Consider the following 54,688-nt stretch of genomic DNA (forward strand, 5'->3'; position numbering starts at 1 on the left):
GGCGGCGCCCGCCCGCAGATGGCGGCGCCCGCGCCGGATCCGCAGGCTGCGGCCCCACAATTGCGCGTCACCAGCTTCAGCCAGCTCGTCGCACTCGCCGGGCAGAAGCGCGACCTCATGACCAAGGCCGCGCTCGAAGCGGACATGCGCCTCGTTCGTTTCGAGGAGGGCCGGCTCGAGGTGGCGCTCGAGCCGAACGCCTCCAAGACCATGATCACCGAGCTCGCGCGAAAATTCGAGCAGTGGACCGGCCGGCGCTGGACCGTGATCGTCTCCAACGAGCAGGGCCAGCCGACGCTGCGTTCGGTGAACCAGGCGGCGAAGCAGGAACATGCGCGCTCCGCTGAGGCCGATGCACGCGTGCAGGAGGTGCTGTCGCGGTTTCCGGGTGCGAAGGTCGTCGAGGTCCGCAGGCTTGCGCCCGAGACGCCGGAATCCAATATGAATGCCGACTATGGCAGTGACGATCCGCCCGACGGTTCCGAAGCCGACGACGATCTCTGAGCCGATCTTTTCAAGGACACGCGAGCTATGGCTGATTTTCTCGGCATGATGAAGCAGGCGGCGCAGCTGCAAACCAAGATGCAGGAGATGCAGGACGCGCTCGCCAATGTTGAGGTCGAAGGCATCTCCGGCGGCGGTCTCGTCGCCGTGCGCATGACCGCCAAGATGGACGTCAAGGGCATCAAGATCGATCCATCGCTGATGAAGCCGGAAGAGCGCGAGGTGCTGGAAGACCTGCTCGTCACCGCGCTCGGCGATGCCCGCCGCAAGGCGGAAACGGCGGTGCAGGAAAAGATGCAGTCGCTCACCGGCGGGCTCGGCCTGCCGCCGGGGCTGTTCGGCCAATAAGATGGGCGCGGTTGCAGGTCCCGAAATCGAGCGGCTGGTCCAGCTTCTCGCGCGGCTGCCGGGCCTCGGTCCGCGCTCGGCGCGGCGCGCCGCGCTGCACCTGATCAAGAAGCGCGAGGCGCTGATGATGCCGCTGTCATCGGCGATGCAGGTCGCGCTGGACAAGGTTCAGGTCTGCAAGACCTGCGGCAACATCGACACGCAAAATCCCTGCACGGTCTGCACCGATCCCAAGCGCGATGGCGCCATCATCGTCGTGGTTGCCGACGTTGCCGATCTGTGGGCGCTGGAACGCGCCAATGCGACCCAGGGGCGCTATCACGTGCTGGGCGCGACCTTGTCGCCGCTCGACGGCGTCGGCCCTCAGGACCTCACCATCGACGCGCTGGTCGCGCGCGCGCATGCGGCCGAGGTGCACGAAATCATCCTGGCGCTGAATGCGACGGTGGACGGCCAGACCACGGCGCATTACATCACCGACCTGCTTCAGGACGCCAACGTCAAAGTAACCCGGCTCGCCCATGGTGTGCCCGTCGGTGGCGAGCTTGATTATCTCGACGAAGGGACGCTATCGGCCGCGATGCGGCAGCGGACCCTGTTCTAGTTTTCCTACAGACCTGACGGAACGGACGACATGACGAAACGATTCGCCACTCGATTGGCTTTGGTCGCGACGATGCTGCTGGTGGCGACGCCGGCCATCTCGGCGCAGCAGGACGACGCGGCGCTGCCGGCGCCCAAGCCCGGCAAGCCGATCAACACCGGCGAGGTGCTGTCGGGCGAACTGACGGCATTGAAGGTGCGCGACGTCAAGAATGCCGGCAAGAGGATCGCGACCTACCAGATCACCTCCGAGCCGCGCCGCCTGCCGGCGCCGAACGGGCTGTGCAATCTCGAGACCGGGCCCGAGACGTTCCAGCTCGTCACCTCCAGCGACGCGCAGGCCACGCAGCTGAAATCGTTCGTCGGCAAGGAAATCTCGGTCAAGGTCGACGAAGTCGCCTGCGCCAGCGATCCCGGCCAGATGAGCGAAGCCGTGGTGACGAAGTGGAGCATCATCAAGAAGCAGTAGGGCGACGACGACGCCCCACGACAAGCTGCCGTAGGGTGGGCAAAGGCGCACCGCGCCGTGCCCACGACCTGTTTCCAATTCATGGCGTGATGGTGGCACGCTTCGCTTTGCCCACCCTATGGCACCGAGGATGTGGCGCGTGTTGTCCTACACCCTGACCGGCCCCAGCGTCTCGAAATGCCCGCGCTTCTGCAGCCAGGCCAGCAGCACCAGGCTCGGGATCGCCACCAGCACGCAGATCACGAAGAACAGCGCCCAGCCGGTGCTATCGGCCACGAAGCCGGCTCCCGATGACAGGTACGTCCGTCCCACCGCGGCGAGCGCGGTGAGCAGCGCATATTGCGTCGCGGTGTGCAGCGGGTTCTGGCACAGCGCGGAGAGATAGGCGACGAAGATCACGGTGCCGATGGCGCTGGTGAAGTTCTCGGCGCAGATGGCGAGCGCCAGCGCCCATTGATTGGTGCCGACCACCGCGAGCCAGGAGAAGGTGAGGTTGGCGAGCGCCTGCACCACGCCGCCGATCCAGAGCGAGGTCGCCAGCGGGTAACGCCGTGCGACAAAGCCGCCGGCGAAGCCGCCGATCAGCGTCGCGGCGAGGCCAACGCCCTTCACGATCGCCGCATAATCGTTTCGGGTAAAGCCGAGGTCGATCACGAACGGCGCGGTCATCGTGCCCGAGAAGGCGTCGGTGAACTTGAACAGCACGACGAAGGCGAGCGCGGCGAGCGCGTCCTTGCGCGACAGGAATTCCGAGAAGGCGCCGATCGCCGCGTGCAGCACGCGTGTGAACGCGCTCTCTTCCTGCGTCGCCGCCTCGGCTCGCACCGATTGCTCGGGTTCGGTCGCGGCCAGCGCCGTGATGGTTCCGATCAGCACCATCGCCGCCATCACCACATAGCCCCACATCCAGGCTGATTGGCGCGGGATGCCGGTGTCCTCGAAGCCCGAGACGATGAACAGCGCGCCCGCGGTCGAGACCAGCATGCCGATGCGATAGGCCGCGACATAAGCGGCCATGCCGGCTGCCTGCTCGCTCTCGGGCAGGCTCTCGACGCGGAAGGCATCGACCACGATGTCCTGCGTCGAGGACATCGTCGCCACCAGCAGCGCGCCCAGCGCGACATAGAACGGCGAGCGCGCGGGGTCGGTGAGCGCGAGCAGCAGGATCGCGACGATCAGCAGCAATTGCGAGAACAGCAGCCAGCCGCGCCGCCGTCCGAACGCGCGCGTGAACAGCGGCACATGCAGCGCATCCACCAGCGGCGCCCACAGAAATTTCAGCGTGTAGGGCGTGCCGACCAGCGCAAACAGCCCGATGGTCTTGAGATCGACACCCGCCTCGCGCATCCACACCAGCAGCGTCGAGCCCGACAGCGCGAGCGGCAGCCCGGAGGAGAAGCCGAGGAACAGCACCATCAGCACCCGCGGTTGCAGGTACACGGCAAGACTGTCGCGCCAGGAGGTGGCAGGGGCGGGAGTAGCGGCGGGGGACGTCGCGTCGGGTGCGGTCATGGGGCGGTGTTAGCAGATTCTGGGGGTGGCTAGGGAGGTGTCGTCGCCTTCTCGGTGTCATCGTCCGCGAAGGCGGACGATCCAGTACCCGCCGGCGTCTCGATTCAACCACAACCGCCGCGGCGTACTGGATACCCCGCCTTCTCGGGGTATGACACCATCATGGTGGCCCGGCTATCCCTGAATAAAGATCATCCCAATTCGGGTTGTTCTTCTCGATCAATCGGACCTTCCAGGCCCTATTCCACTTTTTAAGACGCTTCTCCCGCTTGATCGCGTTCTCTGGATCGTCGAACTGTTCAAAATAGACGAGCCTTGCCACGTCGTACTTTTCCGTGAAGCTCTCGATGAGTTTTGACTTGTGCTCCGCCACTCGGCGAATGAGGTCATTGGTCACGCCAATGTAAAGCGTGCCGCCAATTTTGCTGGCTAGGATGTAGACGTAGTAGCACCGCGTGCCCATCCGCCGCCTCTCCCTCCGCTGTCATCGTCCGCGAAGGCGGACGATCCAGTACTCACCAGCGTTTCGGTTTGAACCACTACCGCTGCGGCATACTGGATGCCCCGCCTTCGCGGGGCATGACGGTGTGCCCTAAATTCTACTCCCCCGCCTGAAGCTTCCTTGGAAACAGCTCTGCCGCACCCGTCGTCACCAGGTGCGGGGCTTCCGGCGCATCGGTCTTGCTGAAGTCCAGCTCCTCGATCCGTCCGGCGCGCTTCTCGATCTTGTCGGCGGAGATTAGGATCTGGCGAACGTCCTCGTTGGCGTCGGCAAAGTGCTTCTGCAATTTCAGCACGCGGTCGCGCAGGCGGCCGAGATCGTCGCCGAGCTTGATCACTTCGGTCTGGATCTGGTCGGCGGCATCGCGCATGCGCGCGTCCTTCATGATCTGCTGCATCACCTGGATCGCGAGCATCAGCAGCGAGGGCGATACCAGCACCACGCGGGAGCGATAGGCCTTCTGGATCACGTCGTCGAAGCCGTCATGGATCTCGGCGTAGACCGATTCCGACGGCACGAACATCAGCGCCATCTCCTGGGTCTCGCCGGTGACGAGATATTTTTCCGCGATGTCGCTGACATGTTTCATCACGTCGCCGCGCAGCCGCTGCGTGGCGACGCGCTTCTCCTCGTCGGTGCGGGCGTCGTGCAGCGCGGTCATCGCCTCCAACGGAAATTTCGCGTCGATGCAGAGCGGGCGCTGGTCGGGCAGGAACACGACGCAGTCCGGGCGTTTTCCCGTCGAGAGCGTGAACTGGAATTCGTAGGCGCCCTTCGGCAGTCCGTCCTGGACGATCGCCTCCATCCGCGCCTGGCCGAAGGCGCCGCGCGACTGCTTGTTGGCGAGCACATCGCGCAAGGTGGTGACCTGCGTGGTGAGGTCGGTGAGGTTCTTGTGCGCGTTGTCGATGATGCCGAGCCGCTCGTGCAGCGCGTGCAGGCTCTCCATGGTGTTGCGGGTCGAGTGCTCCATGGACTGGCCGACCCGATGAGTGACCGAATCCAGCCGCTCGTTGACCGCGCGGGCCATCTCGGCCTGGCGGCCGGCCAGCGCCTGGGTCATGGCGTCGGCGCGGCCGGCGGCCTCGCTCTGGGCGTGGAGGACCTGGCTGAGGCGTTCCTCGAGCTCGTCGGCGCGGATGGCATTCGCCATCGCGAGTTCCGCGCCGCGCCGGCCCGAGCGTGCGATCACCACGGCGATGACCAGCAACAGGATGAGGACCAGGGCGCCGAAGCCGACCAGCGCATCGACGATGCGCACCGGCCAGTCGCCAGCCATGAAAATGATCTCGTTCATGCCTGCCCTTCTAGCCGATTCGGCCGTCGACACGAACGAATAGCGAACATTTCCGGTAAATGCCCCGTTAATTTTTATGGTTAACGAAACCTGAAGTTTTATGGTTAGCGGAGGGTTAACGGGGTTCCGCAGCCGCATTGACCGCATCCGGCATGCGGCTTAAATCGCGGCCATGGCCCTCAGAGAAATCATCATCCTCCCCGACAGGCAGCTGCGTCTGGTCTCCAAGCCGATCGAGAAGGTCACGTCGGAGATCCGCAAGCTTGCCGACGACATGCTAGAGACCATGTACGATGCGCCCGGCATTGGCCTGGCCGCGATCCAGATCGCGCAGCCGTTGCGGCTGATCACCATGGACCTCGCCAAGCCCGACGAGAGCGGCGAGACCACGCCGCTTCCACGCGTCTTCATCAACCCCGAGATCATCGCCTCGTCGGAGGAGTTGTCGGTCTACGAGGAGGGTTGCCTGTCGATCCCCGAATATTACGAGGAGGTCGAGCGGCCCGCCAAGGTGCGCGTGCGCTTCACGGATCTCGACGGCAAGGTGCACGAGGAGGATGCCGAAGGCCTCTACGCTACCTGCATCCAGCACGAGATCGACCATCTCAACGGCGTGCTGTTCGTCGACTATCTGTCGAAGCTGAAGCGTGACCGCGTCATCAAGAAGTTCGAGAAAGCCGCCAAGCGCGCGGAGTAAGGTTCTCCGTCGATGCCTCTCCGCCTGATCTTCATGGGCACGCCCGATTTCTCCGTGCCGACGCTGCTCGAGCTGGTCTCGCACGGCCACGAGATCGTGGCCGTCTACACCCGTGCGCCGAAGCCGGGGGGGCGGCGCGGCCTGCAATTGCAGCCGACCCCGGTCGAGGAAGCCGCGCGAAGACTTGGCATTCCCGTGCTGACGCCGAAGACGTTGAAGACGCCGGAGGCGCAGGACGAGTTTCGCGCCTTTGACGCGGATGCCGCCGTCGTCGTCGCCTATGGCATGATCCTGCCGCAGGCGATCCTCGATGCGCCAAAGCTTGGCTGCTACAATCTGCACGCCTCGCTCCTACCGCGCTGGCGCGGTGCCGCCCCCATCAACCGCGCGATCATGGCCGGCGATGCCGAGAGCGGCGTGATGGTGATGAAGATGGATGTCGGCCTCGACACCGGCGACGTCGCCATGGCCGAGCGCCTCGCCATTACCGACACCATGACCGCGCTCGACCTGCACGATCGCCTCTCGCGCCTGGGTGCCGATCTGATGGTGCGCGCGATGGCTGCGCTCGACCGCGGCGGGCTTCAGCTCAAGAAGCAGAGCGAGGATGGCGTCACTTATGCCGCCAAGATCGACAAGGCCGAGGCGCGCATCCACTGGACCAAGCCCGCGCGCGATGTGCTGCGCCACATCCACGGCCTGTCGCCGTTTCCCGGTGCCTGGGCCGAGCTTGAGAATGCGCGCGTGAAAATCCTGCGCTGCGAGCTGGCGAAAGGCTCGGGCACCCCGGGCGAGGTGCTCGATGACCAGCTCACCATCGCCTGCGGCGACGGCGCGATCCGCATCCTCGAGCTCCAGCGCGAGGGCAAGGCGCGGATGCAGGCCGTGGACTTCCTGCGGGGCGTGCCGTTGAAAGCGGGCGCCAAATTCACCTGACACTGTCATACCCCGCGAAGGCGGGGTATCCAGTACGCCGAGGCCTCTCGGCTGAATAGAGATGTCTCGGAGTACTGGATCATCCGCCTTCGCGGATGATGACACCACCCGGATTGAGATGCCCCGCTACAAGCTCACCATCGAATATGACGGCGCACCGTTCTTCGGCTGGCAGGTGCAGGACACGCTGCCCTCCGTGCAGGGCGCGCTGGAGGCGGCGGTGAAGGCGATGACCGGCGCGAATCTGCGCGTGCATGGCGCCGGCCGCACCGATGCCGGCGTGCATGCGCGCGGCCAGGTCGCGCATGTCGACATCGAGAAACAGTTTCCGCCGGGCCGTTTTCGCGACGGGCTCAACGCGCATCTGCGCCCGCATCCGATCGCGGTGCTCGAGGCCGAGATCGTGGCTGATAGTTTTGAAGCGCGCTTCTCGGCGGTCAAGCGTCACTACCGCTACCGTGTGGTCAACACCCGCGCCAATCTCGCGCTCGACATCGGCCACGCCTGGCGCGTGCCGCGCCGTCTCGACAGCGACGCGATGCATGCGGCCGCACAGCGCCTGCTCGGCAAGCACGATTTTACGACGTTTCGCGACGCCGAGTGCCAAGCCAAGTCGCCGGAGAAGACGCTCGACCAGCTCGACGTGCTGCGCGATGGCCGCGAGATCACGATCATCACCTCGGCGCGCTCGTTCCTGCACAGCCAGGTGCGCTCGATGGTGGGATCGCTGGTCTGGGTCGGCGAAGGCCGCTGGACCGCCGACGATCTCTCCGCGGCGCTGGAAGCCCGCAACCGCGCCGCCTGCGGCATCGTCGCGCCGCCGGACGGGCTGTATCTCATGCAGGTGGATTATTAGAGAGGCCGTGCGGGTCGGAGCTCTCGCTCCGCCCACCACTGTCATTCCCCGCGAAGGCGGGGAATCCAGTACGCCGCGGCGCCTCGGTTCAATCAGTGCTGTCTCGGATTACTGGATTGCCCGCCTTCGCGGGCAATGACAGCGGAGGACGAGGCGGCGGCATTAGCGCCCTACCCAAAATACCGCGTCAGTATCCCGCGATACACCTGCGTCAGCTTCTCCAGATCCACCACCGGCACGCGCTCGTTGACCTGGTGCATGGTCTGTCCCACCAGCCCGAACTCGATCACCGGGCAATAGCTCGAGATGAAGCGTGCATCCGACGTGCCGCCTGATGTCGACAGCTCCGGCTTCCGCCCCGTCACTTCCTCGATCGCGGAGACCGCAAGGTCGGTGAACGGGCCCGGCTTGGTTACGAACACGTTCGAGTTCGAGGGCTCCCAGACGATGCGGGCCTTGATGCGGTTGCCGCAGGCTTTTGCCAGCCGCGTCTCGACCAGCTCACGCAGGCTCGCCTGGGTGTGGTTGTCGTTGTAGCGGATGTTGAATTTTGCGCGGGCCTCGCCGGGGATGACGTTGCTCGCCTTGTTACCGACGTCGACCGAGGTGAATTCGAGATTGGAGGCCTGGAACTGCGCGCTGCCATGGTCGAGCGGCTCGTCGCTGATCGCCACGATCAGCCGCGAGATATCAGGCACCGGATTGGAGGCGCGGTGGGGATAGGCGACATGGCCCTGCACGCCGTCGACGTAAAGCGTGCCGGACTGCGAGCCGCGGCGGCCGACCTTGATGGTGTCGCCGAGCGTCTCGACATTGGACGGCTCGCCCAGCACGCAATGATCGAATGTCTCGCCGCGCTCGGCGGCCCATTTCAACAGCTTGATGGTGCCGTTGATGGAGACGTCTTCCTCGTCGCCGGTGATCAGGAACGAGATCGAGCCGTTTCCGTCTGCACGCGGCTTGCCGCCATTGACGGCGAGATGCTCCAGCACGGCGGCGACCGAGCAGGCGATGCCGCCCTTCATGTCGACCGCGCCGCGGCCGTGCAGAAAGCCGTCCTTTACCTCGCCGGAGAACGCGCCGACGCTCCAGGCACTCTCGTCGCCGGGCGGCACCACGTCGGTGTGGCCGGCAAAGGTGATGTGCGGGCCTTCGGTGCCGATCCGCGCGTAGAGATTGTCGACGTCGGCGGTGCCGGGCTCGCTGAACGTCACGCGGTGGCAGGTGAAGCCCGCGGCGCTGAGGGCTGTTTCAAGCACCCCGAGCGCACCGGCGTCGGCCGGGGTTACCGAGGGGCAGCGGATGAGATCGCGGGCAATGGAAAGAGCATCGGTCATGCGCCCCGCTTAACATGCATGCCGCCGGGTGGGCTAGCGCTGGGCGGCACCAATTCGAGCTCGCTCTGCTGCTCCCAGCTTTTTGCAGGGGACGGGCCGTCCTCCGTCCCGGCCAGTGGATCGGGACCAAACCGGTTATCGCCCGCGCTGCCGGCTACGCAGAACATCTCGACAAACCCCCACAGCCACAGGATCGTCGCGACCAGCCAGAATGCAAGCATCCATGTGGAGTCGGGCAGCAGGTCCGAGAACTGGTTGTAGAGGCCGGGAAGGAAGAAGAACGGAACGATCCACCAGCCGCGCTTGTCGCGATCATGCAGCCGCTTGATCGCGGTCGCGAGGTAGATCCAGAGGAACAGTGACAAGCCGAACGCCTTGAGGATCAGGTTGGTGCGGTCAAGAGACGTCAGCGAGGGAAACGCCCGCGGGTCGGCCAGCTTGAACAGGTCGTCGAGGCCGAAGTCGAAATCGAGCTTCAGGGACAGCTTCAACGCCCCCTCGGCGTCGATGAGGCGGATGACCTGACCGATCACGCCGAGCAGGGCCGCCAGCACCGCGACGATCAGCAGCGCCTGCCACAGCAGGGCGCGGTTGATGCGGCCGTCGAAGCGGAAGAGGTACCAGGTCCAGTCCATGCGAAAGGCTCCAGACGGGGGCAGCCGCCCGGAAATTGGTCGCGATGGGGGGAGGGTGGGTTCGATGCAGTCCTAAACCCGTCATCCTGGTGCGAGCCGCGCGGCGCAGCGCGCCGTGCGGGGGGCCTCGAAGGATGGACGGCCGAGATGCCGCCGGGCCGTCGCCCTTCGAGGGCCGCCGAAGAGGCGGCCACCTCAGGGTGACGGTTAGGGCATGTCGTTCGCGGCTCAGATCAGTCCCGCAGCAGCTCGTTGATGCTGGTCTTGGAGCGCGTGCGCTCGTCGACGCGCTTGACGATCACGGCGCAGGCGGTGCTCGGGCCGATCTGGCCGTTCTTCATGGGCTTGCCGGGCAGGGCGCCGGGCACCACTACCGAATACTCCGGCACCTCGCCGATGAAGATCTCGCCGGTGTCGCGGTCGACGATCTTGGTCGAGGCGCCCAGGAACACGCCCATCGCCAGCACCGCGCCCTTGCGCACGATCACGCCTTCGGCGACCTCCGAGCGCGCGCCGATGAAGCAGTCGTCCTCGATGATCACGGGCTCGGCCTGCAGCGGCTCGAGCACGCCGCCGATGCCGGCGCCGCCGGAGATGTGCACGCGCTTGCCGATCTGCGCGCAGGAGCCGACGGTGGCCCAGGTGTCGACCATGGTGCTCTCATCGACATAGGCGCCGAGATTGACGAAGGACGGCATCAGCACGACGTTCTTGGCGATGAAGGCCGAGCGGCGGACGACCGCGCCCGGCACGGCGCGGAAACCGGCATCGCGAAAGCGGTTCGGGCCCCAGCCCTCGAACTTCGAGGGCACCTTGTCCCACCAGCTCGCCTTGCCGGGACCGCCGCCAATGACATCCATGTCGTTGAGGCGGAACGACAGCAGCACCGCCTTCTTCAGCCACTGATTGACCTTCCACTTGCCGTCGGCGCCGCGCTCGGCGACGCGGGCCTCGCCCTTGTCCAGGGTCTCCAGCGCCTGCTCCACGGCCTCGCGCACCTCGCCCTTGGTCGAGGTCGAGATGCCGTCACGCGCGTCGAAGGCGCTGTTGATGGTGGATTCGAGGGCTTGGAGGGACATCGGGATTTCCTCTCGGGAAGGCGTGGTTTCGTGTGAATTGGAGCGCTTTTTCGGGATTTGGAGGGACGGAGTCAAGGCATACTCCGCCGTCGTCCCGGACAAGCGCGGCCCTGTAGCCCGGATGGAGCGCAGCGCATCCGGGAAAGTCTCTCCGCGGCGAGGGGCCCCGGATTACGCTGCGCTCCATCCGGGCTACGGGCCTACCGAAATAGCTCGCCCAAAAATCCCGCCAGATCGTCCGTGACGTGGTCGACATAGGCCGCATCCCGGCCCGCCAGTTCCCAATCCTCGCGCACCACTTCCTTGGTGCCGTCTGGCACCACCAGCACCGTGGTCATGCCGAGCTCGTGCGGGACGGTGAGGTTGCGGGCGAGGTCTTCGAACATTGCCGCCTGGGTCGGATCGACCGAATGGTCCGAGAGAAATTTCCGATAGGTCTGCGGCGCCGGCTTCGGCTCGAACCCGGCCGCGATGATGTCGAACACGCCGTCGAAATGCGCTCCCAGACCGAGCCGCGCCAGCACCGCATCGACATGATCGACCGAGCCGTTGGTCAGGATCAGTTTTCGTCCCGGCAGCTTTGCGATGGCCGCGCCGAGCGCCGGGTTCGGCTCCAGCGGCGAATGGTCGATCTTGTGGACGTAGGCGAGGTAGTCGTCGGCGCGCACGTCGTGCAGGGTCATCATGCCGCGCATGGTGGTGCCGAAGCGCAGATAATAGTCCTTCTGGATCCTGCGCGCTTCGGCCGGCTCCACGTTCAGCCAGTTGCAGACGAACTCGCCGATCCGCGCATCGACCTGCTGCCACAGATTGACGTGATGCGGATAGAGCGTGTTGTCGAGGTCGAACACCCAGGTCTCGACATGGGCGAAGGTGCGGGGGGATTTCATCAAAACTCTCTCAATCACGGCATCGCAAACCGCAGCGTCTTGCCGCCGCTAGACATGTCCACCGGGCCAAAACCCGTCGCCGCGAATCCGCGCGCGGGACAATCGGTCTGCTCAACGGTCTCGAACTTCGTCTCGCGCGTGCAGAGCTGCTTGTCGCCGCCCCAGCTCAGCGGCTTGTCCTTCAGCTTGATGGCGCGGTTGTCGGCATCGATCGCCTCCGCGAAGCTGAAGATCTGCTTCGGCTGGCCGGTCACGTCGGGATGCAGGCACTTGCCGGGATCGATCCGGTACCAGCCGCGGCTGGTCACGGACTTGCCGTCGTCGGTGGCGATGGCCGCCATCACCTTGTGCGGCGTGTCGTTGCACCAGGTCAGGCCGCTTGGTGACGGCGTCTGTGTCGCATCGACCATGGTCTTGAAGAAGTTCGGCGACGACACGGCATCGGACGGCAGGCCGCGGCTCTTCAGGAATGCGGCCAGTGCGCCTTGAGTCTTCGGTCCGTCGACGCCGTCGATCGCGCCGACGTCGTAACCGATGATCACCAGCAGGCGCTGGATGCCGGCAAGGCGCGCCTGCTCGTCGTCATATTCGGAATCCTCGGCGAGATAGGCGATGAGGTTGCCGTCGTCGCCCTGCGTCGGCGTCACCTGCGTGAAGGCGGCCTGGGTCTGGCCGCTGCGGCACTGCCGCGCCGCCGCGATGACGAAATTGTCCTGCGCCACGCACAGCGTGTCGCTGCCGTTCTGCGGGATCGGGGAGGCGCCATAGACGCCGAGCGCGCGGGCATTGAGCAGGATGCGGTCGGCGGAGAGCGTGCCCTGCACCACCACGCGGCAGGTGGCGGGATCGATCCTGAACCAGCCGCGCGTCGCTGTCGCGGCCTTGTCGTCGATGCCGATCGCGGCCTCGACGACATAGGACATGCGGTTGCAGATCTTGAGGTCGGCCAAGGCCGGCGCGGAGGAGAAGACAAACGAGACGGCTGCGGCCGGCAGCGTCATCAGGAAGCGCGTCAGGGCCGAGCGGCGGTGTCGCCGCTCTTGCCCGGCCATGCCGCCGCTCTTTGTCCGCTCGCGCCTCACTTGTGGATCAGCGTCCCCGTGCCCGTGTTGGTGAAGAGCTCGAGCAGCACCGCGTGCTGCATCTTGCCGTCGATGATGACGACGCCCTCGACGCCCTGTTCGAGCGCGTAGATGCAGGTCTCGACCTTCGGGATCATGCCGCCGGAAATGGTGCCGTCGGCGATCAGTTTTCGCGCGTCCTTCACCGACAGCTGCGGGATCAGCTTCTTCGACTTGTCAAGCACGCCGGGCACGTCGGTGAGCAGCAGGAGGCGCTTGGCCTTCAGCGCGCCGGCGACGGCACCGGCAAAGGTGTCGGCGTTGACGTTCAGCGTCTGGCCTTCCTTGGAGGTCGCAAGCGGCGCCAGCACCGGGATCAGCTCGTAGCCGATCAGCTGGTTGAGCAGCGTGAGATCGACCTTTTCAGGATCGCCGACGAAGCCGAGATCGACCGCCTTCTCGATATGCGAGTCCGGATCGACGATGGAGCGCGTCGTCTTCGACGCCTTCACCATGTTGGCGTCCTTGCCGGACAGCCCCACGGCCTTGCCGCCGGCTTCGTTGATGTAGCCGACGATCTGCTTGTTGACGGAGCCGGCCAGCACCATCTCGACGATCTCGATGGTCGCGGCATCGGTGATGCGCAGGCCCGCGGCGAATTCCGACTGGATGCCGAGACGCTTGAGCATGGTCGCGATCTGCGGCCCGCCGCCATGCACCACCACCGGATTGATCGCAGTCTGCTCCAGCAGCACGATGTCGCGGGCAAAGTTCTTCGCGGTCTCTTCGTCGCCCATGGCATGGCCGCCATATTTGATGACGATGGTTTCTTCGTCATACTGCTGCATGTGCGGCAGCGCTTCGGACAGGATGCGGGCCTGGTCGAGCGGGGAGATTTCGGTCATGTCGCGGATCTCGCTGGCGGGATACTCGGGCCGCGTTCTATCTGATTGGCGGGGGCAGCGCAAAGTGTGGCTGGCATGCCGACGTAGCCCGGATGGAGCGCAGCGTAATCCGGGAATCTATCCGCGAATTCGGCCCCGGATTGCGCTGCGCTCCATCCGGGCTACGGTCTACGGACCGCGCTTCGCCGCCACCGCCGCCAGCGTCACCGCCAGCCAGCTCAAAATCATCACCGTCCCGCCCGTCGGCGCCGCATACGGAAACAACGCGTGCCCCGCATATTGCCGCAAGGTGAGGTCGCCCGCGAACAGCGCGGCGCCGGTCACGAAGCCAAAAGCCGCCATGAGGCCAATTCCGCCGTGCAGAAGGCCGCGCGCGAGCAGCGCGACGCCTGCAAGTATGGCAGTTGCATGAAACAGCAGCATGGCGCTCGCCGAGGCAAGCCGGCTGGCATCGCCGCCATGGGCGGAGGCCGCGGCCAGCGCGACGCCGGCGGCGCCCATCAAACCGGCAAGCCCAATCAGCAGGCGGGCCATCACTTGCTTCGCTCTTCCAGGAGCTTGGCCATTGCGGCGCGCAAGCTCTCCATGCCGGCCGAGCTGCGCGAGGAGGTCGCGAGCACGTTCGGGAACGCGGCCGGATGTTTGGCCAGCGCCGCCTCGGTCTCGGCGATGCGCGACTCGAGTTCGGTGGCCTTCACCTGGTCGGCCTTGGTCAGCACGACCTGGTAACTCACGGCGGAGCGGTCGAGCGTCTTCAGAATCTCGAGGTCGACATCCTTCAGCCCGTGCCGCGCGTCGACCAGCACATAGACCCGCGCGAGCGAGGCGCGGCCGAGCAGGAATGTGTGGATCAACTCGGTCCAGGATGCGACCTGGCTCTTGGGCGCCTTGGCGTAGCCGTAGCCGGGCATGTCGACGAGGCGCAGGTCATTTTTCCCGGGGACCTCGAAGAAGATCAGTTCCTGGGTGCGGCCGGGCGTGTGCGAGGTGCGCGCCAGCGCATTGCGTCCCGTCAGCGCGTTGATCAGGCTGGACTTGCCGACATTGGAGCGGCCGGCAAAGGCGATCTCCAGCCCATCCATCGGCGGCAGCGTCGCAATCGAGGGCGAAGCCCAGATGAACTGCCAGTCGCGCGCGAACAGTTTTCGCCCGGCCTCGATCAGCTTCGCATCTTTGTCGTCGGTCATGCGAAGGCTTTCAGTTGTTTAGTCCGTCATTGCGAGCGCAGCGAAGCAATCCAGAGTGCCTCCGCGGAAACAGTCTGGATTGCTTCGTCGCTTCGCTCCTCGCAATGACGGAAAGGCCTACGTCGCCTTCTTCGCGAACGTCGCCTTGAGATTGTCGAACAGCTCCACCTTCACGCCGTTGCGGCGCATGATGAAGCTCTGCTGCAGCACCGAGAGCGTGTTGTTCCAGGCCCAGTAGATCACGAGACCTGCGGGGAAGCCCGCCAGCATGAAGGTGAAGATCAGCGGCATCCAGTTGAAGATGAGCTGCTGGGTCGGATCCGGCGGCGTCGGGTTCAGCTTCATCTGGAACCACATCGTGATGCCCATGATGATCGGCCAGATGCCGAGCGCGAGGTAGTGGCCGAACAGCGGAATCGTGGTTGGGTCGAACGGGATCAGCCCGAACAGGGTGAACAGATTGGTCGGATCGGGCGCGGAGAGGTCCTTGATCCAGCCGAAGAACGGCGCGTGCCGCATCTCGATGGTGACGAACAGCACCTTGTAGAGCGAGAAGAACACCGGGATCTGGATCACCACGGGAAGACAGCCGGCGACCGGGTTGATCTTCTCCTTGCGGTAGATCTCCATCATCTCCTGCTGCTGCTTCACCTTGTCGTCGGGATAGCGCTCCTTCAGCGCCTGAAGCTGCGGCTGGACCGACTTCATCTTCGCCATCGAGGCGTAGGACTTGTTCGCCAGCGGGAAGAACAACAGCTTCACGATCACGGTCACGAGCAGGATCGAGATGCCGAAATTGCCGAAGAAGCGGTAGAAGAAGTCGAGGCCGAGGAACATCGGCTTGGTGATGAAATAGAACCAGCCCCAGTCGATCAAGAGATCGAAATGGTTCAGCCCCAGCTCCTTGTTGTAGCCGCCGAGGCCGGCGAACGGGAACACGCCGACGACGCCGGCTTCCTTGGCACCGGCGAACAGCCGCGCGTTTGCGGTCGCGGTGCCGCCGATCGCGACGGTGACGGGGTCGAGAAGATAGTCGGTCTGGTAGGTGTGGACGTTGCCGACCGGGTTCGACGAGAAGCGCGCCTGGAGCTGCGCGCTGGTATCAGGCAGCAGCGCCGAGGCCCAGTACTTGTCGGTCATGCCGAGCCAGCCATTGGTGGCCTTGAAGTTCACCGTCTTGGCTTCGTCGATCTTCTTGTAGGCGTATTCCTGCAGGCCATCGAGATAGCCGATCAGGCCTTCGTGCAGGATGTAGTAGCCCGAGACCTGCGGCGTGCCGTGGCGCGAGATCAGTGCGAACGGATAGAGCGTAACCGGCGAATTGCCGACGTTGCTCACCTCGTCCTTGATGGTGAAGAGATAATGATCGTCGACCGCGATGGTGCGGCGGAAGGTGAGGCCCTCGCCATTGTCCCATTTCAGCACCGCCGGCGTCGTCGGCGTCAGGCTGCCGCTGCCGTCCTGCTGCCAGACGGTCTGGGCATCGGGCATCTTCGACGTTACGCCGGTTGCCGCCACCCAGCCGAACTCGGCGTAATAGGGCTCTGCCGTGCCCGAGGGCGAATAGAGGATGATCGCCGGCGATTTCGGGTCGACCGTTTCGCGGTACTGCACCAGTGCGAGGTCGTCGATGCGGCCGCCCTTCAGCGAGACGCTGCCGGTCAGCCGCGGCGTGTCGATCTTCACGCGCGGGCTGGCGGCAATCGCGGTGTCGCGGGCAACGACCGGCTGGGCCTGCTGGCTCGCGCCCGGTGTCGACGGTTGGGCCGCGCCGGCCTGCGGCGTGGTGCCGGGCGTTGCGGACGCCGTCGGCTGCGGCGTGGTCTTCTGCTGCAGTTCGGCCGCCTGCTGCTGGGCGCGCTGCTTCTCCATCGCCGGCACGTTGTAGAAATATTGCCAGGCGATCAGGACGAGGCCCGACAGAATGACGGCGAGGATGGTGTTGCGATTGTCGGTCATCTTCTAATGTCTCGTCATCAATCGGGTTTGCGGCTGGCAGCAGGAGCGGGGCTGGGCCTCTGGCCGCGTCCCTTCGGCTGTCCCTCGGTCGATCCCTTGCCGGATCGCTTGTCGATGACCTTGGGCGTATGCCGTGCGGGCTTGGTGAACGCTATGCGCAGATCGTCGAGCATGGTGGCGAAGTCGCGCGATAGCGCGTCCCTTCGGCCGACCAGGACATAATCATGATGGGGCTGCATCGACACCGGGTCGAGCCGCTTCACCAGTTCGCGAAGCCGGCGCCGGATGCGATTGCGCTGGGGGGCGTTGCCGTTCTTTTTGGTAACGGTGAAGCCGATCCGGATCGGGCCGCCGTCGTCGCGGTCAAGGCGTCGGCGGTCAAGGCTTTGCAGGACGAACGCGGGACTATTCGCCCGCGCGCCATTGGCAACGGCGAGGAAATCCGCCCGCTGCCTCAGCCGATCCATGATGAAATCCCAAAAATGGGGGTCCGGCTCAGGCGCTCAGACGCTTGCGGCCGCGGGCGCGGCGGGCGGCGAGAACCTTGCGGCCGCCGGCGGTCGCGAGACGGGCACGGAAACCGTGACGGCGCTTGCGCACCAGTTTGCTGGGTTGATAAGTCCGCTTCACGGGTTTTTCTCCGCTGACCGGGCAATTTGCCTGTAGAATTGATGGAAAGTCCGGAAGACGCGGCCCAAAACGGGCCATTTCGGCCCCAAGAGAGCCGCTCCCGGCGTCACACCGGGTCATCGCGGACAATTTGGCCGGCTTATAAGGGAGCGTCTGGTTTTCGTCAACGTCGCAAGAACGCACGATTCCCGTGAATATCGCTGTTTGAGCGGGGTTTTTAACCCATGAGGTGGCGACTCGTCCTATCAGCGCTTACATCCCACCTTGGCAGATTAGCGATCCGTAATTTGACCGGACCGGGGGCGGGCCGCATCCTTCACCCGCCAGATCGTTCACCGGGCAAATTCAGCGAGGACGAATTTCGTGGCAGCGACAGACCTCCAGCCGATCCAGGATACGGATCAGCCGGACCCGCCGGCGATGCGGCCGCGCGGTCCTGCCGGGCTGGGGCTGTCAGGCAAGCTGCTGCTGCTCACCGTCCCCCTGGTGATGATCGCAGCGATCCTGCTTTACGTCCCCGCCATCGCCAACTTCTGGGTCAACCGGCTCAACGACCGCGTCGCGGCGGCCAATACGGCGGCGCTGGTGCTGGACGCCGCGCCGCTCGGCATGGTCCCCGATTCGCTGTCGCGCGAGATCCTGAAAAGCATCAATGCCCGCGCCGTCGCCATCAAGATGGGGCAGCAGCGCCGGCTGCTCGCCAGCGACAATTTGCCCTCCGCGATCGAGCACGATGTCGACCTGCGCGACATGACCGTGTGGGAGGCGATTACCGGCTCGTTCCAGATGATGCTGGAGACCGGCAACCAGCCGATCCGCATCGTCGGCCCCGGCGTCGGCAACGCCCAGTTCGTCGAAATCGTCACCGACGAACTGCCGCTGCGGCAGTCGATGTACCGCTTCTCCCGCAATGTCGTGGTGGTCGCGCTGATCATCGGGGTGCTGACCGCGGGCCTGGTCTATCTCGCGCTCCACTATCTCTTCGTGCGGCCGATGCGGCGGCTCACCGCCAGCCTGGTCGGCTTCCACGAAAACCCCGAAAGCGCGGCCCGGATCATCGTGCCGAGCCAGCGCAGCGACGAGATCGGCGTGGCCGAACGCGAATTGTCCGACATGCAGCGCGACCTGATGTCGATGCTGCATCAGAAGAGCCGCCTTGCCGCGCTCGGCCTCGCGGTGTCCAAGATCAACCACGATCTGCGCAATCTGCTGGCCTCGGCGCAGCTCCTGTCAGATCAGCTCGCCAGCGTGCCGGACCCGCGGGTGCAGCGCTTTGCGCCAAAGCTGGTGCGCTCGCTCGAGCGCGCCATCGCCTTCTGCCAGTCGACGCTGTCCTATGGCCGCGCCCAGGAGGCCGCGCCCGACCGCCGCATGATCATGATCGAGCCCGTGGTGCTGGAGGTGCGCGAGACCGCGGGCCTTGCCAGCGACGCCTCGATCGCCTGGGTCGCCGCGATCGAGCGCGGGCTCGCGGTCGATGCCGACCCGGACCAGCTGTTCCGCGTGCTGCTCAATCTCGTCCGCAACGCCGCCCAGGCGCTGGAAAGCCATGCCTCGGCCGAGGGCGGCGCGCAGCAGATCCGGATCACGGGCAAGCGCGAAGGCGCCGTTGCCATCCTCGAGGTCTCCGACACCGGCCCGGGCGTGCCCCAGAAGACCCGGGATCACCTGTTCGAGGCGTTCCAGACGTCGGGGCGCCCCGGCGGCAGCGGACTTGGCCTTGCCATTGCGGCCGAACTGGTCCGCGCCCATGGCGGCGACATCCATCTGGTCGAAGGCACTCTCGGCGCCACCTTCCGGATCGTCATCCCCGACCGCCCCGTGGAACTCCTCTCCATCCGCAACGAGCGGCAGCGGGCGTAGGTCGGTCAAAGGCCGACGTTTCCACTAGCTTTGCCTACCCATCCGTCATTCCGGGCCTGGTCCTGCGGGCCATCCCGGAATGACGACGGTGAGGTGGAAATACGCGAAAATCTCCCCATCCCAGACCTTGCCAACCGCGACAAGAGCGGTTAGTCAGAGCGCTCTTTCGCACCCCTCCGGCGCTGTCCGGAGGCTGCCTGCGGGCCAAAGCCCGCACTGTTCGCGAAAAACGCGCCCGTAGCTCAGCTGGATAGAGCATCAGACTACGAATCTGAGGGTCGGACGTTCGAATCGTTCCGGGCGCGCCATTTTCCGGTCTTGCACGATATCGGTGCTCGGCGTCGGCGACGACGAGACTCAGTGCGCGCTGGCTGGAAGGCCAGGGATCAGGGCCGTTGTGCTGCCCCGCCTTCAAACTTGTGTCGCGCGATTCTGGATCAAGATTGCCGCGACCGATCGCCTGGACGATTTCATCACGCCGAGACCGGCATCGCTCCCGTGACCGGATCGCAGCTTCAGGACAAGGCTTTGTCTTTCGGCTAGCGAGCGCCGTCCGGAGCCTGCGAACCCATCGGCAGTTGTTGCGGTGCGTCGCGCGTCCTGCACACGTCGTGCTTGACGAGGAAGATGGCGCAACCTAGCGTTTGGCGCGGCAAGCCGAGGGCTGGCGAGCAGGCGCGTGAGAGCAAGTGCATACGATGCCGGTCGACCCGGTGGTGTCGCTGTGCTCTGAATCGAACTGCTCGCGCGATGCGGACGTATTCGCGAGGGGCAATGACTCACGAATCCACTCTTCCATCTCGCGAAGCAGCCGGCGAGAGCACGGCTGCGACCGACGTCTCCGCGATCACCCCATCCGGACGCAAGATCGTCGTCTTCGCCGACGGAACGGGAAACGCGTTCTCGACGCAGGAGTCGAACGTCTGGCGGCTTTACGAAGCGCTCGACCGCACCAAACCGGACCAGATTGCCTATTACATCAAAGGTGTCGGCACCGCCGGCTGGAAGCCGTTCGCGATCCTCGACGGGATCACGGGTATCGGCGTTCCGTCAAACGTTCGCACTCTCTATCGCTTTCTTTGCTGGACCTGGAAGCCCGGCGACGAGATCTACATCTTCGGATTCAGCCGGGGCGCCTTCACGGCACGCACGCTCGCGGGATTGATCGCATCGGAAGGCCTCGTCCCTGCCGCCATCGACGGCGAGGGGGTCTCGCACGCCGACATGGAGCGCAATGCGATGGCGGCCTGGCGCGCCTATCGCAGCAAGAGCGTGAAATCGGGGCAGGTGTGGCCGACCGTGCTGGTGGGACGATGGATCCGCGATGCGATCCTGCTCGCCAGGCAAATGACGATCGGGAAGCTTCTCAAGCACCTATCGTATGACGAGGTCCAGGTAAAACGCAAAGAGGCCGACGATTGCCTCGAGCGCGAGATGCGCGCAAGCGCCGGCCCCGATGTGTCGCCGGAGCAGATCGCCGAAAGCAGGCGGGACAACGTCCACGTCGAGTTTCTCGGCGTCTTCGATACCGTCGAGGCGTTCGGGGTGCCGATCGAAGAGCTTCGCGTCGCGATCGACTACGTGATATGGCCGATCTCGTTCCGCAACGGGAAGCCCCATGCGAAGATCAAGCGCATCCGCCATGCGCTGGCTCTCGATGACGAGCGCACCACCTTTCACCCGATCCGCTTCGATCAGAGCGACGAGAACGAGGAGCAGAGGAAACGGGGACGCATCAAGGAGGCCTGGTTCGCAGGCGTGCATTCCGATGTCGGTGGTGGTTATCCGGACGGCAATCTCTCTTATGTCCCGCTGACCTGGATGGCCGGTCAGGTCGAGAACGATTTGCGTTTCCAGCCGAACCGCATCGATTATTTCCGCGCGTATCAGTCGGTGATCGGACCGGTGCATGATTCGCGGGCGGGTGCCGCGATCATGTATCGCTACAGTCCCCGGCCCATCGAGAACGACCCTGCCTATGGCGGACCGCCGGTGGTCCACCACAGCGTCGTTCAGCGCATGTTGCACGGCTCCGACAATTACGCGCCGATCACCCTTCCGGCGGAGGCGCGCGTCTGGCTGCCGGGAACGACCGGCGAAACGGCGGATCTGACCGAGCCCGCGCGGGCCCGCGTACGGACGAGCTGGCAAGCACCGGCCGCTTCGAGCCAGGCCCGCCAGGACAACGCCGCCGCAGGAGAGGCAGCCGTCCGGCAGTTGCCGCCGCCGAACTCCGGCATCGTGCAACTCACGCTCGACATCGTCTGGTGGCGCCGCGTCTCCTATTTCGTGCTGCTGGCTCTGCTGGCCGTCGTTCTCGCATGGCCGAAGCTTGCCGCAGAGATCGTCGCAGGCCTGAGATATCTGGCTGAACTGGTCGGACTGAGCCGCTTTTACGGAGGATTGGAGGAGGGCAACGACAGGGTCGCCCGCGTGCTCGCGATTCCGTTCGATATCGTCAAGACGTTCGTCCCCGCGGCCGCGGGTGTATGGCTCGATACGGCGCGGACATATCCGCTGCTGACCATCGTCCTCGCTCTCCTGATCTATGCCGCGCTGAAATGGGCGACGTCTCTGCGCGACCGGATCCACGCCCGTGCGCGCCTCGCATGGATTCATCCTGATCGAAAGATCGCGGGCGACGAACGCAAGGCGATGATGCCGCAGGGGCAGGATGGATCGCGCAGCTTCGCCCGAAAAAGGCGCCTCGGCCCGGTCTCCAATGGCCTGGCAAAGCTGTTCTCGACATGGATATTCCCGGGAACGCTTCTGCTTGGCCTTTTCGCCGTGCTCGTCGTCGCCAGCGGCCGCTCGGCGTTCAACTGGTACGCGGGTCGCAATACGCCCATGTGCGCGACCGCGGGCGAGACGGTCGTCCCCGAACAGCTGGTGAAGGCAGAGAAGCTGTTCGAGACGAGCTCCATGTGCTGGGGCAGTGGTCTCTTCCTCGAGAAAGGCTACAAGTACCGCATCCTGATCAAGGTGAAGGAGCCCTGGTTCGATCGTACGATCATGTCGGGGCCGAACGGCTTCCAGCGTCCGCTCCTCAGCGCGCACGGGATCGCGCTGCCCGTCCGTCGATGGTACGGAGCCGACTGGTTTCAGCCGATCGCGCGTATCGGCAAATGGGGGACGGACGAGCTTGCGCTCGTGGCGGTCAACCAGATGCCGGCGGATGAGGCGCCGCGCAAGATCCCGCCGAAGCTCGAGAAGGAGCTTCCGGATCACGTGGAGTACAGTCCGACCGCTGAGATGACGAAGAAGAATCGGAACGCGGGCTGTCGCCTGCTTGCGTTCGACCGGATCGATCCGTCGGCCCTGCCCGCAGCCCAGGAGACCTGGAAGCAGCAGGGATTTGCAGAGCAATTCGTCGCGGAGTTCATCGCGCCGGAGTCAGGCGAGCTGTTTCTTTATCTGAACGATGCAATCCAGATTCTGCCCTTCCTCGGTCCCTACGATTGTTACTACGGCAACAACAGCGGCACCGCGGAGGTCTACCTGCAGCGCGTGCCGATGCCGATGCCGCTGACGTCGAATTGACGGCGCTCACCTGCCGACGGTGACCCAGGCCTGCGCCTTCTTCCGCCAGTCCTCGTCGAAGCGCGCAGCGATGTCCCTTGCCGCATCCCGCGAGAGAAGCCGCTCGATGGCGGAGGTCTCGGCCTCGCCGATATCGGGGACATCGGCGTATCCGAGATTGGCGAGCCGCCTTGCAAACGGCGGATGCGTCGTGTCCGGATCGTGCTCGCGCGTGAGGCCGGCGACGGCGGCGGCACTCATCGGCCCGGGCGCCCTGATGTCCCCGAGCTGCTCGAACACGCGCGCGAGCGGCGGGCGCGGCGCATTGACGGCGCCCAGGACCTCCTTCTCCAGAGGGGCGTAGATGAGATCGGTAAGACGTGTTCCGCACGCCTCCGTCAGAACCAGCGCGCGCGCCATCTCGGCGCGCCCAACCTGCTCGGCGGCGCCGAGATCGGCGTTGAGCTCGTTCTCCCGCGACAGCGCGCGATATTCCCTCTCGAGCCATTCGAGCAGGGAGTGGAGCAGGGCCCGTGCAATGCGTCCGGTGATGGTCCGGTCCGGATCGGCGTAGAACAGCACGTTTTCGGAAGCTGCGATGAAATCCGCAAGGTTGATGCTTCCCGAGGTGTGCCGGAGCCGGGCATGGGCCACCTCATGGGCGATGATGGCGCGAAGTGCGCGCTCGTCGAGGACGATCAGCAGCGGCAGGCCGACGGTCATCGTGACCTGCCGCCCGAACAGCCCGGCATATCGGCTGACCTCGCCGATCGAGGCGTTGAAGTCCGTATCGATCCGCAGGCTGCGGTTCGATCGGACGAAGTCCGGGTCGAGCTCCTTCCACGCCGCCCAGAGGCCCGGGGCGGCCTCCTCGTTCGCCTCGAAACTGCGATGCTTGGGCGCGGGCAGCAGCAGCAGGCCGATCGCGACCGCCATCGCGGCCGTGAAGATCGAGAACACGATCGGCGCCGTCGCCAGCGTCGCGATCGTGTAACGATCCAGCGCCATCAGCCAGACGGCCAGGATCGCGCAGGCCAGCGCCACGACCGGAAGAACGGCGTAGCGACCAAGGCGCAGGATGATTTTCAGAACAAGGCGTCTCATCTGCGCCCTGCGCGAAATCCAGCGGCGACAAAGGCCTCCAGACAACAAAGCATTTAAGCCGCCGACGATTCCAGATGTGTCGCGACATCTTTGTCAGGGGAGTTCCTGAAGTCAATCGCGACCTCGAGTCGAGCAACGGCAAAGCCGAATGGCGGCAGATCGCGCCGCCGCCATTCGAAACCCGTCAGGCCGTTCGCGTGCCCTCACGCCGTGGCGAGCGCGGGCTGCACTGGCCGCCGGCCGATCCTCAGCGACAGCAGCGCCGCGACGATGCCTGTCGCGCCGGCGATCATGAAGGCCTGCAGATAATCACCCTGCGCCGAGCGCATGAAGCCGGCGAAGACGGTGGCGCTGGCCGCTCCCAGTTGATGGCCCGCGACCACCCAGCCGAAGATCAGCGGCGCGTTCTTGTCGCCGAAGGTCTCGTTGGCGATGCGCACGGTCGGCGGCACGGTCGCGATCCAGTCGAGCCCGTAGAACGCCGCGAACACCGTCAGGCTGACAAGCGAGAAGTCCGAATAGGGCAGGTAGATCAGCGACAGCCCGCGCAGCCCGTAATAGAAGAACAAGAGCTTGCGCGGATCGAAACGGTCGGTGAGCCAGCCCGACAGCGTGGTGCCGAACAGGTCGAAGAACCCCATCAATGCGAGCAGGCTTGCGGCCTGCACTTCGAAAATGCCGTGGTCGCCGCAGAACGCGATCAGATGGGTGCCGACGAGGCCGTTGGTGGTGAAGCCGCAGATGAAGAAGGTCGCGAACAGGAACCAGAAGGTCGGCGTCTTCGCCGCGCGCACGAGGTTGCTGATCGCCGCGACGAACGGATTGCCCTGCGCCGGCGCTGCGGGCGCGTCGTCATGCGCGCTGCCGTAGGAGCGCAGGCCGACCGACGCGGGCCGCTCCGGCACCAGGACATAGACCAGCGGAATCAGCGCCGCGCAGCATGCGGCCACCGTCAGCACCACCGGCTTCCAGCCGCCCCATTCGACCAGCGCCGCAAGGCCCGGCATGAAGATGAGCGTGCCGGTCGCGGTGCTCGCGGTCAAAAGTCCCATGACGAGGCCGCGATTGGTGGTGAACCAGCGGTTGACGATGGTGGCGCCGAGCACGTTGGCCACCGCGCCCGAGCCGATGCCGGACAGCAGTCCCCAGGTCAGGAACAATTGCCACGGCGCGGTCATGAAATAGCTCGCGCCCGTCGAAGCGGACATCAGCGCCAGCGCGCCCAGCACCGTGCGGCGGATGCCGAAGCGCTGCATCACGGCGGCGGCGAACGGCCCCGCGAGGCCATAAAGGAAGATGCCGATCGCGGCCGACGACGAGATCACGCTGACGTCCCAGCCGAACGCCTTCTGGAGCGGCAGCATCAGCACGCCCGGCGTCGAACGCAGGCCGGCTGCGGCCAGCAGCGCCAGGAAGATCACCGCGACGACCACGAACGCGTAGTTCGGGCCGAACGGCCGCCTCGAGACCGATTGAACGGAGGCAGGTTGAATGGAAGAAGGGGGCATGTTACTTACCGGTACGTATTGCGATGCGGCATTAGTACGTACCGGTCAGTAACATTGTCAAGCCCATCTGGAAGGCAGCGAAGCCGATGAAGAAGAAAGTCGAAACCCCAGCGGACCCGCCGCTCCGGGCCGCCGACCGGATTCGCGCCTCCGCCAGCGAGCTGTTCTACCGCGAGGGCATCCGCGCCGTCGGCGTCGACGAGGTGGTGGACCGGGCCGGCGTGACCAAGCCCAGCCTCTATCGCAGCTTCGCCTCCAAGGACGATCTCGCCGCCGCCTATTTGCGCGATTACGATTTGAGCTTCTGGGAGAACTTCGAGCGTCCCGGCGGCAAATCCTACCCTGACGCGCGCGACCATGTGCTGGCCTATATCGCCCAGCTGTCGGCGCGCGCCGTGCGCAAGGGCTATCGCGGCTGCGGCCTCAGCAATGCCGCGGTGGAATATCCGGCACGAGACAATCCGGCGAGGCAAGTCGCCGAAGCGCACAAGAAGGTCTTCCGCAAGCGCCTGCGCGAGCTTGCTGGCGCCATGGGCGCGCGCCAGCCCGCGGTGCTGGGCGATGCGCTGCTGCTGCTGATCGAAGGCATCTACGTCACCGGCCAGCAATCGGAGGACGGCCCGGCGCAATCGGCGCTCGCGGCGGCGAAGCTGCTGATCGATGCGGGTGTGAAGGCGGGGTGAGGGTGGGCGCCGGACAGCCTTGTCCGGAGATCATGCGCCACCTTCTTCGGCGTGGCTGTGGCCCCGAAAGTTCCATCCTGTGTGGAGGATGCGCGCGACCGCCGCCAATGTGCGCCGTCCAGCGGAATCGGCTTTGAAATTTCAATGAACGAGCGACGGTGAGAGATCTCGGTAAATCGCCGGATCTCTTCACCGCCGCGACGTCGATCAGTGCATATGACCGATCAGGTAGATGCCGCCGCCAACGAACAGGACGGCCGGTACTGCCCACAGAATGATGACGGGCATGGTCGCCTCACTGGGGCTGCTGCGGCTAGTTGGTGGTGCAGACCTTGACGGTCTTCATCCCGGCTTCGGCTTCGGTGCGGCTCTTGTAGACCGTTCCGGAGGGGCTCACGACCGTCATGGTCGTGTCGACAGGCTTCTTGTCGATGATGGTGCACCGCTTCGTCTTCACGTCCTGCACGACGTAGAATTCGTCGGCCGCGAATGCCGGGGTCACGAAGGCTGCGATCAGCGTCGCAGCGGCAACGGTCTTAAAGGTCATATCATCCTCCTCCATTGCCCCGAGGAGTTCCACGGGGTGGAGCTTCAATGGGAAAAAGTGGCAATTGGTTCCTAGGGCTGAGGACGTCGCAGCAGTGACGAGGTTCGTCGCGGCGCCGCATCCGGCGGCGGAGAGAACATGGTCAAGACGTTGCTGCTGATGTCTGTGCCGCCGTGTTGGCGTGGCAAGCACCCATCCGCGCAGGCTCAGCGGTGGTGAACGGACGTGGGCCCGCCGGTTCCGGTCGATATGCCACTTTTTCCCGAATCCAGGAACGTTCGTTTCGGTGCGTGGTTGATGTGCGATTTTGTTGGAGGACGCCATGATCAAACGCCAATTAATGACCACGACAGCAGCCATACTGATGTCGACCGCCGCATTCGCGCAAAGCAACTCCAGGGACCTGCCGAGCGCAAACCCGTCGGCGCAACAGACCGAGAAATCGGCGCCGGCCCCCCAGACGTCTCAGCAATCGCCCACGACTTCGACGCAGAGCCAGGCTTCGCCCGCGCCCGCCTCGTCCCCGGCCGGTTCGGCTTCCTCTGCTTCTCCAACGCAGAACACTGCCGCGGACGGTAACCGCACCAACCAGAACGTGACGTCCACGAACGGCAACGCCGGCACTTCCGCGCAAGGCAGTCAGCAACCCGCGACGGCCAACCAGCAACAGTCGGCCAGTCCCCCGCCCTCCACGGGCGCCAACCAGGCACAGCAGGCGCCGGCCTCCGGCAATTCGCCGAGCCCTTCGGCGCAACGGCAGGATAACCAGCAGAATGCGGCCGGCCGAACGGGTTCGGAAAGGACCAATGTCTCGGTCGAACTCAACGACAGGCAGAGGACCCGCGTCAGCGAATCCGTCTCTCATCTGAACGTCCGGCCTCTCACCAGCGTCAATTTCTCGGTCTCGGTGGGGGCGGCTGTTCCGCGCGACGTGCAGCTTCAGCCGCTTCCGGCCGATGTCGTCGAAATCGTTCCGCAGTATCGGGGCTACAACTTCGTGCTGGTCCGCGACGAGATCGTGATCGTCGATCCCTCAAGCTATCAGATCGTCGCCACGATGCCATATTCCGGGCGATCGACCGCGGCTGCGCCGGAGCCTCGCGAGCAGCGCAAGGTGACCTTCAGTGACCGCGATCGGGAGACGGTCCGCAAGCACGTGCGGGCGGCTCCCGCCGAGCGGCGGACGACAGGAAGTACGGTGCGAACCGAAATCCGCAGAGGCGAGCGCGTGCCGGACAGCGTCGAGGTCGAAGCCTTCCCGGAAGAGGTCTACCGGGATGCGCCGACGCTGCGCGAGTATCGCTACATCCACCGCGACAGCCGCACCTACATTGTCGAGCCGCAGGAGCGGCGCATCATCGAAGAGATCGACTGAACGACGCGCCAGGAAGAGGAGAAAACGATGAAGACCATTCTGCTTGCGGCCGCCGCTTTGGCCTCGCTCGCAACCGCCGCCTCGGCCGCGCCGCTGACCCCAGGGACGCCGGCCACATCGGAGACGACAAACGTCGAACAGGTTCGCCTGGTCTGCGACGAATACGGGCGCTGCTATCGGTCGCGCGGTCCGCGCTACGTCCAGCGCTACGTCGATGACGACGTCTACGTCGCGCGCCGCAACTACGGCTATTATGGCGGACCGCGCTATTACAATCGCGGCTATGGCTCCTACGGCGGGCCGAGCATTGGATTCAGCTTCGGCAATCGCGGCTGGTAATGGACGAGACGATATAGGAAGGGGGTTGCCTCGACGGACGGCCCCTTCTCTTATGCCGCCTCGATGCGCTTCCCGTTTCGTTCGAACCGATATCGTCGAATTCGGCGCATCGGGAGGAACGATTGCCGAAAATTCCCGTTTCACTCCGGATCCCGATCGACGGGCTCGCGCTGTGGGGATTCATGCCTGTCGTCAGATATTTCATTTTTGTCGGCAGTGCGCTTTTCGTCCTGCTCCTGGCCGCCGATCGATATCTGCCTGGGCCTGCCGATCGCTCGGCTGCAATTGATGTCGACCGAAGCATTATCCGGATCCGCTCCGCGCGGATGCTCCCGGAGAAAATCGTTTTCGACACGGCGAATCCGCTCGTGGCGGCGGCGTCCGCTCTTGCCGTGAACGAACAGCGCGAGGATCCGCGGCAGGCGCTTGCGATGATGCCGCAGAGCCAGGCCGCGCAGCCCGCGCCACCTCCGTCCGGTCGCATCGTCAAACGCCGCACTTCCCGTCCGCATCTTTCGTTCCGGAAGCCGGTCGAACGACGCGTGGCGCTGGACCACGAGTCGTTCGGCGGATGGTGATGCGAAAGGAGATTCGAACATGCGGGCGAGCCCGGCCCCGCATCGCAAGTCTAACCGGGATGAGTGTGAACGGCATCGGGAGAGAAAAAATGAAGGTTCTTCTACTGACTTCTGCGACCGCGCTTATGGCGGTCCTCGCGTTATCCGCCCCCGCGTCCGCGAGGCTCGGCATGGCTCCGATTGCCACGACGCAGGACGACGCGGTGATCCACGTGCGTGGCGGTGGTCACGGCCACGGCCACGGTCATCTTGGCTGGCATGGCGGTGGTCGTGGTCACCACTACGGCTGGTACAGGGGGCGCGGTAACTGGAGGCATCATCACTAGGGCGAGTGGGGCGGGCGGCAACGGCCGGCCCGCCTCGCGACGTTTTGCCGTGTCCGCTGCCGCCATCGCGCCACCTGGGCTCGATCAGGGCATCCCGGCGCGGCGGCATCGGGCGGACGATGAGGATTCGCCGTCCATGCAGGAACATCCACCTTTTCCCCCACGTTGAAATGCAGCTCTAGAGCGGTTCCTCGCCATGAAAAACTTTTCCAACGCCGCATTTTCTCCCGAGGTGATCGAAGTCATGACCGCTGCCCTCGCAGCCGGGGTTGCGACCCTGCCCGAGCCCACGCATTCCTCGCACGTCAACGCGCTCGCCGAATCGATCCTGCGCACCGCCAGTGCGGGCGAGCGCAACGTAGCGAACTTGCAGAGGATCGCCCTCATGGAGCTTCAACTGGCGCAGCGCAACTGATGAGGCCCAACATGAAGACAGCAGCCGCCGTCGTCCTTGCGCTGTGGGCCGCCTTGTCCACGGCCTGGGCCGACAACTGGACGACCTATCGCATTCCCGAATCCGGAACCTCGGTCGACATTCCCGCATCGCTCTTCACGGAGCTTGCCGGGAAGCCTGACGGTTACGGCCAGCAATTTCGCACGTCCGACGGCCGCGCGGATCTCACCGTGCAGGCCGTTGCCAACCAGCAAGGACTGTCGCCGGCCGAATTCCTGGCCAGGAAGGATCCGCCGCCGGGGATCGTCTATAAGCGGATCACGCCGGAATTCTTCGTGGTCTCCAGCATCAAGCGTGGCAAGATCTGGTATGATCGCTGCAATTTCTCCCCGCGCTACGTGCATTGCGTGCTGATCAATTATCCGGCCACCGAGAAGCGACAATGGGACCAAGTCGTGACGCGGATCAGCCATAGCCTGAGCGGCAACTGATCCTTGGGGCGACGCAAAGGCTGCCCGAACAAGTCGGGCAGCAGTTGGTGACGAATAGTTCGTTTCCGCGCGAAGTGACTAAGCGGCTCGCGTGCAAGACGGCGCCCAGAGCCTTCGCAGCTTCGGTTCTGCGCCAATCAGAACCGATATGTCTAGCGCGCGGTCGTCGAGGTCGTGGACATGGTCAGCTTCGAGCCCGGCACGTGCGACATCGTCTTGGTGGTCGGCCCCACCTCTTCGCCGGCCTTGACCTGGGTGCGCGTATGCGAACGGCTGAACGTGCCGCCCTTGTGAGCTTGCGCGCGGGCATTGGAATTCATCAGGTGCTTGCCCGGACCGATCTCCCACCCGCGCGCCACGCCTTGGTCGACCAGCTCATCGACGCATATCTTCGTCGTCTCGGAGGCGAGCGGCCCATCAAGCCGTTCGAGCGCCTCGCCATCAACACGTTTGGCGCCAGCTTGGCGGACGACCTTGCGGCAAAGCTGATGACGCGGGACAACATTGCCGTTCTGCTGCAAACCGGAACGGTACGAAGCAACGTCGAGCTCGGCAGCATTCCCCCGCTTGCGGACGTCGATCTGTCGAACGTACCGGCGCTCATGGGACGCATCGTCCTGATCAAGCCGGTCGAGTCTTCCCTTCGGCTGGGCGCAAGTCGCGATGTCGGCAGCATCAGCATGCATTTTGCCGCCAATGGCTGGCGGCTTTCAGCGGTGAACCTGCCGTCGACGATGATGGCAAAGCTCGTTGAGCGACTGCCGGCGCGCTAGGAATCAGCGCCACCCGAGCGCCGGCGCGACGTGTTTCAAGATCGCCTCGATCGCATGCGCACAATAGTCCACGCCGAGCTGGTTCGGGATCGTCAACAACAGCGTATCCGCCTCGGCGATCCCCTCGTCCTGCTTGAGCTGCTCGATCAGCGCATCGGGCTCTGCCGCATAACTCCGGCCGAAGATCGCGCGCGTCCGCGGGTCGATGAAGCCGATCTGGTCTTCGCCGCCGCGCTCGCCGCCGAAATAGGCGCGGTCGCGATCGTCCATCAGCGCGAAGATGCTGCGGCTCACCGACACGCGGGGTTCGCGGGTGTGGCCGGCCTCCTTCCATGCGGCGCGATAGGCGCGGATCTGCGCGGCCTGCTGCAGATGAAAGGCCTCGCCGGTCTCGTCGTTCTTGAGAGTCGAGCTCTGCAAATTCATGCCGTGCCTGGCCGCCCACACCGCGGTCGCGTTCGAGCCTGCACCCCACCAGATCCGTTCGCGCAGGCCTTCTGAGTGGGGTTCGAGGCGCAGCATTCCCGGCGGATTCGGAAACATCGGCTGCGGATTGGGTTTTGCAAAACCCTCGCCGCGCAGGATGTCGAGGAAGACCTCTGCATGGCGCCGGCCCATGTCGGCATCGCTCTGCCCCTCGGCCGGCTGGTAGCCAAAATAGCGCCAGCCATCGATCACCTGCTCGGGCGAGCCGCGGCTGATGCCGAGCTGCAGCCGCCCGCCGGCGATGAGATCGGCGCTGCCGGCATCCTCCGCCATGTAGAGCGGGTTCTCATAGCGCATGTCGATCACGGCCGTGCCGATCTCGATTGTGCTGGTCTTCGCACCGACGGCGGCGAGCAGAGGGAAGGGCGAGGCCAGCTGGCGCGCGAAATGATGCACGCGGAAATACGCGCCGTCCGCGCCGAGCTGTTCCGCCGCAATGGCAAGCTCGATCGATTGCAGCAGCGTGTCACCGGCCGAGCGGGTCTGCGATTGCGGCGAGGGTGTCCAGTGCCCGAAGGAGAGGAATCCAATTTTCTCCATGGGGGTATCTATGGATGCCGGGGAGGGGGTCGTCTTCTGACATTCAGGTGAGACGATCGATTTGGCCGGGAAAACCCGCGCGCCCCGATGATGTCACTATACGCCTGTTTTGCCCGACGGGTCAAGCGCTTTGCGGTTTTTCGGAAATCCTACGCTCGAACGACACGCTCAGGGCGATGACGGCTGCTCCCAATCGCGTTGCACCTTAAGTCTTTGATTTCGCTATCCCCGGCTACTGTGCATGGGGTTGTTTTCGAAATTCTTGTCGCTGGGGCGCATCGCGACGAGCTTGTTCGCGTCCGCCCGCTACTTCATCACCCGCAAGCCTTTGGTCGTGAACCGCTGCGTCTTGTCGCCGGGGCGCACCGGACGCCGTGTGCCGGCTGCCTTGCCGGTGCCGGGCGGCTGGTGCGCGGGGACGAGCTGGTCGGGGCGGGAGCCGATCAGATCGGCGCGGCCCATCGCCTTCAGCGCCTCGCGCAGCACCGGCCAGTTGTCGGGGTCGTGGTAGCGCAGGAAGGCCTTGTGCAGGCGGCGCTGGCGCAGCCCCTTGATCGCCTCGACCTTGTCGCTGCCGCCGCGCCGCACGCCGCGCAGCGGGTTGACGCCGGTGTGGTACATCGCGGTCGCGGTCGCCATCGGCGAGGGCAGGAAGGTCTGCACCTGATCGGCGCGATAGCGGTTCTTCTTCAGCCACAGCGCGAGGTTCATCATGTCCTCGTCGGTGGTGCCCGGATGCGCGGCGATGAAATACGGGATCAGGTAATATTTCTTGCCGGCCTGCTCGGCGGCGGCATCGAACATCCGCTTGAACTGGTTGTAGGCGCCGATGCCGGGCTTCATCATCTTGTCGAGCGGGCCGCGCTCGGTATGCTCAGGGGCGATCTTCAGGTAGCCGCCGACGTGATGGGTGACGAGCTCCTTGATGTATTCGGGGCTCTCGACCGCGAGGTCGTAGCGCACGCCGGAGGCAACCATCACCTTCTTGATGCCCTTGGTCTCGCGCACTTTGCGATAGAGCCGGATCAGATCGTCATGCGAGGTGTTGAGGTTCGGGCAGATCTCCGGGAAGACGCAGGACGGCCGCCGGCACGCCGCCTCGACCTTCGGATCCTTGCACGCCATCCGGTACATGTTGGCGGTGGGACCGCCGATGTCGGAGATCACGCCGGTGAAGCCCGGCGTCTTGTCGCGGATCTTTTCGATCTCGCGCAGGATCGATCCCTCGGAGCGGTTCTGGATGATGCGTCCCTCATGCTCGGTGATCGAGCAGAAGGTGCAGCCGCCGAAGCAGCCGCGCATGATCGTGACCGAGAACTTGATCATGTCCCAGGCGGGGATCTTGGCCTCGCCATAGGATGGATGCGGGGCGCGCGCGTAGGGAAGATCGTAGACCGCGTCCATCTCCTCGCTGGTCAGCGGGATCGGCGGCGGATTGAGCCAGAGATCGCGATCGCCATGACGCTGCACCAGCGGCCGCGCGTTGCCGGGATTGCTCTCACGATGCAGCACGCGCGAGGCGCGCGCATAGGCTTCCTTGTCCTGCTCGACCTGCTCCAGCGCCGGCAGCCGGATCACGGTTAAGCCTTTCGTCCGCGATGCGCCTTCGTCCGCGGAATCGAGATCGTCAGCGTGCAGCTCCGCATAGTCCTCGGGCACGCGGCGGAACAGTGCGACGCCCCTGATGTCGTCGAGCGCGCGCGGCGCTTCGCCGGCGGCGAGCCGCTGCGCGACTTCGACGACGGCGCGCTCGGCATTGCCGTAGAGCAAGAGGTCAGCCTTGGCGTCGGCCAGCACCGAGCGGCGCACCTTGTCGGACCAGTAATCGTAATGCGCGATCCGGCGCAGCGAGGCCTCGATGCCGCCGAGCACGATCGGCACGTCCTTGAACGCCTCGCGGCAGCGCTGGGCGTAGACGACGGTGCAGCGGTCCGGCCGCTTGCCGCCTTCGCCGCCGGCCGTGTAGGCATCGTCGCTGCGGATGCGGCGGTCCGCGGTATAGCGGTTCACCATGGAGTCCATGTTGCCGCCGGTGACGCCGAAGAACACTTTTGGCTTGCCGAGCGCCTTGAACGGCTCGGCCGAATGCCAGTCCGGCTGCGAGATGATGCCGACCCGAAAGCCTTGCGCCTCCAGCAGCCGGCCGATGATCGCCATGCCGAAGCTCGGGTGGTCGACATAGGCGTCCCCGGTCACCAGCACGATGTCGCAGGCATCCCAGCCGAGCGCGTCCATCTCGGCGCGGCTCATGGGAAGGAAAGGCGCCGGCTGGCGCGGCCGCGCCTGGGCCATCAGGGGCTTTTCGGCGGTGATGATCTGGGTGTCCATGGCGCCTAGGCATAGGACTCCGGGCCGGCGAATACAACCGACGGACGCGTGAAAGATGGCGGTTCCGCGGGGACGCCCAATTCGGCCGCACGACGAGGACGAGACATGGCTCGGGACTGTGACGGCGTCCACAGACCCGCGGGCGGTGCCGCGTCATCTTCCCGTCAGTTGCAAGGGAGAGATCCATGTTCCTGGTCGATGCGCTGCTGATCCTGGTGATGTTGTTTTTCCTGTTTCTGCCGATCACCGATCGCAGGACGGTGCAGATGAGGCTCGGCATGATCTGTGTGCTGCTGGCGGTGTTTTCAGTTTCCGTCACGCGCACCCCCGTCGTGCCGGTGCTGCTCGCCAGCATCGCCTCGCCCCCTGGAGCCGTCCGCGTCCCGCGCATGCATATGAGCGATCCGTCTTCCGGGTTCTCACCGCGGCCGACATCGGATATCCGATTGCTCCATGGGCAAGGAAACTTCTGAGGGTAGTCGGGACGCGGTCACCGGCGCGCGGTCCACGGGCGCCTGGCTCGGCGCTGTCGCGCTGATCGGCTTCATCCTGGTGGCGACCGCGCAGGCCTCCAATCAGATTCTCGCGCGCGGGCTCGCCGGCTCCGTCCCGCCCTTCGCGCTCGCCTTCTTCCGCTGGAGCATCGTCGCCATCGGGCTCGCGCCGCTTGCGCTCGCCGAGATCCGCGCCGGCCGCGTGCCGCTGGGCGGGAACGTCTGGCCGATCCTCGCCGCCGGCTTCATGGGCATGTTCCTCTGCGGCGGTCCGGTCTATGCCGCGGGCATCTCGACGACCGCGATCCACATCGCGCTGATCATGGCGCTGTCGCCGATCACCGTGCTGATGATTTCCGCTGCGCTCGGCATCGAGCATGTCGGTCCGCTGCAATGGCTCGGCACGGCGCTTGCGCTCGCCGGTGCCTTGCTCATCATCTCCGGCGGTCATCCGGAGACCCTGTTCGCACTGGAGACGGCCGCGGGCGACGGCCTCGTCGTGATCGCGATGCTCGGCTGGTCGGGCTACACGCTGCTGCAATCGCGCGCTGCGCCCAAGGCATCGCTGCTGGCGCGCATGAGCCTGTTCGCAGGCGCAGGCGCGCTGTTCTCGCTGCCGCAGGCGGTGGTCGAGATGTGGACCATGCCGGCGCAGGTCTTCAGCACGAAAGCGCTTCTCGCCTATGTCTTCGCCGGCATCGTTCCTGGTCTGCTCGCCTATGCCGGCTTTGCCTGGCTCGGCGGCAAATTCGGTTCGGTCCGGACTTCACTTGTTCTTTATCTCGGGCCGATCGCGAGCGCCCTGCTGTCGTTCGCAATTCTCGGTGAGCCGCCGAAGCTGATCCACCTGTTCGGCGGGGTGCTGATCCTTGGCGGCGTCTGGGCAAGCCTGCGCAGATAGTTCCATCCGCCGGCGTTGCGGATCGTGCCAGGGAACCAACCGCCCCTCGCGAACATTCTGACCCAGGCACGGGCGTGAGCCCCGCTCGCGCGCGCCTCGGCAGATGCGGCGCCAGTGCCTGCAACCGGATTTTTGCCTTGACGCTCGCTTGGGGGCGATGGGGGACTTGTGAGTACGGTCATAGAGAACTTGCTGGCACGCAAGCAGAAGCTCGTCGAGGAACTCGAGAAGGCGGAAACCGTCGAGGACCGCGACAGGATCGAGCAGCAACTCGAGCAGATCAACACCGCGCTGGATTTCCTGGACCGGCCCGGATCGAAGGACGGCCGGTAGCTTAATCCACCTTCAGCGTTTCCACCTTCAGCGCCCTGGCATAGACCACACCCGAATTGGTGATGTGCGTGGTCATCAGCGCCTCGAAGGCCGCGAACTCGCCGCGCGCGAATGAATCCAGCAGCCTGCGATGCTCGTCGAAGGACGTGCGGGTCCGCACGTCGATCGGCGAGGTCAGATTGGTGCGCAGCGCGGCGACACGGCTGGATGCGAGCTGGTAGGATTCGACGAGATAGTGGTTGCCGCAATGGGCGAACAGCGCCTCGTGGAAAGCGGCGTCGGCGCGGCCATAGGCAATGTTGTCCTTGGCCGCGATCGCCGGCTCCATCGCCGCGATGGCCTCGCTCATCGCGGCGATCGCGCCGTCGCGATCATGGCGAAAGGCAAGCTCCGCGGCCCTGGGCTCCAGCGCGATGCGGAAGGTGCAGAGTGCGGTAATGTCTTCCGCGCTCGGCGTGAAGACAAAGCTGCCGACCTGCGGGCGGATCACCACGAGCCCCTGCGCCTGCAACTGGCCCATCGCCTCGCGCACCGGCGTGCGGCTGACGCCGAAGGAGTTCGCCACCATCTCCTCGGAGATAGCAGCGCCAAGCGCGAACTCGCCGTCGATGATGGCCTGCCGCAGCCGCTGCATCACCCGCTGCGACAGCGATTTCGGCGTATCGAGCCTGAGCGATCTCATGCGCTCTCCCGCTCAGATCACCTTGCCGGGATTGAGCAGATGATCGGGATCGAGCGCCGCCTTCAACGTCCGCATCAGTGCGATCTCGGGCTCGCTCCTGGCATGCCCCAGCCACTTTTTCTTCAAGGTGCCGATGCCGTGCTCGGCGGAGACACTGCCGCCCATCTCGCGGACGAGGCCATAGATGATCGCGTCCATCTCCTCCTTCGGCTGCTGCTCGACGGAAAGACCGGTGACCCAGGAGACGAGATGCAGATTGCCGTCGCCGATATGGCCGTAATAGACGCTCTCGCAGCCCTTGATGCCATCAGCGAGCGCGGCCTTGCAGCGCGTGACGAATTCGTCCATCCGCGCCACCGCAAGGCCGATGTCGTAGGAGATGTGCGGGCCCAGTACCTGGCCGAACTCGGCGCAGATGTCGCGCACCCGCCAGAAGGCTTGCGTCTGCACCAGCGATTGCGCCACGGCGGCATCGGCGAGCAGCCCGCGCTCCATCAGCTGTTCGAGCCAGTTCTGGAAGTGCGGCGCATCCATGCTTTCGTCGGTGCCTTGCGCCTCGACCAGCACGTAGAGACCGTGACCTGCGGCGACCGGCGGCTTCACGCCGGCGCGCGTGGTGATCACGTCCCAATAATCCGGCCACATCACCTCGAACGCCGACAGCAGCGGCCCGAGCCCGCTGCGCGCGGCCCCGAGCAGGTCGATCACCGCCGCATAATCCTTCAGCGCACAGAGCGCCGCCATGGTCGAGCGCGGCTTCGGGAACAGTTTCAGCACCACGCGGGTGATGATGCCGAGCGTGCCTTCCGAGCCGATGAAGAGATGCTTCAGATCGTAGCCGGCATTGTTCTTCATCAGCTTGTTGAGGTTGGTGATGATGGTGCCGTCGGGCAGCACCACTTCGAGACCGAGTACGAGCTCGCGCGTCATGCCGTAGCGGATCACGCGATTGCCGCCGGCATTGGTGGAGAGATTGCCGCCGATCGCGCAGGAGCCGCGCGAGCCGAGGTCGAGCGGAAAGAAGAAGCCGGCCTCGTCAGCCGCCTTCTGGATCGTCTCCAGCGGCGTGCCCGCTTTCACCGTCATCGTCATCGAGGCGCGATCGATCTCCTCGATGCCGGTCATGCGCTCCAGCGAGATCGCGACCCAGCCCGCTTCAGGCGAGGCGCCGCGGCACAGCCCGGTCAGTCCGCCCTGCGGCACGAAGGGCAGACGTGCCTGCCGGCAGGTCAGAATCGCATCGGCAACGCCCTGCGCATCGAGCGGACGGACCACCGCGCGCGGCGTCTGCGGCAGGCTCGCGCTCCAGTCATTACAATTGCGCGCAGGTACGTCGGCGCCAACAAGCACCGCGGCCGCGCCGAGCCTGTCGCGCAAGGCACCGAGCGATTGGTCGGGATGTGCGGCCGGAGTCACCATGTCCATGCGAGATCTCCTCGGATCCGGCGCGCCCGGGTGCGCCGTTGTGGCGAAGGATTGCGTCCGTCTTGTATGTAAGGTACAAGATGAAAAGTAAAGCAAAAACAAGGCTTCGCTAGGTGCGGAAGATCGTTTGGGATCAGCAACTTAGTCCGAGGCCGCAACAAAGGGTGGTTTGATGAGCGAGGCAATTCGCGGGTTCTGGGTGGCGTCGGCGACACCGCTGGCAGCCGACGGCAGCGTGGACTCCGCAAAGCTTGCGGCGCATGCCAAGCAGCTCTTCGGCAAGGGCGTCGACGGCATCGTGCTGTTCGGCACCACCGGCGAGGGTACCTCCTTCAACGTCAGCGAACGCGTCGCCACCATCGAAGCCGTGCTCAAGGCCGGTGTTGCGCCGGAGCAGATCGGAATCGGCGGCGGCTTCCCGGCCATCACCGACAGCATCGCGCTGACACGCGCCGTGCTCAGCCTCGGGCTGCGCCACATGCTGTATCTGCCGCCTTATTTCGATCGTGGCGTCTCGGCCGAGGGCATCGAGGACGCCTTTGCCGCGATCATCGACGGCGTCGCCGACGATCGCCTGCGCGCCTCGCTCTATCACATCCCGCAGGTCTCAGGCGTTGCGATCCCGACCGGCGTCGCTGCGAATTTGCGCAAGCGCTACGGCAAGGTCGTTGCGGGCCTGAAGGACTCCAGCGGCGACTTCAAGCAGTTCCAGGCATTCCGCGCCGCCGCGCCGGAGCTCGCCATCACCATCGGCAACGAGGTCGACATCACCCGCGCGATCGCGGCCGGCGGCGCCGGCACCATCTGCGGCATGGCCAATGTCGTGCCGGAGCTGGTCAAGGGCATGGTTGACGGCAAGGACGTCGAAGCACGAATGCAGGCTGCGGTCGAAATCGTGCTGAACACGCCGTCGTTCACCGCGACGCTGAAAGCGATCCTTGCGGCGCAGACGGGCGATGCGGCTTGGCTGCGCGTACGCCCACCGCTCCGCGCATCGTCCGACGGTGCCGCGTTCAAGCGGAAGCTCGACGAGTTGATCGTTCCCGCCATCGCGTGAGAGCGCGGCAACGCCGCGACACGTTGCCGCGAATTCGCGTGCAGCTTGTCGTACGCCGTACGGCGGCAATTCGTGATTGTCGTTTCATGCCGATCTTCGCTTAGAACGATTCAAGACTAGAGCGATTCAAGCTCCGCTACGGTTCTCCTCGATCTCGACGGCTGTTACACGCGCACACTTCAATGTTCCTGACTTGAAGTGGAATGAAAGTGCGTGCCTCCGTGGATGGCTTGCGTAGCAGCAGCCATCGTCCTTGTGCCGGCAAGAGCCGTGCAGGTCTTCTCATCGGTGCAGCCGTGCTGCTCGCCGAATGCCCCTCCAGCGCGACGATCGCGCAAGCGCAATCGGCCCTGCCGCCGGTGACAGTGGAAACGCCGGCGCCGCGGCCGAAGCCGGCGCGTGCGTCGGAGCAGTCTCCACGACGCGTGCAAGCCGCCGCGCGCCAGCGCAATCGCAATGCTGCGGCCGCGCCGGCAGTGCCGACGCTTTCGGAGCGCGCCGCCGCCGAGGCTGCCGCGCAGCAGGCCGCAAAGCTCGGCTACCGAGCGATGCCGAGCGCAACCACGCTGCGCAGCGGCGCCTCGCCGCTCAATACCTCGCAAGCCGTCAACGTCGTGCCCGAGCAGGTGCTGAAGGACCAGCTGCCGCGCAACATCGACGACGCGCTCATCAACGTCTCCGGCATCACCCAGACCAACACGCTCGCCGGCAGCCAGGACGCCGTGATCCGCCGCGGCTTCGGCGACAATCGCGACGGCTCGATCATGCGCAACGGCATGCCGCTGGTGCAGGGCCGCAGCTTCAATCCCGCGGTCGAAAGCGTCGAGGTGCTGAAAGGGCCTGCCTCGCTGCTGTACGGCATCATGGACCCCGGCGGTATCGTCAACACCATCAGCAAACGTCCCGAGCTGTACCAGCACGGTTCGGTCACGCTGCTCGGCTCGGCGTTCAGCGCCTCGAAAACCGGCGCCGACGGCTTGCTCGACGTCACCGGTCCGATCGGCGACCAGGGCCTTGCCTATCGCTTCATCGGCTACGGCGTCAGCGAGGACTATTGGCGCAATTTCGGCCGCCACAGGGAAATGCTCGTTGCGCCGTCGCTCGCCTGGTACGGTCAGGACACCACGGTGCAGCTCAACTACGAGCACCGCGAGTTCATCTATCCGTTTGATCGTGGCACGGCGTTCAATCCGGCTACGAAAACGCCGCTGGCAGTGCCTGCCGACCGCCGACTCGATGAGCCCTTCAACAACACGTGGGGCACGACGGACCTGATCCAGGCCTCGGTCGAGCACCGCTTGAACCAGGACTGGAAGCTGTACGCCGGTTACAGCTACAACACTGAGAGTTCCAGCGCGAACCAGCTTCGCATCACCGGTATCAACTTCACGACCGGTGCCGAGACCCGCAGCAATGACGGCACGCAGGGGTCGCTCAGCAATGCCAGCTATGGAACGTCGTACGTCTCGGGCGGCTTCTGGCTTGGCAACATGCGCAACGATGTTGTGTTCGGCGGCGACGGCCAGTATCGCACCATCTACCGTGACAACCTGATCCGACAGGCAACCCCCGCCATCAACGTCTACAATCCAGTCTACGGGTTGATCGGACCGGGCACGACGGTGTCGAATTCCGACAGCGCGCAGACCGACAAGCTCGGCCAATGGTCGCTGTTTGTCCAGGACACGCTGCATCTGACCGAACGGTTCGCGCTGGTCGGCGGCGTGCGCTACATGGATTACGATCAGATCGCCGGACGCGGGAAGCCGTTCGTCACCAATACCAACGTGTCGCAGGATAAGGTGCTTCCCCTCGGCGGCGCCATTTTCAAGCTCACCGACGAGATCTCGCTCTATGCGAGCTACACCGAATCGCTGAAGCCGAATTCGACCATCGCGCCGATCGGCGTCATGATCGGCTCCAATGTCGCACCAGAAGAGGGCGTGTCGTACGAGACTGGCGTGAAGTTCGATTTGAACAAGCGCATTTCCGGTACGCTGGCGCTCTACGATCTCGACAAGAAGAATGTGCAGACGACGAAGACGAACAGCGCGGGCGTGGTGGAGCTCCACACCGTCGGCCGTGCCCACTCGCGCGGTGTCGAGCTGGATGTCACCGGCAGGCTCACCGACGCCTGGGCCCTGATCGGCAGCTATGGTTACACCGACGCCCGCGTCACGGCATCCGAGGATGTCACGCTGCTCGGCAGGAAGCTGCAGAATGTCGCGCTGAACACGGCCTCGCTCTATCTGGTCTATGATTTCGGCACGGTCTTGCCGGGCCAGCTCCGGCTCGGCGGCGGCGCGCGCTATGTCGGCGACCGTCCCGGCGATTCCACCAACAGCTTCTTCCTGCCGTCCTATGTGGTCGCCGATATTTTTGCGACCTATGAGACGAAATACCAGAACACGCCGGTGATCTATCAGTTCAACGTCAAGAACCTGTTCGACACCGTCTACTATCCCTCGGCCGTCAACAATCTGAACGTCGCCATCGGCGATGCGCGCCGCGTCTCGCTGTCGGCAACGGTGAAGTTCTAGCGATGGCGGCGCGGCACAGAGCCATCGCGGTCCTGATCGCGGCGGCGTCTGCCTGCCTTGCCGCCACGGGTGCGAGCCGCGCCGGGGAGATCACGCTCTATTCGACACGGGAGGCCGCCCTGGTCGAGCCGGTGGCTGCGGCTTTCACCGGGGCCAGCGGCGTCAAGGTGAAGATCGTCTTCGTCGAGGACAGCCTCGTCAAGCGCCTGGTGTCGGAAGGCGAAGCGTCGCCCGCCGACGTCCTGATCACGATCGGGCTGGACAAGACGACCCAGCTCTCCAGCCGCGGTCTGACTCAGGCTTTCACGCCGCCGCGACTTGAACAGGTCGTTCCGGCAAATCTTCGCGGTGGCGGAGCTGAGTGGATCGCGCTTTCCATCCGCCCGCGCGTTGCCTTTGCCCGCAGGGACAGCGCACTGGCGTCGATCGACTACGAAGACCTCGCGACATCACAATGGCGTGGCAAGCTGTGCATGCGCTCTGCCTTGCACCAGAACAACGTCGCGCTGGTCGCGGCCTATCTCGCCCATCACGGCGAAGCGGCGACGCAGGCCTGGCTCGCCGGCCTCAAGGCCAATCTCGCCCACAAGCCTGATGGCAGGGATAACGACGTGATCCGAGAGATCGCACAGGGCGCCTGTGAGATCGGCGTTGGCAACACCGTGGCATTGGCGCAATTGCGTGATGGACGGGAAGGCGTGGGCTGGCGCGCATGGGCAACGGCCGTCAAGGCTGTCCCGACGGCCTTCAGGGGCGGCGGGGCGCATGTGAACCTCACCGGCGCGGCGATCGCGAAACACGCGCCGCATCCGGATGCCGCGCAGGAATTCCTCGCGTTTCTGCTCACGCCGGCAGCACAGACGATCTTCGCGGCCGCCGAGCTCGAATATCCCGTGCTCGCCGCGGCCGAACGTGCGCCGATCGTCGCCGATATCGGCGCGTTCGCTGCCGATGCGCTGCCGATCGACCAGATCGCCGCGCATCAGCAAGCCGCGATCGCCCTCATCAAGAAGGCCGGCTTCGATGAGTAGGCCGGGGCAAGCGATCAAGGCCGTCCTGCTCCAGGTTCATTCCATCGCGGGCCTCGTGCTCGCGCTGCTGCTTGCCCTGATCGCGCTGACCGGCGCGATCATGAGCTTCGAGGATGAGATCGTCGACCATCTCAACGCCGGCATCATGCAGGTCGCGCCACGCGCCGCGCCGGTCTTGATGCCGGATGAGCTGGTGGCTCGGCTGAAGGCGGGGCAGGACCTCGGCAAGGTCTCGGCCGTCACGCTGTCGAGCGATCCCGCCGCGGCGGTGCGTGTCCGCTTCGCGCGCGACGAGCAGGGCGCGCGACCGACATCGCTCTATGTCGATCCCTATGACGCGCACGTGCTGGGCGCGCCGCGCGGCGAAGAGTTTTTTGCGACCGTGCGCAAGCTGCATCGCTGGCTGCTCATCCCCGGCGATGCCAAGGGCTGGGGCCGCCAGGTCACCGGCGTTGCCGCGCTCGGCCTGATCGTGATGCTGATCTCGGGCCTCGTGCTGCGCTGGCCGCGCCGCGCGGGCAGCGTGAAAATGTGGCTGAAGCCCAATCTCGGGCTTAGCGGGCGCGGTTTGCATCGCTCGCTGCACGCCGTCATCGGCACCTGGGTGTTGCCGGTCTATCTGGTGATGACGCTGACCGGCCTGTGGTACTCGTTCGACTGGTACAAGGACGGCGTGGTCTGGCTGCTGTCGCGTCCGGAGGTCACCGCTGCGAAGATGCAGCCGAAGATGTCCGCAAAGGCGCCGCGTGCGTCCGCCCGACCTGAGCCGGCCCAGTCGATCGGATTCGATCCGGCCTGGACGACGTTCCGGCGCGAAGAGGGCGACCGTTTCGCCAAAGCCCTGCTGACGCTGCCGGCCGGCGCGGGCACGGCGATACGGATCCGGTCGTGGGGGAAGGACTCGACGCTCGATACCACGCGCGACGAATTCCGCATCGATGCCGCCGGTCAGGTGATGTCCGCGGAACGTTACGCCGACAAGACGTTCGGCGAGAAGATCATCGCCAATGTGCTCGACATCCATCGCGGTGCAATTCTGGGCTGGCCCGGCAAGCTCGCCTTCATGATCGCCGCGGCGCTGATGCCGCTGTTCTCAATCACCGGCATTTTGCTCTATCTGTCGCGCCGCAGGCTGCGGCGCCCGGCACAGCCGCCGCTCGGGCGACTGGTGCCGGGGGAGTGAGCACCGGGCTCAGTCGACCGCTCCAGGCCCGTCGCACGAAGCACGTGTGAGGCGGCAGACAAAAATCGCTTGTCGGCGGTTTTGCGAAATGGTTCGATCCGTCAGATACACGCAGAAGTCGTGGGACGATCCTGATGGCGCTATCCGAACGAGACGAGCTCGAAGAAACGGCGCTGCCCGCGGTGATTGTCAGACGCAGTGACCTGCCCGTGCCGCTCGCGCACCCGGCGCGGAGCTTTTTCGGTGGACTCCCCAAGTTGCCCCCGCAGCTTGAGTGGCCGACGGCGGAGGTCCGGGCGAACGAGACGTTGGAAACGGTTGCGCTCACATTCGTGGCCCAAATAGACCTGACCGACGTGCCTGGCTCCGGCTGGTCGCCGCTTCCGAAGCGGGGCACGCTCTATTTCTTCTGCAGTTCGGTGTTCGTTGGAGAAGGGCGTCCACCTTGCCGCGTTCTCTACAGCACTGCCGACGGCGGTGCGTATCCCGACCGGGCGCCACCGCCAAATCTCATGCCGCTGGCAGGCACTGACGGCGACGCTCAGGTCAAGTGGCTCGATCCGGCCCTGGATTTCCATTCCAGGGTCGAATTCAAGTACCCGCTTTCGTTCCGGCCGTTCCGCGACTTCTACTTTCGCGACGATGCGGTGGGAGGCGAGCTCATGATCGAGGAATTACGCAGGGCGTTGGGGCCGGGTGAGCCGCCGGAAAGTGATCTGCTTCAATTCCGAAGCGCGGCCAAATACGAGAAAGACGCGGATTGGCCCTTCAACTGGCTTCTCATCACCTATGTGGTTCGGTCGGTCCTGGCGCACGTCCTGCGCGATCAGAGGCTTGGGTACTACGGCAAGCCGCTTGCCGACGAAGCGGCGGTGGAATTGAGGCGCCTTCATGCCGGTGCCATCGGATGGATCGAGCGTTGCCGAGCCTTGACGCCAATGGATGACGTTGATCCAGACACAAAGCAGGCCTTCAGGTCATGGTGGCTCGACGTCGTGCAGGCCTATGAGAAGATGAAGGGCCAGGTACGCACATATGACACCGAACTCGCGGCGGACCTGGGCAATGCCATCAATCACACGATTCGTTGCATGGCGACCGAGGCAGTCGATGCGTCCGAAGACGCCCCTTTCAGCTACGTTACAAATCTCGCGCGGCAGAATCATTGGAAGACGCCGACCGTGGACGACGGGCGGCGGCGCCATTTCAGAACAGCGCTTCATCAGATGATGGGATATGGCAGCGGCCCGCAAGATGCGACCGAGGAGCATCTGGAGGATATGTTGTTGCTCCAGATACAAGGCGATCTCGCGTTTCTCAATTGGCACTCCGATGTCGGCGGTGTGCTTCATTTCTGGATTGATCGGGATGCTCTCGATCAACGTGACTTTTCGAAAGCCGTCGCCACCTACGAGTGCGACTAGTCGGATCTTTGCGCGGCGAACTTGCTTCTCCGATACGGCTAGCCAACACGACCGCAATGGTTCAAAAGCTTCCGGCTCTCTTCTCAAGGTCTGCGCCATGAAGCTTCCCACCGTCACCCCCGCCGATATCCGCCGCGCGCTGCTGCTGCGCGAGGAGATCGCGCTGCTCGATCTCAGGCACGAGGCCGGCTTCGCCACCGGCCATCCCCTGTTCGCCGCCAATATGGCTTTGGGCCGGATCGCGATCGAGGCCGAGGTGCGGTTGCCGCGCAAGGACGTGGCCGTGGTGCTCTATGATGACGGCGCGGGGCTGGTCGCGGCCGGCGCCGAACGTCTTGCCGCGCTCGGCTACACCAATGTCCGTGCACTCGACGGCGGCCTGAAAGCCTGGCGCGATGCCGGCTATCAGGTGTTCGAGGATGTCAACTCGTATTCGAAGGCGTTCGGCGAGCTGGTCGAGGCGCGGCGGCACACGCCGTCGTTCAGTGCCGACGAGGTGGCAAAGCTGATCGCCGACAAGGCCAACATCGCCATCCTCGACGTCCGCCGTTTCGACGAATATGCGACCATGAACATTCCGGGCTCGGTCAGCGTGCCCGGCGCGGAGCTTGTGCTGCGGGCGGGGCAGGCCGCGCCCGATCCCGAAACCACCATCATCGTCAATTGCGCCGGGCGTACGCGCTCGATCATCGGCACGCAGTCGCTGATCAATGCCGGCGTGCCCAACAAGGTGCGGGCGCTGCGCAATGGCACCATCGGCTGGACCCTGGCGCGGCACACGCTCAATCACGGTGCCGACCGGCGCGGCGCGATCGGGCCGTTCGAGGGCGGCCCGGCCAATGCCCGCGACGTCGCCTATCGCGCCGGTGTTCGCCATATCGGTGCGAGCGAGGCGGCTGAACTTGCCGCGCAGACCGATCGCACGCTCTATTGTTTCGACGTGCGCGACGCCGAGGAATATGCGGCCGGCCATCTTGCGGGCTTCCGCCACTATCCCGGCGGCCAGCTCGTCCAGGAGACCGACATGGCCGCCCCGGTGCGCGGCGCGCGCATCGTCCTGACCGACGACAAGGGCGTGCGCGCCGACATGACGGCGTCCTGGCTCGCGCAGATGGGCTGGGAGGTCTATGTGCTGGAAGGCGGTTACGACAGCGCCCTTGAGATCGGCCCGCCGCTCGTGCTGCCCAAGCCCGACCCGGCGCATCGCTACCGCCGTCCCTATGAAGGCACCGACGTCGCCGAACGCGCGATGCAGGCCTATCTCGACTGGGAATATGGCCTCGTCGAGCAGCTGCGGCTCGACGGCACGCACGGATTTTACGTGGTTTGAGGCTGATGGCAAAACGGCCCGGGGGCTACTCCATCTCCGTCACCCTGAGGTGGCCGCTTCTTTAGCGGCCCTCGAAGGGCGACGGCCCGGCTGCGGCCGTTCATCCTCCGAGGCTCCCCACGCGACGCGTTGCGCCGCGTGGCTCGCACCTCAGGATGACGGAGCTGGAGGTGGTGGGATGCCACGCACATCTAGCCCCCGCGCCATCTTCTCCCCGTAACCAAACCCTATTGTGCTGGGCCTCGTCCGCGGTCTATGAGCTGCGGCAAAGCCGCCATTTCAGGAGATTCCATGCCAGCCCCAGGCCAAAGCCCTGAGCGGAGCGCGAAGGCGCTGCTGCTCGAAGGCGTCAATGACAGCGCCGTGGACCTGTTCAAGAGCGCGGGTTTCACCAATGTCGAGCGGCTGACCAAGGCGCTGGACGGTGAGGATCTACGCAAGGCGCTCAAGGGCGTGTCGCTGCTCGGTATCCGCTCGCGCACCCAGATCACCGACGAGGTGCTGGAGGCCGCCGACGGATTGCTCGCGGTCGGCTGTTTCAGCGTCGGTACCAACCAAGTCGATCTGCTGGCGGCGCGCAAGCGCGGCATCCCCGTGTTCAACGCGCCGTTCTCCAACACGCGCAGCGTCGCCGAGCTCGTGATCGGCGAGATCGTGATGCTACTGCGGCAGATCTTTCCGCGCTCGGTGTCCGCCCATGACGGCGGCTGGGACAAGTCGGCGACCGGCAGCCGCGAGGTGCGCGGCCGCACCCTCGGCATCGTCGGCTACGGCAATATCGGCTCGCAGCTCTCGACGCTTGCCGAGGCGATGGGCATGCGCGTGATCTACTACGACCGCACCGACAAGCTCCGCCACGGCAACACCGAGCCGGTCGAGAAGCTCGAAGAGCTGCTGGCGCAGAGCGACGTCGTCAGCATGCACGTGCCGGAGACGCCGGAGACATCAGGCATGATCGGCGAGAAGCAGCTGCGCGCGATGAAGCCGGGCTCGTTCTTCATCAACAACAGCCGCGGCACCGTGGTCGACCTCGATGCGCTTGCAGGCGCCCTGCGCGACGGCCACATCGCCGGCGCCGCCGTCGACGTGTTTCCGGTCGAACCGTCCTCGAATTCCGATCGCTTCAAGAGCCCGATGCAGGGTCTCGGCAACGTCATCCTAACCCCGCATATCGGCGGCTCGACCGAGGAGGCGCAGGAGCGCATCGGCGGCGAGGTCGCGCGAAAACTGGTCGACTATTTCATCACGGGCTCGACCATGGGCGCGGTGAATTTCCCGGAGGTGCAACTGCATCTGCGCCCCGCCGGCGCGCGCTTCAGCCACGTCCATCGCAACGTGCCGGGCATGCTGCGGCGGCTGAACGAGGTCTTCCTCCAGCGCGACATCAACATCGTCGCGCAATATCTGGAGACCGCGGGCGATCTCGGCTACGTCGTGCTCGACGCCGATCTGGCCGGTCAGGATTCGGCCACGCTGCTCCAGCAAATCCGCGCCCTCGATGGCACGGTCGGCGCCCGGCTGGTGTTCGAGCATTAACGAGCTGCATTGACGGCCGGCCGGAGGTCGCCTTCAATGCGGCCTCCGGTCGGAACGAACGAGAACAATAAAGCAGGGGGAATCGATGGCGCGGATGCGTGCGAAGGTCTGTGCGTTGCTCGTGGGTACGGCGGCTGCGCTGAGCGCGAAGAGTGCGTCCGCCGTGACGCTGGCGGAGGATGCGGACACGGTCTGCAAGGGCCTCGCCGGCGGCGCCGATATCGTGAAGATCGATTCCACGGCGCTGCTGCCGCCCTCGCCGCTCGTTGTTGCGGAGCGCGGGCCGACGCCGTCAGGGCGCGTCACGCCCGCCAATCCGGCCTTCTGCAAGGTGCTCGGCCATATCGAACCTGCCGATCCGAAGGCGCCACCGATCAAATTCCAGGTCAATCTGCCCGTCGAATGGAACGGCCGCTCGCTGCAATATGGCGGCGGCGGCTTCAACGGCGTGCTGATCACCGGCCTGGCGCTGCCGCCCGCCTATCCCTTCGACAAGCCGTCGCCGCTCGCGCGCGGTTTCGTCACCTATGGCACCGACTCGGGCCACGAATCGAAGCCGGGCGAGCCGCCACAGGTCTTCGCGCTCAACGACGAAGCTTTCGAGAACTTTGCCCATCGCGCCTACAAGAAGGTGCGCGACGCGGCCGTTGCGCTGATGGAGCGCGCCTACGGCAGGAAGCCGGAAAAGATGTATTTCATGGGCTCGTCCGAGGGTGGCCGCGAAGGCCTCACCATGGCGCAGCGTTATCCTGACGATTTCGACGGCATCTTCGCGCGCGTGCCTGTGATCAACTGGGTCGGCTTGCAGCACGCCGGCACGCGTTCGGGTCTTGCGACCATGGGAGAGGGCTGGATCAATCCGGCGCAGGTGAAGCTCGTCGGCGATGCGGTACGCGCCGCTTGCGACAAGGCCGATGGCTCCGACGACGCACTGGTGCAGGATCCCGTGGCCTGCAAGGCGGCATTCAAGGTCGAGACGCTGCGCTGCCCGGCCGGCAAGACCGGCGATCAATGCCTCACCGACGCGCAGATCAAGGCGATCGATACGCTGCACGCGACCTATAAATTCCCGTTCGCGCTTGCCAACGGGCTCGACGATTATCCGGGGTGGGGCGTTTCGGGCGAAGACACGCCGGCGGTCGGCCCGACCGGCGGCTGGGTCGCATGGTGGCTCGGCACCGCGCCGCCGGCGCAACCGCCCGTCCCCAACAACGGCATCGCCTGGATCTACGGCGCCGGCGGCATTCAATATGTGTTCGCGCGCGATCCCAAGCTCGACGTCACCACCTACAGGGTGGAGGACCACAAGGTGCGGCTGCTCGAAGTCTCCAGCCTGATGGATTCGACCGATCCCGATCTCAGCCGTTTTCGCGGACGCGGCGGCCGGCTGATCATGCTCGAGCACATGGCGGACTACGCGCAGAGCCCGTACGCCGGCATCCGCTATTTCGAAAGCGTCGAGCGCAAGCTCGGCAAGGCCGAGACGGCCGAGTTCGCACGGCTCTACACCGCCCCCGGCGTCGATCATGTCGGCTCCGGCGCGCCGGCCAATGTCGACATGCTGAGCGCGCTGGTCGACTGGGTCGAGAAGGGCAAGGCGCCAGGTGATTTGGAAGTCACCGAGCAGAAGGTCGAAGCGCCGTCATTCGCAGTGCTTCGCGCGCTGCCGCTGTGCCGCTGGCCGGCCTGGCCGCACTACAAGAGCGGCCCGGTGACGGAGGCGGCGAGCTTTGGCTGCGCGCCGTGATCCTTCACCTCTCGCCGTAAGAACGGGGAGAGGGAGAAGAAGAGCCTAATGCGCGCCGCCCCCACCGCCCGCCGCCTTCACCCGTCGCGTCAGCAGCACCGCGATCGCGGCGAGCACCAGCACCGCGCCGATCACCGCAAAGGCGTCGGAATAGCCCATCACCAGCGCCTGGCGCTTGACGGTCTTGCCGAGTGCGATGATGGCCTGCTCGCGCGCGGCGTTGGGGTCGGGCACGCCGTGGGCCATGAAATAGTCAGTCATCTGCGCGATGCGGCTGCGGACCTCTTCGCGGCCGAGCGTCACCGACTCGCCGATGATGTTGGAGTGGAACTGCTCGCGCTTGGTGATGATGGTGGCGAGCGTCGCGGTGCCGATCGCGCCGCCGAGATTGCGGAACATGTTGCTGATGCCGGAGGCCGCGGCCGCATCCTGCGGCGCGATGCCGCCCGTCAGCACCGAGGTCAGCGGCGTCAGCACCATGGCCTGGCCCACCGCACGCACGATGTTCGGAATCCAGAGCTGGTCGCCGGCATAATCCGGCGACATCGCCGTGTTCATGAAGCAGCTATAGGCGAAGATCAGAAGGCCGGTGATCGCGATATAGCGCGTGTCGAAGCGCTGCATCAGCTTGGGGATCAGCGGGATCAGCACCAGCTGAGGCAGGCCCGTCCAGGCCAGCACGTTGCCGATCTGCTCGGCATTGTAGCCCTGGGCCTGGCCGAGATAGGCCGGCAGGATGTAGACCGATCCGAACAGCGCGAAGCCGACCATCGTCATCGCGACGGTGCCGAAGCCGAAATTGCGTTGCGTCAGCAGGCGGAGCCGGATCAGCGGCTTCTCGATCGTGAGCTCGATCGTGACGAACAGCGTCAGGCTGACGGCTGCAATGATCGCCAGCTTGACGATGGCGGGCGAGGAAAACCAGTCATCCTTGTTGCCTTCCTCCAGCACCGCCTGGAGCGCCGACAACCCGATCGCCATGGTGACGATGCCGGCCCAGTCGCCATCCTTCAAAAGGCCGAGCTGCATCTTCTGCTTTTCCAGCGTCAGATAGAGCGCCGTCACCATCACGGCAGTCGGGATCACGTTGACGAAAAAGATGGTGCGCCAGCCGTAGGTCTCCGTGAGATAGCCGCCGATGGTGGGGCCGATCGCGGGGGCAAAGGTGACTGACAGCGCGAAGATCGCGAGGCCGACCGGCTGCTGCGGCTTCGGCAGCTTGGTCAGCACCAGCGTGAACGCCATCGGGATCAGCACGCCGCCGGCAAAGCCCTGCAAGCCGCGCATCGCGATCATCGACGGCAGGTCATGGGTGAAGGCGCAGGCGACCGAGAACGCCGCGAACAGCGCCGCGCTTGCGATCATGTAGCGGCGGAACGAGAACACGCGGCTGAGATAGTCGGTCAGCGGGATCACGATGATCTCGCCGATCAGATAGGACGTCGAGATCCAGGAGCCGTTGTCGGCGCCGGTGCCGATGCCGCCCTCGATGTTGGCGAGCGAGGCGTTGGTGATCTGGATGTTCAGGATCGCCATGAACGAGCCGATCATGGCGGCGAGCACGGCGACCCAGACCGCTGCGCTCGCGCGGTTGGGATCGGCAGGTGCGCGATCAGGCGTCGCGGCCGGTGTGGCTGGCGTCGAAAGTGACAGGCTGTTTGACATGGCACGACCCTCCGGAGACGAGCTTCGCTTTGGGCGCCGCGGCCGCATTCGCCGTCGGCGCGCCTGAACGTGTTGCAATGGTGGGGATCACCGACATGCCGGGCCGCAGCGCAATCGCGGGTCCGCGCTCGGCATCGAGCGCGATCTTGACCGGGATGCGCTGCACCACCTTGGTGAAATTGCCGGTGGCGTTGTCGGGCGGCAGCAACGCGAACTCCTGGCCGCTGGCCGGCGCGAGGGAATCGACATGGCCGTGCACGATCTGGCCGGGGAACATGTCGACCTCGATATCGACGGCCTGTCCGGCCTGCACGTGGGTGAGCTGCGTCTCCTTGAAATTGGCGACGACATAGGCGCCATCCGTCGGCACGATCGCCATCAACTGCGTGCCCGCCTGCACGAACTGGCCGACGCGCAAGGAACGGTTGCCGACCACGCCGTCGATCGGGGAGATCACATTGGTGTAGCCGAGGTTCAACTCGGCCTGCTGCTGGATCGCGGCTGCACGCGCGGCGGTGGCCCTGGCCTGCACGATCTCGGCCTTGAGGAGATCGACCTGCTTCTGTGCGGAGATGAGGTTGGCGTTGTCGCGCGCGATCGTGGCGTCCGCGCCGGCGTCGCGCGCCTGAGCCTGTTGCGCGTTCTGCACGCTGCCATAGCCGGTCTTGGCGAGATCGCTGTAGCGCTTGTTTTCCTGCTCCGCGAAGGTCTTCGCGGCGGTGTCGACATCGATGGTCGCCTTGGCCGCGGCGATCACCGCCCGCTGAACCTCGAGCTGCGCCTCCTTGCTCGTTATCGTGGCATTTGCTGCGGCGACGTCCGCACGGGCCTGATCGAGCGCGACCTTGAAGTCGCGGTCGTCGATCCTCGCCAGCACCTGGCCGGCCTTCACATGCTCGTTATCGGCGACCAGGACGGCGTTGAGATAGCCGCTGACCTTCGGCGCGATGGTGGTGTTGTCGGCCTTCACGTAGGCGTCATCGGTGGACACGAGGTACTGGCCGACAATGAGATAGTCGTAGCCGTACCAACTGGCCCCCGCCAGCGCGAGCGCCGCGGCCCCCGCCAGCAACAGCTTGCGAAGATTAAGTTTTTTCCGGCTGGCGTCGGTCGTGGCGCCGGGCAGGACGCCCTCCAGCGCGGGTGCCACGACGGCGGTCTGGGCGGCAGCGGATGGGGTGGTGTGGACGGTCATGGCCGGCTCCCCTGAATTAGGAAACTTGATAATTTCCAAAATGAGATTAGCTTCGGAATTGTCAATGGAATGACAGGCGTCATTTAAAAGCATGGCTCGGGTAAAATCGGACAGTGCAAGGCCGGAAAGCGAGTGCCGTCCACGTGGACGGCCGCCGGTGCGCAGCGACGAGCAGACGAAGCAGATCGTCATCGAGGCCGCACGACACGCTTTCGCGGTCGAAGGCTACGCTGCGACCAGCACCGAGGAATTGGCGCGTGGGTCCGGCATCTCCACCAAGACCCTCTATCGGTTGTTTCCGGGCAAGGCGGCATTGTTCGAGGCGATGTGCGCGGACCGCCTCGACAGGCTGCTCTCCGACGTCAATCTTCAGGCCAGCAACCAGGCCGACATCGAAACCAGTCTGGCCGCCGTGCTGGTCGCCTGCGCCGATCTCGCGCTCGATCCGGAGGTGGTGGCGCTGCAGCGCATGGTGCTGCAGCAGTCGGCCACGTTCCCCGACCTTGCGGCGAATTTCTACAGGGATGGCATCTCCCGCACTGCGGCGGCGCTCGCAGGCTGGCTCCGCGACCAGGTCAGGAAGAAACGCATCGCGCTCGATGACGTCGATGAAGCTGCCGGCATGATGATTGGCATGATGGTGTCGGCGCCGCAGCGTGCGGCGATCTATGCCAGCCTGACGCTGCCCTCGCGCAAGGAGATCGAGCGGCGGGCGCAGGCATGCGCCGCGATCCTGCTCAACGGCTGTCGCGGGCCGTCGCGTTAGCGACCGCGGGCTTTGACAGTCCGGCGCAGTTGGGCTATCTATTTCGCATGCGAAATAATGGCGCCGCTACGAGGCATCACCGGCTGATCTATCTCTTGAGCGTCGCACAACGCCGCTTGCAGCGCTGGATGGCCGCGCAGCCCGAGAGCGAGGTGACGCCGGCGCAGGCGGGGCTGCTGTTCATCCTCGGCAGGCAGGACGGCGTCCTGATGGGCGAGGCGGGTGCGGCGCTCGACATGGGGCCGGCCGGCATTTCCGGCCTCGTCGACCGCACGGCGGCCGCAAAACTGATCGAGCGGCGCGCCGACCGCGAGGACGGACGTGCCTGGCGGGTATGGTTGACCCCGAAGGGACGCGCCGCGCTGGCGCAGGCAAAGAGCTCGGCCGCCGAGATCAATGCGGCGCTGACGGACGGATTTACCAGTGCGGAGATCGACATCGTCGCGCGCTGGCTGACCAGCATTCAGGACAAGTTTCCAAGAGATACTTCAAGAGACCCAGAGGAATAAGGAGAGAGCGATGACCGAGCATGTCCGGATCGAGAACAACAACGGAATTCTCACCCTCACGCTGGCACGGCCCGACAAGAAGAACGCGCTGACCGACGCGATGTACGGCAAGCTTGCCGATAGCATCGAATCCGCCGAGTTCGATCCGTCGGCCCGCGTGATCCTGATCCGCGGTGAAGGCGACATGTTCACCGCCGGCAACGATGTCGGCGAGTTCGCGGCGGTCGCCGCCGGCAAGTCGGAAGGCAGCCGCAACGTCATCCGTTTCATCCAGTCGCTGGCGCGCTGCACCCGTCCGCTGGTTGCCGCCGTGCAGGGCCGCGCCGTCGGGGTCGGCACCACCATGCTGCTGCATTGCGACCTCGTCGTGCTCGCCGACAACGCGCAATTGTCCACCCCGTTCGTCAGCCTTGCACTGGTGCCGGAGGCAGCCTCCAGCCTGTTGATGCCGGCCCGCATCGGTTATGCCCGTGCCTATGAGATGTTCGCGCTCGGTGAGACCGTGCCGGCCAAATCCGCGCTGGAATGGGGGCTCGCCAACCGCGTCGTCCCGCTCGACAAGCTCGACGCCGAGGCCCTTGCGCTGGCGCAGCGGCTCCCCCGCCAGCC

At 65.2% G+C, this 54,688-nt stretch carries 53 protein-coding genes, 1 tRNA gene and 1 pseudogene; 31 read left to right on the forward strand and 24 right to left on the reverse strand.

From position 1 onward, the window contains the following. The 4 genes and pseudogenes from PMI42_RS00340 to PMI42_RS00355 all read left to right on the forward strand — a co-directional run. Positions 1-504 (forward strand): annotated as a pseudogene (locus tag PMI42_RS00340) (DNA polymerase III subunit gamma/tau); the annotation flags it as partial. Positions 505-531: 27 nt separating this feature from the next. Continuing rightward, on the forward strand, positions 532-852 hold the full coding sequence (locus PMI42_RS00345; protein WP_008129465.1) for a YbaB/EbfC family nucleoid-associated protein: 321 nt from the start codon (positions 532-534) through the stop codon (positions 850-852). A gap of 1 nt (position 853) precedes the next feature. After that, positions 854-1,456, forward strand: coding sequence for a recombination mediator RecR (gene recR / locus PMI42_RS00350; protein WP_008129467.1), 603 nt, complete (start codon positions 854-856; stop codon positions 1,454-1,456). A gap of 30 nt (positions 1,457-1,486) precedes the next feature. Then, the gene (locus PMI42_RS00355; protein WP_008129469.1) at positions 1,487-1,924 is read left to right on the forward strand and encodes a hypothetical protein; all 438 of its coding nucleotides are present in this window, start codon (positions 1,487-1,489) and stop codon (positions 1,922-1,924) included. Positions 1,925-2,071: 147 nt separating this feature from the next. On the opposite strand, the gene PMI42_RS00360 is transcribed toward PMI42_RS00355, so the two are convergent. From PMI42_RS00360 to PMI42_RS00370, 3 genes are all read right to left on the reverse strand, one after another. Further along, the gene (locus PMI42_RS00360; RefSeq protein WP_008129471.1) at positions 2,072-3,436 is read right to left on the reverse strand and encodes an AmpG family muropeptide MFS transporter; all 1,365 of its coding nucleotides are present in this window, start codon (positions 3,434-3,436) and stop codon (positions 2,072-2,074) included. 160 nt (positions 3,437-3,596) lie between these two features. Next, on the reverse strand, positions 3,597-3,899 hold the full coding sequence (locus PMI42_RS00365) for a GIY-YIG nuclease family protein (protein WP_008129472.1): 303 nt from the start codon (positions 3,897-3,899) through the stop codon (positions 3,597-3,599). Positions 3,900-4,035: 136 nt separating this feature from the next. Then, on the reverse strand, positions 4,036-5,235 hold the full coding sequence (locus PMI42_RS00370) for a DNA recombination protein RmuC (protein WP_008129474.1): 1,200 nt from the start codon (positions 5,233-5,235) through the stop codon (positions 4,036-4,038). Between the two features lie 172 nt (positions 5,236-5,407). Here PMI42_RS00370 and def point away from each other — a divergent pair, with 172 nt between their 5' ends. The 3 genes from def to truA all read left to right on the forward strand — a co-directional run bounded on the left by def (position 5,408) and on the right by truA (position 7,724). Beyond that, positions 5,408-5,932: a peptide deformylase gene (gene def / locus PMI42_RS00375; protein ID WP_008129476.1), complete on the forward strand. Its 525-nt coding sequence runs from the start codon at positions 5,408-5,410 to the stop codon at positions 5,930-5,932. Positions 5,933-5,944: 12 nt separating this feature from the next. Beyond that, complete coding sequence (gene fmt, locus PMI42_RS00380; protein WP_008129478.1) at positions 5,945-6,868, forward strand: methionyl-tRNA formyltransferase; 924 nt, start codon at positions 5,945-5,947, stop codon at positions 6,866-6,868. A gap of 118 nt (positions 6,869-6,986) precedes the next feature. Continuing rightward, a complete protein-coding gene (truA, locus tag PMI42_RS00385) occupies positions 6,987-7,724 on the forward strand; it encodes a tRNA pseudouridine(38-40) synthase TruA (RefSeq protein WP_008129481.1) in 738 nt (245 codons plus the stop codon). 170 nt (positions 7,725-7,894) lie between these two features. Here truA and dapE read toward each other — a convergent pair whose 3' ends face one another. From dapE to rpmH, 11 genes are all read right to left on the reverse strand, one after another. Next, entirely contained in the window at positions 7,895-9,061 is a 1,167-nt protein-coding gene (gene dapE, locus PMI42_RS00390; RefSeq protein WP_008129483.1) for a succinyl-diaminopimelate desuccinylase, read from the reverse strand. Further along, positions 9,058-9,696 carry a DUF805 domain-containing protein gene (locus PMI42_RS00395; protein ID WP_008129484.1) on the reverse strand — a complete coding sequence of 213 codons (639 nt, stop codon included), beginning with the start codon at positions 9,694-9,696 and terminating at the stop codon, positions 9,058-9,060. The genes dapE and PMI42_RS00395 overlap by 4 nt, the downstream gene beginning before the upstream one ends. Before the next feature lie 233 nt (positions 9,697-9,929). After that, complete coding sequence (gene dapD, locus PMI42_RS00400) at positions 9,930-10,775, reverse strand: 2,3,4,5-tetrahydropyridine-2,6-dicarboxylate N-succinyltransferase (RefSeq protein WP_008129487.1); 846 nt, start codon at positions 10,773-10,775, stop codon at positions 9,930-9,932. A gap of 200 nt (positions 10,776-10,975) precedes the next feature. Continuing rightward, a complete protein-coding gene (locus tag PMI42_RS00405; RefSeq protein ID WP_008129489.1) occupies positions 10,976-11,665 on the reverse strand; it encodes a pyrimidine 5'-nucleotidase in 690 nt (229 codons plus the stop codon). A 14-nt stretch (positions 11,666-11,679) separates the two neighbouring features. Then, positions 11,680-12,666 carry a DUF1036 domain-containing protein gene (locus PMI42_RS00410; protein WP_035964133.1) on the reverse strand — a complete coding sequence of 329 codons (987 nt, stop codon included), beginning with the start codon at positions 12,664-12,666 and terminating at the stop codon, positions 11,680-11,682. Positions 12,667-12,743: 77 nt separating this feature from the next. Beyond that, positions 12,744-13,631, reverse strand: coding sequence for an acetylglutamate kinase (gene argB / locus PMI42_RS00415; protein WP_008129494.1), 888 nt, complete (start codon positions 13,629-13,631; stop codon positions 12,744-12,746). A gap of 168 nt (positions 13,632-13,799) precedes the next feature. After that, positions 13,800-14,165, reverse strand: a complete 366-nt coding sequence (locus tag PMI42_RS00420; protein WP_008129496.1) for a DUF423 domain-containing protein — start codon at positions 14,163-14,165, stop codon at positions 13,800-13,802. Continuing rightward, entirely contained in the window at positions 14,165-14,818 is a 654-nt protein-coding gene (yihA, locus tag PMI42_RS00425; RefSeq protein ID WP_008129498.1) for a ribosome biogenesis GTP-binding protein YihA/YsxC, read from the reverse strand. Before yihA ends, PMI42_RS00420 begins: the two co-directional genes overlap by 1 nt. Before the next feature lie 117 nt (positions 14,819-14,935). Beyond that, entirely contained in the window at positions 14,936-16,777 is a 1,842-nt protein-coding gene (gene yidC, locus PMI42_RS00430) for a membrane protein insertase YidC (protein ID WP_008129501.1), read from the reverse strand. A 17-nt stretch (positions 16,778-16,794) separates the two neighbouring features. Beyond that, complete coding sequence (rnpA, locus tag PMI42_RS00435; RefSeq protein WP_008129503.1) at positions 16,795-17,244, reverse strand: ribonuclease P protein component; 450 nt, start codon at positions 17,242-17,244, stop codon at positions 16,795-16,797. 28 nt (positions 17,245-17,272) lie between these two features. Continuing rightward, entirely contained in the window at positions 17,273-17,407 is a 135-nt protein-coding gene (gene rpmH, locus PMI42_RS37715) for a 50S ribosomal protein L34 (RefSeq protein WP_008542748.1), read from the reverse strand. A 363-nt stretch (positions 17,408-17,770) separates the two neighbouring features. On the opposite strand from rpmH, the gene PMI42_RS00445 reads away from it, so the two are divergent. The 3 genes from PMI42_RS00445 (at position 17,771) to PMI42_RS00455 (ending at position 22,810) form a co-directional block, all read left to right on the forward strand. Continuing rightward, complete coding sequence (locus PMI42_RS00445) at positions 17,771-19,270, forward strand: sensor histidine kinase (protein WP_008129504.1); 1,500 nt, start codon at positions 17,771-17,773, stop codon at positions 19,268-19,270. A 231-nt stretch (positions 19,271-19,501) separates the two neighbouring features. Then, positions 19,502-19,578, forward strand: a tRNA-Arg gene (locus PMI42_RS00450). A gap of 466 nt (positions 19,579-20,044) precedes the next feature. Then, positions 20,045-22,810, forward strand: a complete 2,766-nt coding sequence (locus PMI42_RS00455; protein WP_008129505.1) for a T6SS phospholipase effector Tle1-like catalytic domain-containing protein — start codon at positions 20,045-20,047, stop codon at positions 22,808-22,810. 6 nt (positions 22,811-22,816) lie between these two features. On the opposite strand, the gene PMI42_RS37720 is transcribed toward PMI42_RS00455, so the two are convergent. Both PMI42_RS37720 and PMI42_RS00465 read right to left on the reverse strand, forming a co-directional pair. Next, a complete protein-coding gene (locus PMI42_RS37720; RefSeq protein WP_008129506.1) occupies positions 22,817-23,893 on the reverse strand; it encodes a M48 family metallopeptidase in 1,077 nt (358 codons plus the stop codon). 203 nt (positions 23,894-24,096) lie between these two features. Next, entirely contained in the window at positions 24,097-25,401 is a 1,305-nt protein-coding gene (locus PMI42_RS00465) for an MFS transporter (RefSeq protein ID WP_008129507.1), read from the reverse strand. A gap of 86 nt (positions 25,402-25,487) precedes the next feature. Here PMI42_RS00465 and PMI42_RS00470 point away from each other — a divergent pair, with 86 nt between their 5' ends. After that, entirely contained in the window at positions 25,488-26,084 is a 597-nt protein-coding gene (locus tag PMI42_RS00470; RefSeq protein WP_008129508.1) for a TetR/AcrR family transcriptional regulator, read from the forward strand. A 313-nt stretch (positions 26,085-26,397) separates the two neighbouring features. On the opposite strand, the gene PMI42_RS00475 is transcribed toward PMI42_RS00470, so the two are convergent. Next, a complete protein-coding gene (locus PMI42_RS00475) occupies positions 26,398-26,631 on the reverse strand; it encodes a hypothetical protein (protein ID WP_008129509.1) in 234 nt (77 codons plus the stop codon). A 322-nt stretch (positions 26,632-26,953) separates the two neighbouring features. Between PMI42_RS00475 and PMI42_RS00480 the strand changes: the two genes are divergently transcribed. The 5 genes from PMI42_RS00480 to PMI42_RS00500 all read left to right on the forward strand — a co-directional run bounded on the left by PMI42_RS00480 (position 26,954) and on the right by PMI42_RS00500 (position 30,134). Then, positions 26,954-28,006, forward strand: coding sequence for a DUF1236 domain-containing protein (locus PMI42_RS00480; RefSeq protein ID WP_008129510.1), 1,053 nt, complete (start codon positions 26,954-26,956; stop codon positions 28,004-28,006). A 27-nt stretch (positions 28,007-28,033) separates the two neighbouring features. Further along, positions 28,034-28,345: a hypothetical protein gene (locus PMI42_RS00485; protein WP_008129511.1), complete on the forward strand. Its 312-nt coding sequence runs from the start codon at positions 28,034-28,036 to the stop codon at positions 28,343-28,345. A gap of 122 nt (positions 28,346-28,467) precedes the next feature. Then, positions 28,468-28,923 (forward strand): hypothetical protein, encoded by a 456-nt coding sequence (locus tag PMI42_RS00490; protein ID WP_008129512.1) that lies wholly within the window; start codon positions 28,468-28,470, stop codon positions 28,921-28,923. A 522-nt stretch (positions 28,924-29,445) separates the two neighbouring features. Further along, complete coding sequence (locus tag PMI42_RS00495; protein ID WP_008129514.1) at positions 29,446-29,664, forward strand: hypothetical protein; 219 nt, start codon at positions 29,446-29,448, stop codon at positions 29,662-29,664. An 11-nt stretch (positions 29,665-29,675) separates the two neighbouring features. After that, positions 29,676-30,134 carry a hypothetical protein gene (locus PMI42_RS00500; RefSeq protein WP_008129516.1) on the forward strand — a complete coding sequence of 153 codons (459 nt, stop codon included), beginning with the start codon at positions 29,676-29,678 and terminating at the stop codon, positions 30,132-30,134. 152 nt (positions 30,135-30,286) lie between these two features. Here the strand turns inward: PMI42_RS00500 and PMI42_RS39585 are convergent, their stop codons facing one another. Beyond that, positions 30,287-30,454 (reverse strand): hypothetical protein, encoded by a 168-nt coding sequence (locus PMI42_RS39585; protein WP_162137392.1) that lies wholly within the window; start codon positions 30,452-30,454, stop codon positions 30,287-30,289. Between PMI42_RS39585 and PMI42_RS39590 the strand changes: the two genes are divergently transcribed. Continuing rightward, on the forward strand, positions 30,431-30,907 hold the full coding sequence (locus PMI42_RS39590; protein ID WP_162137393.1) for a hypothetical protein: 477 nt from the start codon (positions 30,431-30,433) through the stop codon (positions 30,905-30,907). The genes PMI42_RS39585 and PMI42_RS39590 overlap by 24 nt on opposite strands. A 3-nt stretch (positions 30,908-30,910) precedes the next feature. On the opposite strand, the gene PMI42_RS00510 is transcribed toward PMI42_RS39590, so the two are convergent. Both PMI42_RS00510 and PMI42_RS00515 read right to left on the reverse strand, forming a co-directional pair. After that, entirely contained in the window at positions 30,911-31,933 is a 1,023-nt protein-coding gene (locus tag PMI42_RS00510) for an LLM class flavin-dependent oxidoreductase (RefSeq protein ID WP_008129521.1), read from the reverse strand. 306 nt (positions 31,934-32,239) lie between these two features. Next, positions 32,240-34,261, reverse strand: a complete 2,022-nt coding sequence (locus PMI42_RS00515) for a YgiQ family radical SAM protein (protein ID WP_008129523.1) — start codon at positions 34,259-34,261, stop codon at positions 32,240-32,242. Between the two features lie 185 nt (positions 34,262-34,446). Here PMI42_RS00515 and PMI42_RS00520 point away from each other — a divergent pair, with 185 nt between their 5' ends. The 3 genes from PMI42_RS00520 to PMI42_RS39865 all read left to right on the forward strand — a co-directional run bounded on the left by PMI42_RS00520 (position 34,447) and on the right by PMI42_RS39865 (position 35,989). Next, positions 34,447-34,734 (forward strand): hypothetical protein, encoded by a 288-nt coding sequence (locus PMI42_RS00520; protein ID WP_008129525.1) that lies wholly within the window; start codon positions 34,447-34,449, stop codon positions 34,732-34,734. Further along, positions 34,715-35,656 (forward strand): DMT family transporter, encoded by a 942-nt coding sequence (locus tag PMI42_RS00525; RefSeq protein ID WP_008129527.1) that lies wholly within the window; start codon positions 34,715-34,717, stop codon positions 35,654-35,656. The genes PMI42_RS00520 and PMI42_RS00525 overlap by 20 nt, the downstream gene beginning before the upstream one ends. Before the next feature lie 168 nt (positions 35,657-35,824). After that, positions 35,825-35,989, forward strand: a complete 165-nt coding sequence (locus PMI42_RS39865; protein WP_008129528.1) for a hypothetical protein — start codon at positions 35,825-35,827, stop codon at positions 35,987-35,989. Between the two features lies 1 nt (position 35,990). On the opposite strand, the gene PMI42_RS00530 is transcribed toward PMI42_RS39865, so the two are convergent. Both PMI42_RS00530 and PMI42_RS00535 read right to left on the reverse strand, forming a co-directional pair. Next, the gene (locus PMI42_RS00530) at positions 35,991-36,671 is read right to left on the reverse strand and encodes a GntR family transcriptional regulator (RefSeq protein WP_008129530.1); all 681 of its coding nucleotides are present in this window, start codon (positions 36,669-36,671) and stop codon (positions 35,991-35,993) included. Positions 36,672-36,683: 12 nt separating this feature from the next. After that, positions 36,684-38,096 (reverse strand): FAD-binding oxidoreductase, encoded by a 1,413-nt coding sequence (locus PMI42_RS00535; RefSeq protein WP_008129531.1) that lies wholly within the window; start codon positions 38,094-38,096, stop codon positions 36,684-36,686. 172 nt (positions 38,097-38,268) lie between these two features. On the opposite strand from PMI42_RS00535, the gene PMI42_RS00540 reads away from it, so the two are divergent. The 8 genes from PMI42_RS00540 (at position 38,269) to PMI42_RS00575 (ending at position 49,944) form a co-directional block, all read left to right on the forward strand. Further along, the gene (locus tag PMI42_RS00540) at positions 38,269-39,153 is read left to right on the forward strand and encodes a dihydrodipicolinate synthase family protein (RefSeq protein WP_008129532.1); all 885 of its coding nucleotides are present in this window, start codon (positions 38,269-38,271) and stop codon (positions 39,151-39,153) included. A gap of 203 nt (positions 39,154-39,356) precedes the next feature. Then, positions 39,357-41,693 carry a TonB-dependent siderophore receptor gene (locus PMI42_RS00545; RefSeq protein WP_008129533.1) on the forward strand — a complete coding sequence of 779 codons (2,337 nt, stop codon included), beginning with the start codon at positions 39,357-39,359 and terminating at the stop codon, positions 41,691-41,693. Between the two features lie 2 nt (positions 41,694-41,695). Beyond that, positions 41,696-42,724: an extracellular solute-binding protein gene (locus tag PMI42_RS00550; RefSeq protein ID WP_008129535.1), complete on the forward strand. Its 1,029-nt coding sequence runs from the start codon at positions 41,696-41,698 to the stop codon at positions 42,722-42,724. Beyond that, entirely contained in the window at positions 42,717-43,907 is a 1,191-nt protein-coding gene (locus PMI42_RS00555; protein ID WP_008129537.1) for a PepSY-associated TM helix domain-containing protein, read from the forward strand. Before PMI42_RS00550 ends, PMI42_RS00555 begins: the two co-directional genes overlap by 8 nt. Positions 43,908-44,041: 134 nt before the next feature. Beyond that, complete coding sequence (locus tag PMI42_RS00560) at positions 44,042-45,331, forward strand: DUF1963 domain-containing protein (RefSeq protein ID WP_008129540.1); 1,290 nt, start codon at positions 44,042-44,044, stop codon at positions 45,329-45,331. A gap of 97 nt (positions 45,332-45,428) precedes the next feature. Further along, on the forward strand, positions 45,429-46,661 hold the full coding sequence (locus tag PMI42_RS00565; protein WP_008129542.1) for a rhodanese-like domain-containing protein: 1,233 nt from the start codon (positions 45,429-45,431) through the stop codon (positions 46,659-46,661). Positions 46,662-46,952: 291 nt separating this feature from the next. Beyond that, positions 46,953-48,197 (forward strand): phosphoglycerate dehydrogenase, encoded by a 1,245-nt coding sequence (gene serA / locus PMI42_RS00570; RefSeq protein WP_008129543.1) that lies wholly within the window; start codon positions 46,953-46,955, stop codon positions 48,195-48,197. Positions 48,198-48,282: 85 nt separating this feature from the next. After that, positions 48,283-49,944, forward strand: coding sequence for a tannase/feruloyl esterase family alpha/beta hydrolase (locus PMI42_RS00575; RefSeq protein ID WP_008129544.1), 1,662 nt, complete (start codon positions 48,283-48,285; stop codon positions 49,942-49,944). Positions 49,945-49,989: 45 nt separating this feature from the next. On the opposite strand, the gene PMI42_RS00580 is transcribed toward PMI42_RS00575, so the two are convergent. Beyond that, positions 49,990-51,609 (reverse strand): DHA2 family efflux MFS transporter permease subunit, encoded by a 1,620-nt coding sequence (locus PMI42_RS00580; protein ID WP_008129545.1) that lies wholly within the window; start codon positions 51,607-51,609, stop codon positions 49,990-49,992. Then, a complete protein-coding gene (locus PMI42_RS00585; protein ID WP_008129546.1) occupies positions 51,557-52,804 on the reverse strand; it encodes an HlyD family secretion protein in 1,248 nt (415 codons plus the stop codon). Before PMI42_RS00585 ends, PMI42_RS00580 begins: the two co-directional genes overlap by 53 nt. Positions 52,805-52,961: 157 nt before the next feature. Between PMI42_RS00585 and PMI42_RS00590 the strand changes: the two genes are divergently transcribed. The 3 genes from PMI42_RS00590 to PMI42_RS00600 form a co-directional block, all read left to right on the forward strand. Then, positions 52,962-53,570, forward strand: coding sequence for a TetR/AcrR family transcriptional regulator (locus tag PMI42_RS00590; protein WP_008129547.1), 609 nt, complete (start codon positions 52,962-52,964; stop codon positions 53,568-53,570). A gap of 47 nt (positions 53,571-53,617) precedes the next feature. Further along, positions 53,618-54,079, forward strand: a complete 462-nt coding sequence (locus tag PMI42_RS00595; protein ID WP_035964131.1) for a MarR family winged helix-turn-helix transcriptional regulator — start codon at positions 53,618-53,620, stop codon at positions 54,077-54,079. 10 nt (positions 54,080-54,089) lie between these two features. After that, the coding region (locus PMI42_RS00600) for an enoyl-CoA hydratase-related protein (protein WP_008129549.1) at positions 54,090-54,688 on the forward strand (599 nt) is incomplete at its 3' end.

The organism is Bradyrhizobium sp. YR681, from assembly GCF_000282615.1.
Lineage (GTDB): Bacteria > Pseudomonadota > Alphaproteobacteria > Rhizobiales > Xanthobacteraceae > Bradyrhizobium.

What these genes read in the sequence shown, in the direction of transcription:
- PMI42_RS00410 (WP_035964133.1), bottom strand. Translation starts at nt 12,666, where the DNA reads ATGACGCTGCCGGCCGCAGCCGTCTCGTTTGTCTTCTCCTCCGCGCCG.
- PMI42_RS00475 (WP_008129509.1), bottom strand. Translation starts at nt 26,631, where the DNA reads ATGACCTTTAAGACCGTTGCCGCTGCGACGCTGATCGCAGCCTTCGTG.
- PMI42_RS00465 (WP_008129507.1), bottom strand. Translation starts at nt 25,401, where the DNA reads ATGCCCCCTTCTTCCATTCAACCTGCCTCCGTTCAATCGGTCTCGAGG.
- PMI42_RS00360 (WP_008129471.1), bottom strand. Translation starts at nt 3,436, where the DNA reads ATGACCGCACCCGACGCGACGTCCCCCGCCGCTACTCCCGCCCCTGCC.
- yidC (WP_008129501.1), bottom strand. Translation starts at nt 16,777, where the DNA reads ATGACCGACAATCGCAACACCATCCTCGCCGTCATTCTGTCGGGCCTC.
- PMI42_RS00550 (WP_008129535.1), top strand. Translation starts at nt 41,696, where the DNA reads ATGGCGGCGCGGCACAGAGCCATCGCGGTCCTGATCGCGGCGGCGTCT.
- PMI42_RS00530 (WP_008129530.1), bottom strand. Translation starts at nt 36,671, where the DNA reads ATGAGATCGCTCAGGCTCGATACGCCGAAATCGCTGTCGCAGCGGGTG.
- PMI42_RS00595 (WP_035964131.1), top strand. Translation starts at nt 53,618, where the DNA reads ATGCGAAATAATGGCGCCGCTACGAGGCATCACCGGCTGATCTATCTC.
- PMI42_RS00345 (WP_008129465.1), top strand. Translation starts at nt 532, where the DNA reads ATGGCTGATTTTCTCGGCATGATGAAGCAGGCGGCGCAGCTGCAAACC.
- PMI42_RS00485 (WP_008129511.1), top strand. Translation starts at nt 28,034, where the DNA reads ATGAAGACCATTCTGCTTGCGGCCGCCGCTTTGGCCTCGCTCGCAACC.
- PMI42_RS00525 (WP_008129527.1), top strand. Translation starts at nt 34,715, where the DNA reads ATGGGCAAGGAAACTTCTGAGGGTAGTCGGGACGCGGTCACCGGCGCG.
- PMI42_RS00370 (WP_008129474.1), bottom strand. Translation starts at nt 5,235, where the DNA reads ATGAACGAGATCATTTTCATGGCTGGCGACTGGCCGGTGCGCATCGTC.
- PMI42_RS39585 (WP_162137392.1), bottom strand. Translation starts at nt 30,454, where the DNA reads ATGAATTCCAATGCCCGCGCGCAAGCTCACAAGGGCGGCACGTTCAGC.
- PMI42_RS00565 (WP_008129542.1), top strand. Translation starts at nt 45,429, where the DNA reads ATGAAGCTTCCCACCGTCACCCCCGCCGATATCCGCCGCGCGCTGCTG.
- PMI42_RS00580 (WP_008129545.1), bottom strand. Translation starts at nt 51,609, where the DNA reads ATGTCAAACAGCCTGTCACTTTCGACGCCAGCCACACCGGCCGCGACG.
- PMI42_RS00395 (WP_008129484.1), bottom strand. Translation starts at nt 9,696, where the DNA reads ATGGACTGGACCTGGTACCTCTTCCGCTTCGACGGCCGCATCAACCGC.
- PMI42_RS00480 (WP_008129510.1), top strand. Translation starts at nt 26,954, where the DNA reads ATGATCAAACGCCAATTAATGACCACGACAGCAGCCATACTGATGTCG.
- PMI42_RS37720 (WP_008129506.1), bottom strand. Translation starts at nt 23,893, where the DNA reads ATGAGACGCCTTGTTCTGAAAATCATCCTGCGCCTTGGTCGCTACGCC.
- serA (WP_008129543.1), top strand. Translation starts at nt 46,953, where the DNA reads ATGCCAGCCCCAGGCCAAAGCCCTGAGCGGAGCGCGAAGGCGCTGCTG.
- PMI42_RS00365 (WP_008129472.1), bottom strand. Translation starts at nt 3,899, where the DNA reads ATGGGCACGCGGTGCTACTACGTCTACATCCTAGCCAGCAAAATTGGC.
- dapD (WP_008129487.1), bottom strand. Translation starts at nt 10,775, where the DNA reads ATGTCCCTCCAAGCCCTCGAATCCACCATCAACAGCGCCTTCGACGCG.
- PMI42_RS00405 (WP_008129489.1), bottom strand. Translation starts at nt 11,665, where the DNA reads ATGAAATCCCCCCGCACCTTCGCCCATGTCGAGACCTGGGTGTTCGAC.
- PMI42_RS00355 (WP_008129469.1), top strand. Translation starts at nt 1,487, where the DNA reads ATGACGAAACGATTCGCCACTCGATTGGCTTTGGTCGCGACGATGCTG.
- def (WP_008129476.1), top strand. Translation starts at nt 5,408, where the DNA reads ATGGCCCTCAGAGAAATCATCATCCTCCCCGACAGGCAGCTGCGTCTG.
- PMI42_RS00510 (WP_008129521.1), bottom strand. Translation starts at nt 31,933, where the DNA reads ATGGAGAAAATTGGATTCCTCTCCTTCGGGCACTGGACACCCTCGCCG.
- PMI42_RS00515 (WP_008129523.1), bottom strand. Translation starts at nt 34,261, where the DNA reads ATGGACACCCAGATCATCACCGCCGAAAAGCCCCTGATGGCCCAGGCG.
- PMI42_RS00520 (WP_008129525.1), top strand. Translation starts at nt 34,447, where the DNA reads ATGTTCCTGGTCGATGCGCTGCTGATCCTGGTGATGTTGTTTTTCCTG.
- PMI42_RS00585 (WP_008129546.1), bottom strand. Translation starts at nt 52,804, where the DNA reads ATGACCGTCCACACCACCCCATCCGCTGCCGCCCAGACCGCCGTCGTG.
- PMI42_RS00495 (WP_008129514.1), top strand. Translation starts at nt 29,446, where the DNA reads ATGAAAAACTTTTCCAACGCCGCATTTTCTCCCGAGGTGATCGAAGTC.
- PMI42_RS00540 (WP_008129532.1), top strand. Translation starts at nt 38,269, where the DNA reads ATGAGCGAGGCAATTCGCGGGTTCTGGGTGGCGTCGGCGACACCGCTG.
- truA (WP_008129481.1), top strand. Translation starts at nt 6,987, where the DNA reads ATGCCCCGCTACAAGCTCACCATCGAATATGACGGCGCACCGTTCTTC.
- PMI42_RS00560 (WP_008129540.1), top strand. Translation starts at nt 44,042, where the DNA reads ATGGCGCTATCCGAACGAGACGAGCTCGAAGAAACGGCGCTGCCCGCG.
- PMI42_RS00555 (WP_008129537.1), top strand. Translation starts at nt 42,717, where the DNA reads ATGAGTAGGCCGGGGCAAGCGATCAAGGCCGTCCTGCTCCAGGTTCAT.
- yihA (WP_008129498.1), bottom strand. Translation starts at nt 14,818, where the DNA reads ATGACCGACGACAAAGATGCGAAGCTGATCGAGGCCGGGCGAAAACTG.
- dapE (WP_008129483.1), bottom strand. Translation starts at nt 9,061, where the DNA reads ATGACCGATGCTCTTTCCATTGCCCGCGATCTCATCCGCTGCCCCTCG.
- PMI42_RS00420 (WP_008129496.1), bottom strand. Translation starts at nt 14,165, where the DNA reads ATGGCCCGCCTGCTGATTGGGCTTGCCGGTTTGATGGGCGCCGCCGGC.
- recR (WP_008129467.1), top strand. Translation starts at nt 854, where the DNA reads ATGGGCGCGGTTGCAGGTCCCGAAATCGAGCGGCTGGTCCAGCTTCTC.
- PMI42_RS00500 (WP_008129516.1), top strand. Translation starts at nt 29,676, where the DNA reads ATGAAGACAGCAGCCGCCGTCGTCCTTGCGCTGTGGGCCGCCTTGTCC.
- PMI42_RS00545 (WP_008129533.1), top strand. Translation starts at nt 39,357, where the DNA reads ATGAAAGTGCGTGCCTCCGTGGATGGCTTGCGTAGCAGCAGCCATCGT.
- PMI42_RS00455 (WP_008129505.1), top strand. Translation starts at nt 20,045, where the DNA reads ATGACTCACGAATCCACTCTTCCATCTCGCGAAGCAGCCGGCGAGAGC.
- PMI42_RS00575 (WP_008129544.1), top strand. Translation starts at nt 48,283, where the DNA reads ATGGCGCGGATGCGTGCGAAGGTCTGTGCGTTGCTCGTGGGTACGGCG.
- argB (WP_008129494.1), bottom strand. Translation starts at nt 13,631, where the DNA reads ATGACCGAAATCTCCCCGCTCGACCAGGCCCGCATCCTGTCCGAAGCG.
- fmt (WP_008129478.1), top strand. Translation starts at nt 5,945, where the DNA reads ATGCCTCTCCGCCTGATCTTCATGGGCACGCCCGATTTCTCCGTGCCG.
- PMI42_RS00535 (WP_008129531.1), bottom strand. Translation starts at nt 38,096, where the DNA reads ATGGACATGGTGACTCCGGCCGCACATCCCGACCAATCGCTCGGTGCC.
- PMI42_RS00470 (WP_008129508.1), top strand. Translation starts at nt 25,488, where the DNA reads ATGAAGAAGAAAGTCGAAACCCCAGCGGACCCGCCGCTCCGGGCCGCC.
- rnpA (WP_008129503.1), bottom strand. Translation starts at nt 17,244, where the DNA reads ATGGATCGGCTGAGGCAGCGGGCGGATTTCCTCGCCGTTGCCAATGGC.